The sequence below is a fragment of the Collimonas sp. NPDC087041 genome, assembly GCF_044745265.1.
Taxonomy (GTDB): domain Bacteria; phylum Pseudomonadota; class Gammaproteobacteria; order Burkholderiales; family Burkholderiaceae_D; genus Collimonas.
Window position 1 is genome coordinate 55,435 of sequence record NZ_JBIUZX010000003.1, and the last position, 57,671, is coordinate 113,105.

49 protein-coding genes and 2 tRNA genes (2 of these 51 only partly in view) are annotated in these 57,671 nt (G+C 57.2%); 22 read left to right on the forward strand and 29 right to left on the reverse strand.

Translation table 11 applies throughout. From position 1 onward, the window contains the following. The 4 genes from ACIPF8_RS06110 to ACIPF8_RS06125 form a co-directional block, all read left to right on the forward strand. A protein-coding gene (locus ACIPF8_RS06110) for a TolC family protein (RefSeq protein ID WP_400418352.1) crosses the window boundary here: on the forward strand, positions 1-618 show its end. It extends 795 nt beyond the left edge of the window; the window shows 618 of its 1,413 coding nt (coding positions 796-1,413); the start codon falls outside the window, past its left edge; the stop codon is at positions 616-618. Further along, the gene (locus ACIPF8_RS06115; RefSeq protein ID WP_400418355.1) at positions 615-1,973 is read left to right on the forward strand and encodes a multicopper oxidase family protein; all 1,359 of its coding nucleotides are present in this window, start codon (positions 615-617) and stop codon (positions 1,971-1,973) included. The genes ACIPF8_RS06110 and ACIPF8_RS06115 overlap by 4 nt, the downstream gene beginning before the upstream one ends. 129 nt (positions 1,974-2,102) lie before the next feature. Next, positions 2,103-2,387, forward strand: a complete 285-nt coding sequence (locus ACIPF8_RS06120; RefSeq protein ID WP_400419454.1) for a copper-binding protein — start codon at positions 2,103-2,105, stop codon at positions 2,385-2,387. Positions 2,388-2,546: 159 nt separating this feature from the next. Further along, complete coding sequence (locus ACIPF8_RS06125) at positions 2,547-3,638, forward strand: tartrate dehydrogenase (protein WP_400418358.1); 1,092 nt, start codon at positions 2,547-2,549, stop codon at positions 3,636-3,638. 121 nt (positions 3,639-3,759) lie between these two features. On the opposite strand, the gene ACIPF8_RS06130 is transcribed toward ACIPF8_RS06125, so the two are convergent. Then, complete coding sequence (locus tag ACIPF8_RS06130; protein ID WP_400418361.1) at positions 3,760-5,133, reverse strand: carbohydrate-binding protein; 1,374 nt, start codon at positions 5,131-5,133, stop codon at positions 3,760-3,762. 871 nt (positions 5,134-6,004) lie between these two features. After that, the gene (locus tag ACIPF8_RS06135; protein WP_400418364.1) at positions 6,005-7,042 is read right to left on the reverse strand and encodes a cupin-like domain-containing protein; all 1,038 of its coding nucleotides are present in this window, start codon (positions 7,040-7,042) and stop codon (positions 6,005-6,007) included. Positions 7,043-7,567: 525 nt separating this feature from the next. Here ACIPF8_RS06135 and ACIPF8_RS06140 point away from each other — a divergent pair. Beyond that, on the forward strand, positions 7,568-7,921 hold the full coding sequence (locus ACIPF8_RS06140) for a copper-binding protein (protein ID WP_400418367.1): 354 nt from the start codon (positions 7,568-7,570) through the stop codon (positions 7,919-7,921). 22 nt (positions 7,922-7,943) lie between these two features. Here the strand turns inward: ACIPF8_RS06140 and ACIPF8_RS06145 are convergent, their stop codons facing one another. Continuing rightward, positions 7,944-8,447 carry a hypothetical protein gene (locus tag ACIPF8_RS06145; RefSeq protein WP_400418370.1) on the reverse strand — a complete coding sequence of 168 codons (504 nt, stop codon included), beginning with the start codon at positions 8,445-8,447 and terminating at the stop codon, positions 7,944-7,946. A 219-nt stretch (positions 8,448-8,666) separates the two neighbouring features. Here ACIPF8_RS06145 and argA point away from each other — a divergent pair, with 219 nt between their 5' ends. From argA to ACIPF8_RS06160, 3 genes are all read left to right on the forward strand, one after another. Continuing rightward, positions 8,667-9,977: an amino-acid N-acetyltransferase gene (gene argA / locus ACIPF8_RS06150; RefSeq protein WP_400418373.1), complete on the forward strand. Its 1,311-nt coding sequence runs from the start codon at positions 8,667-8,669 to the stop codon at positions 9,975-9,977. Between the two features lie 109 nt (positions 9,978-10,086). Beyond that, positions 10,087-10,359: an oxidative damage protection protein gene (locus tag ACIPF8_RS06155; protein ID WP_061938913.1), complete on the forward strand. Its 273-nt coding sequence runs from the start codon at positions 10,087-10,089 to the stop codon at positions 10,357-10,359. Positions 10,360-10,546: 187 nt separating this feature from the next. Then, positions 10,547-13,306, forward strand: coding sequence for a M16 family metallopeptidase (locus ACIPF8_RS06160; RefSeq protein ID WP_400418377.1), 2,760 nt, complete (start codon positions 10,547-10,549; stop codon positions 13,304-13,306). 181 nt (positions 13,307-13,487) lie between these two features. On the opposite strand, the gene ACIPF8_RS06165 is transcribed toward ACIPF8_RS06160, so the two are convergent. Further along, positions 13,488-13,877: a hypothetical protein gene (locus ACIPF8_RS06165; RefSeq protein WP_400418380.1), complete on the reverse strand. Its 390-nt coding sequence runs from the start codon at positions 13,875-13,877 to the stop codon at positions 13,488-13,490. 622 nt (positions 13,878-14,499) lie between these two features. After that, on the reverse strand, positions 14,500-15,897 hold the full coding sequence (locus ACIPF8_RS06170; RefSeq protein WP_400418383.1) for an amino acid permease: 1,398 nt from the start codon (positions 15,895-15,897) through the stop codon (positions 14,500-14,502). Positions 15,898-16,501: 604 nt separating this feature from the next. Here ACIPF8_RS06170 and ACIPF8_RS06175 point away from each other — a divergent pair. Next, positions 16,502-17,824 (forward strand): carbohydrate-binding protein, encoded by a 1,323-nt coding sequence (locus ACIPF8_RS06175; protein WP_400418385.1) that lies wholly within the window; start codon positions 16,502-16,504, stop codon positions 17,822-17,824. 212 nt (positions 17,825-18,036) lie between these two features. Here ACIPF8_RS06175 and ACIPF8_RS06180 read toward each other — a convergent pair whose 3' ends face one another. The 15 genes from ACIPF8_RS06180 to ACIPF8_RS06250 form a co-directional block, all read right to left on the reverse strand. Continuing rightward, a complete protein-coding gene (locus ACIPF8_RS06180; protein ID WP_400418388.1) occupies positions 18,037-19,251 on the reverse strand; it encodes a glycoside hydrolase family 18 protein in 1,215 nt (404 codons plus the stop codon). Positions 19,252-19,267: 16 nt separating this feature from the next. Then, positions 19,268-20,176: a glycoside hydrolase family 16 protein gene (locus ACIPF8_RS06185; RefSeq protein WP_400418390.1), complete on the reverse strand. Its 909-nt coding sequence runs from the start codon at positions 20,174-20,176 to the stop codon at positions 19,268-19,270. Between the two features lie 2 nt (positions 20,177-20,178). After that, positions 20,179-21,486, reverse strand: a complete 1,308-nt coding sequence (locus tag ACIPF8_RS06190) for an MFS transporter (protein WP_400418393.1) — start codon at positions 21,484-21,486, stop codon at positions 20,179-20,181. Positions 21,487-21,538: 52 nt separating this feature from the next. Continuing rightward, positions 21,539-23,089 (reverse strand): beta-N-acetylhexosaminidase, encoded by a 1,551-nt coding sequence (gene nagZ / locus ACIPF8_RS06195; protein WP_400418396.1) that lies wholly within the window; start codon positions 23,087-23,089, stop codon positions 21,539-21,541. Positions 23,090-23,117: 28 nt separating this feature from the next. Further along, positions 23,118-24,128, reverse strand: coding sequence for an SIS domain-containing protein (locus ACIPF8_RS06200; protein WP_400419457.1), 1,011 nt, complete (start codon positions 24,126-24,128; stop codon positions 23,118-23,120). A 7-nt stretch (positions 24,129-24,135) separates the two neighbouring features. After that, entirely contained in the window at positions 24,136-25,290 is a 1,155-nt protein-coding gene (gene nagA / locus ACIPF8_RS06205; protein WP_400418398.1) for an N-acetylglucosamine-6-phosphate deacetylase, read from the reverse strand. Beyond that, positions 25,287-26,021 carry a GntR family transcriptional regulator gene (locus ACIPF8_RS06210; protein ID WP_061532785.1) on the reverse strand — a complete coding sequence of 245 codons (735 nt, stop codon included), beginning with the start codon at positions 26,019-26,021 and terminating at the stop codon, positions 25,287-25,289. The genes nagA and ACIPF8_RS06210 overlap by 4 nt, the downstream gene beginning before the upstream one ends. Continuing rightward, positions 26,015-26,926 carry a BadF/BadG/BcrA/BcrD ATPase family protein gene (locus ACIPF8_RS06215; RefSeq protein WP_400418401.1) on the reverse strand — a complete coding sequence of 304 codons (912 nt, stop codon included), beginning with the start codon at positions 26,924-26,926 and terminating at the stop codon, positions 26,015-26,017. The genes ACIPF8_RS06210 and ACIPF8_RS06215 overlap by 7 nt, the downstream gene beginning before the upstream one ends. A gap of 220 nt (positions 26,927-27,146) precedes the next feature. Further along, complete coding sequence (locus ACIPF8_RS06220; protein WP_128083000.1) at positions 27,147-27,584, reverse strand: biopolymer transporter ExbD; 438 nt, start codon at positions 27,582-27,584, stop codon at positions 27,147-27,149. Positions 27,585-27,703: 119 nt separating this feature from the next. Beyond that, the gene (locus tag ACIPF8_RS06225; RefSeq protein ID WP_400418404.1) at positions 27,704-28,132 is read right to left on the reverse strand and encodes an ExbD/TolR family protein; all 429 of its coding nucleotides are present in this window, start codon (positions 28,130-28,132) and stop codon (positions 27,704-27,706) included. A gap of 2 nt (positions 28,133-28,134) precedes the next feature. Beyond that, positions 28,135-29,064: a MotA/TolQ/ExbB proton channel family protein gene (locus tag ACIPF8_RS06230; protein WP_400418407.1), complete on the reverse strand. Its 930-nt coding sequence runs from the start codon at positions 29,062-29,064 to the stop codon at positions 28,135-28,137. Positions 29,065-29,135: 71 nt separating this feature from the next. Next, entirely contained in the window at positions 29,136-29,789 is a 654-nt protein-coding gene (locus ACIPF8_RS06235) for an energy transducer TonB (RefSeq protein ID WP_400418410.1), read from the reverse strand. Positions 29,790-30,062: 273 nt separating this feature from the next. Continuing rightward, entirely contained in the window at positions 30,063-32,783 is a 2,721-nt protein-coding gene (locus ACIPF8_RS06240; protein ID WP_400418413.1) for a TonB-dependent receptor, read from the reverse strand. Positions 32,784-34,126: 1,343 nt separating this feature from the next. Further along, positions 34,127-34,203 (reverse strand) — tRNA-Met (locus tag ACIPF8_RS06245). A 100-nt stretch (positions 34,204-34,303) separates the two neighbouring features. Beyond that, positions 34,304-34,380 (reverse strand) — tRNA-Met (locus ACIPF8_RS06250). A gap of 175 nt (positions 34,381-34,555) precedes the next feature. Here ACIPF8_RS06250 and ACIPF8_RS06255 point away from each other — a divergent pair. The 4 genes from ACIPF8_RS06255 (at position 34,556) to ACIPF8_RS06270 (ending at position 37,989) form a co-directional block, all read left to right on the forward strand. Further along, entirely contained in the window at positions 34,556-35,128 is a 573-nt protein-coding gene (locus tag ACIPF8_RS06255; RefSeq protein ID WP_400418415.1) for an NUDIX hydrolase, read from the forward strand. Between the two features lie 36 nt (positions 35,129-35,164). Next, a complete protein-coding gene (gene aat, locus ACIPF8_RS06260; protein WP_400418418.1) occupies positions 35,165-35,893 on the forward strand; it encodes a leucyl/phenylalanyl-tRNA--protein transferase in 729 nt (242 codons plus the stop codon). 215 nt (positions 35,894-36,108) lie between these two features. Continuing rightward, positions 36,109-36,834, forward strand: a complete 726-nt coding sequence (locus ACIPF8_RS06265) for an arginyltransferase (RefSeq protein WP_400418421.1) — start codon at positions 36,109-36,111, stop codon at positions 36,832-36,834. A gap of 99 nt (positions 36,835-36,933) precedes the next feature. Beyond that, positions 36,934-37,989, forward strand: coding sequence for a quinone-dependent dihydroorotate dehydrogenase (locus ACIPF8_RS06270; protein WP_400418423.1), 1,056 nt, complete (start codon positions 36,934-36,936; stop codon positions 37,987-37,989). 242 nt (positions 37,990-38,231) lie between these two features. On the opposite strand, the gene ACIPF8_RS06275 is transcribed toward ACIPF8_RS06270, so the two are convergent. The 5 genes from ACIPF8_RS06275 to ACIPF8_RS06295 all read right to left on the reverse strand — a co-directional run bounded on the left by ACIPF8_RS06275 (position 38,232) and on the right by ACIPF8_RS06295 (position 42,642). After that, positions 38,232-39,224: a CysB family HTH-type transcriptional regulator gene (locus tag ACIPF8_RS06275; RefSeq protein ID WP_400418425.1), complete on the reverse strand. Its 993-nt coding sequence runs from the start codon at positions 39,222-39,224 to the stop codon at positions 38,232-38,234. An 11-nt stretch (positions 39,225-39,235) separates the two neighbouring features. Continuing rightward, positions 39,236-40,312, reverse strand: a complete 1,077-nt coding sequence (locus tag ACIPF8_RS06280) for a sulfate/molybdate ABC transporter ATP-binding protein (RefSeq protein WP_400418428.1) — start codon at positions 40,310-40,312, stop codon at positions 39,236-39,238. Then, positions 40,309-41,124 (reverse strand): sulfate ABC transporter permease subunit CysW, encoded by an 816-nt coding sequence (cysW, locus tag ACIPF8_RS06285; RefSeq protein ID WP_400419459.1) that lies wholly within the window; start codon positions 41,122-41,124, stop codon positions 40,309-40,311. The genes ACIPF8_RS06280 and cysW overlap by 4 nt, the downstream gene beginning before the upstream one ends. 159 nt (positions 41,125-41,283) lie before the next feature. Continuing rightward, positions 41,284-42,159, reverse strand: a complete 876-nt coding sequence (gene cysT / locus ACIPF8_RS06290; protein ID WP_400418431.1) for a sulfate ABC transporter permease subunit CysT — start codon at positions 42,157-42,159, stop codon at positions 41,284-41,286. A 297-nt stretch (positions 42,160-42,456) separates the two neighbouring features. Continuing rightward, complete coding sequence (locus tag ACIPF8_RS06295) at positions 42,457-42,642, reverse strand: 4-oxalocrotonate tautomerase (RefSeq protein ID WP_400418433.1); 186 nt, start codon at positions 42,640-42,642, stop codon at positions 42,457-42,459. Positions 42,643-42,761: 119 nt separating this feature from the next. Between ACIPF8_RS06295 and ACIPF8_RS06300 the strand changes: the two genes are divergently transcribed. The 3 genes from ACIPF8_RS06300 to ACIPF8_RS06310 all read left to right on the forward strand — a co-directional run bounded on the left by ACIPF8_RS06300 (position 42,762) and on the right by ACIPF8_RS06310 (position 46,694). Further along, a complete protein-coding gene (locus tag ACIPF8_RS06300) occupies positions 42,762-43,655 on the forward strand; it encodes a LysR family transcriptional regulator (protein ID WP_400418435.1) in 894 nt (297 codons plus the stop codon). 234 nt (positions 43,656-43,889) lie between these two features. After that, complete coding sequence (locus tag ACIPF8_RS06305; RefSeq protein ID WP_400418438.1) at positions 43,890-46,103, forward strand: protein kinase; 2,214 nt, start codon at positions 43,890-43,892, stop codon at positions 46,101-46,103. Between the two features lie 117 nt (positions 46,104-46,220). Further along, on the forward strand, positions 46,221-46,694 hold the full coding sequence (locus ACIPF8_RS06310) for a hypothetical protein (RefSeq protein WP_400418441.1): 474 nt from the start codon (positions 46,221-46,223) through the stop codon (positions 46,692-46,694). Between the two features lie 61 nt (positions 46,695-46,755). On the opposite strand, the gene ACIPF8_RS06315 is transcribed toward ACIPF8_RS06310, so the two are convergent. Then, positions 46,756-47,979, reverse strand: a complete 1,224-nt coding sequence (locus ACIPF8_RS06315; protein WP_400418443.1) for a sigma 54-interacting transcriptional regulator — start codon at positions 47,977-47,979, stop codon at positions 46,756-46,758. A 431-nt stretch (positions 47,980-48,410) separates the two neighbouring features. Further along, positions 48,411-49,808, reverse strand: coding sequence for a hypothetical protein (locus ACIPF8_RS06320; protein WP_400418446.1), 1,398 nt, complete (start codon positions 49,806-49,808; stop codon positions 48,411-48,413). 996 nt (positions 49,809-50,804) lie between these two features. Between ACIPF8_RS06320 and ACIPF8_RS06325 the strand changes: the two genes are divergently transcribed. From ACIPF8_RS06325 to ACIPF8_RS06345, 5 genes are all read left to right on the forward strand, one after another. Further along, complete coding sequence (locus ACIPF8_RS06325; protein ID WP_400418449.1) at positions 50,805-51,140, forward strand: hypothetical protein; 336 nt, start codon at positions 50,805-50,807, stop codon at positions 51,138-51,140. Between the two features lie 55 nt (positions 51,141-51,195). Next, positions 51,196-51,465 (forward strand): hypothetical protein, encoded by a 270-nt coding sequence (locus tag ACIPF8_RS06330; protein ID WP_400418452.1) that lies wholly within the window; start codon positions 51,196-51,198, stop codon positions 51,463-51,465. A gap of 129 nt (positions 51,466-51,594) precedes the next feature. Then, positions 51,595-53,019, forward strand: a complete 1,425-nt coding sequence (locus tag ACIPF8_RS06335; RefSeq protein WP_400418454.1) for a sensor histidine kinase — start codon at positions 51,595-51,597, stop codon at positions 53,017-53,019. A gap of 45 nt (positions 53,020-53,064) precedes the next feature. Next, complete coding sequence (locus ACIPF8_RS06340; protein ID WP_400418457.1) at positions 53,065-53,781, forward strand: head GIN domain-containing protein; 717 nt, start codon at positions 53,065-53,067, stop codon at positions 53,779-53,781. A gap of 24 nt (positions 53,782-53,805) precedes the next feature. Continuing rightward, positions 53,806-54,564: a LytR/AlgR family response regulator transcription factor gene (locus ACIPF8_RS06345; RefSeq protein WP_400418459.1), complete on the forward strand. Its 759-nt coding sequence runs from the start codon at positions 53,806-53,808 to the stop codon at positions 54,562-54,564. Positions 54,565-54,604: 40 nt separating this feature from the next. Here the strand turns inward: ACIPF8_RS06345 and ACIPF8_RS06350 are convergent, their stop codons facing one another. Then, positions 54,605-55,300 (reverse strand): GntR family transcriptional regulator, encoded by a 696-nt coding sequence (locus ACIPF8_RS06350; protein WP_400418462.1) that lies wholly within the window; start codon positions 55,298-55,300, stop codon positions 54,605-54,607. A 123-nt stretch (positions 55,301-55,423) separates the two neighbouring features. Then, positions 55,424-56,749 carry a C4-dicarboxylate transporter DctA gene (locus ACIPF8_RS06355; protein WP_400418465.1) on the reverse strand — a complete coding sequence of 442 codons (1,326 nt, stop codon included), beginning with the start codon at positions 56,747-56,749 and terminating at the stop codon, positions 55,424-55,426. A 209-nt stretch (positions 56,750-56,958) separates the two neighbouring features. Here ACIPF8_RS06355 and ACIPF8_RS06360 point away from each other — a divergent pair, with 209 nt between their 5' ends. Then, positions 56,959-57,671, forward strand: partial view of an allantoate amidohydrolase gene (locus ACIPF8_RS06360; RefSeq protein WP_400418468.1) — the 5' portion only. Its footprint extends 526 nt past the window's final position; the window shows 713 of its 1,239 coding nt (coding positions 1-713); it begins with the start codon at positions 56,959-56,961; the stop codon falls past the right edge of the window.

Consider the following 57,671-nt stretch of genomic DNA (forward strand, 5'->3'; position numbering starts at 1 on the left):
CCATCGTTGCAGGATGCGGAGACGCAGGCCATGACGCAGCGCCTCGATATCGCCGCAGCGAAACTGGAAGTCTACGGCCTGCAAGCCACACTCGGATTGAACCGCGCTACCCGCTTCATCAACGTGATGGAGCTGGCTTATCTGCACAACTCTGAGCCAGGCGCCTCGCGCGAAACCGGCTATCAGGTCAGTCTGGAAATTCCCTTGTTCGATTGGGGCAGCGCGCGCGTCGCCAAATCCGAAGCGATCTATATGCAGGCAGCGCATCGCCTGGCGGCAACCGCAACGGATGCGCAATCGCAGGTGCGCGCTTCCTATCAGAACTACCTGACCGCCTACGACCTGGCGCGACATTACCGCGACCAGGTGCTGCCGCTCCGCAAACGCATCTCGGATGAGTATCTGCTGCGTTACAACGGCATGCTGTCGAGCGTGTTCGAACTGCTGGCCGACGCCCGCGAACAAGCCAATGCGGTCAACGCCACGATCGATGCCAGCCGCGATTTCTGGATCGCCGACAGCGAAATGCAACTGGCGTTGGGTGGGCCTCTGGCGCCGCTTTCAGCGCCATTGGACAACGTGCCCGGCACACCGCAAACACAAGGAAAACAACCATGAGCAACCTGTCACGACGCGCCTTCCTGCAAGGCTCGGCACTCGCGGTCAGCGCCACCGCCGTCAGCCGTATCGGCGCCGCCAGCCTGCCGGAAGCGGTGCTACAAACCCAGGCCGCCACCCAAGCGCCGTTGAATCCTGCCAATGGCCGCCCCTATCAGCCGGTGGTCACATTGAATGGCTGGACGCTGCCCTGGCGCATGAACAATGGCATCAAGGAATTCCATCTGGTGGCGGAACCGGTGGTACGCGAGATTGCCCCTGGCATGAAAGCCAATCTATGGGGCTACAACGGCCAAAGCCCGGGGCCGACCATCGAGGTCGTCGAGGGCGACCGGGTGCGGATCTTCGTCACCAACAAACTGCCGGAACACACCTCGGTGCACTGGCACGGCCAGCGCCTGCCGAACGGCATGGACGGCGTCACCGGCCTGACCCAGCCCGGCATCCCGCCCGGCAAGACCTTCGTCTATGAATTCACGGCGAGACGCGCCGGCACTTTCATGTATCACCCGCACGCAGATGAAATGGTGCAGATGGCGATGGGCATGATGGGATTCTGGATCACCCATCCGAAAGATCCGTCGCTGATGCGGGTTGACCGCGATTTCGTGTTCCTGCTGAATGCCTATGCCATCGAACCGGGCGCCGCTACACCGCGCGTCAATGAGATGACCGACTTCAACCTGTGGACCTGGAACAGCCGCGCCTTTCCCGGCATTGATCCATTGGTGGTGCGGCAGCACGACCGGGTGCGAATCCGGGTCGGCAACCTGACCATGACCAATCACCCGATCCACCTGCACGGCCATGAATTCGTGGTGACCGGCACCGACGGCGGCTGGACCCCGCCGGCCAGCCGCTGGCCGGAAGTCACCACTGACATCGCGGTGGGTCAGATGCGGGCGATCGAATTCAATGCCGACGAGCCCGGCGACTGGGCGCTGCATTGTCACAAGTCGCACCACACGATGAATGCGATGGGACACGATGTGCCGACCATGATCGGCGTCGACCAGAAATCCGTCCTCAAGAAAATCAACCAGCTGATCCCCGACTACATGGTCATGGGCGACAAGGGCGGATCAATGGGCGACATGGAAATGCCGCTGCCGGACAACACCTTGCCGATGATGACCGGCAGCGGCCCGTTTGGCGGTATTGAAATGGGCGGCATGTTCACCACGGTGAAGGTGCGCAAAGGTCTCGCCAGCAACGATTACAAAGATCCTGGCTGGTACAAGCATCCGGCCGGCAGCGTCGCCTATGAATGGAAAGGCGGTGATGCCGCCATGCCTGCGGCCGCCCAGGCCCCGGACATCAAACGCGCAGCAGGTACGCCGCGCCAAAAGTCCTGAACGCGATCATCCTCAAACAATATTTTTTACACAACATACAACAAAGAAATTTTTATGAAAATCCGTTCCATTTTGTTTGCGACACTCGCCTTTATGTCGGTCGCTTGGCTGAATATTCCGTCTGCAGCGATGGCGGCCAATGTAATCGAAAAATCCACTTCCACCGCCGAAATGAAATCGCTGGATGCGGCATCCGTATCTGTCGGCGAAGTAAAAAAAATCGATAAGGAAGCCGGTAAGATCACGATCAAGCACGGACCGCTGACGAACCTGGACATGCCGCCGATGACGATGGTTTTTCGGGTAAAGGATCCGGCAATGCTGGATCAGGTAAAAGTCGGCGACAAAATCAACTTTATCGCCGGGAAAGCCAATGGCGCATTGACTGTCATGCAAATGCAGGCGAGCGAATAGTGCTCGCCCGCATAGGGGAGATGCACTCGCACTTGCCATCATTTGGCCAGCCTTAGGAATACGGGTTATAGTCCAAAACAGGGTGAAAATAGCGCCCTGTCTCGGCATGTGAACAAGGGCGGCCTCCCCTGCGCCGCCAACGCCAATGAAAGCAAGAAAATGCACACCACATACAAGATCGCGGTACTTCCCGGCGACGGCATCGGTAAGGAAGTCATGCCGGAAGGCTTGCGCGTGCTTGGCGCCGCCGCCAAACGCTTCGGCATCACGCTGGAGCTGACGGAGTTCGACTGGGCCAGCTGCGATTACTACGCTCAAACCGGCAGCATGATGCCGGCAGACTGGAAAGCGCAACTGTCGGCGATGGATGCGATTTATTTTGGCGCAGTCGGCTGGCCTGCCATCGTTCCCGACCACATTTCCCTGTGGGGTTCGCTGCTGAAATTCCGGCGCGAATTCGACCAGTACATCAACCTGCGCCCGGCGCAGACGTTCGAAGGCGTACATAGTCCGCTGGCGGGACGCAAGGCCGGGGATATCGACATGATGATCGTGCGTGAAAACACCGAAGGAGAATATTCCTCGGTCGGCGGCATCATGTATGAAGGCACGCCAAATGAAATCGTCATGCAGCAGGCAGTGTTCTCGCGGCGCGGCACCGAGCGGGTGCTTAAATATGCATTCGAACTGGCCAGGACGCGCGCCCGCAAGCACGTCACCGTCGCCACCAAAAGCAACGGCATTTCCATTTCCATGCCTTGGTGGGATGCCCGGGCGGCGGAAGTCGCCGCTGCTTATCCAGATATCTCCTGGGACAAGCAGCATATCGACATTTTGTGCGCGCGCTTCGTTTTGCAACCGCAGCGCTTTGACGTGGTGGTCGCCTCCAATCTGTTCGGCGATATCCTCTCCGATCTGGGGCCGGCATGCACTGGCACCATCGGCCTGGCGCCATCGGCCAACCTGAATCCGGAACGCGATTTCCCATCCTTGTTTGAACCGGTGCACGGCTCTGCGCCCGACATCTACGGCAAAAACATCGCCAACCCGGTCGCCATGATCTGGTCGGGAGCCATGATGCTCGATTTCCTCACGGGCAGCAGCGGCGCCGGCCGGCAAGCACATGACGCTATCGTAGCGGCAATCAAGTCCGTGTTGGCGAGTGGGCCGCACACTGCCGATCTGGGTGGCAGTGCATCCACTACCGAGATGGGCGAAGCCATCGCTCGCCGCATCAGCGAAGACACTTGAGGCCTGTGTATTCTCAGTGATGAATCTCAACGAGAATCACTAAAGAAGTACACCAATACTGTAGCGACAAAAAAAGCCGGCTCGCGAGAGCCGGCTCTGTATCAAAACAACTGTCGAACACTCACAGTCCAAGATCCTTGATGAACTGGTTGGTGAAACTCATGCTGGTATCGCGGTCGAACGACCAATGGTGCAAGCCCGCGAGTCCGTTCGCTTTAGCCCATGCCGACAAGGTGTCGGTATCGGCGAGGGTGAAGGTCTCTCCGGCAGTATCGTTGGCGCCGATCATTGGCGTCAGTTCGATCTGGCTGTAAGGGATCTTGTAATAGTTATGGAAATCCATCGCCGCCTGAATCGCCGACTGCCCCATTTGACAAGCGCCGCCGCTGATCACGCAGTTGCCGGTGGTGGCCGCGCCGTAATCCATCGTCATCAGGTTGACGTAGTAGTTTTTGAGGCCTGCTGCCTGAATCGCCTGCATTACCGAGATCCCCATCGCACCCAATGGATTAGGTGAACTCGAACCCATGTCTACCGCAGTGGCAGAGCCGCTCTGGCTGGTCGCCAGCGTGGCAATGGTGAAACTGAAACGCAGGTTCGGATAGGTCGCCTGGGCAGCCTGGACACGTGCGACCAGATTGTTGATGTCGGATTGGCTCTGGCCGTCTTCGATATCGAAATCGATGCCGATCAGGTTGGCGGAGTTATACGTGTTGATGAAGGTGGCGAAACCGGCATCGGACGTACAGGTGAATGCACCTGCCGCGCCGCCGGTGGAGACGATATATTTCTTGCCCGCCGCAACGAAGGATTGCACGTTGGTGGCAATCTGCGCCGGCGTAATGCCGCCCCAATTTTCGGAACCGCATCCACCGGTTGCAAACGCCCAGGTCAGCACAGTATTGTGCGCTGGCATGGCGCTGGTCACTGGCAGCGACGTGCCGGTTGCAGTGCTTTGCATGCCGCCGGTGTTCCAGTTGGCGTCGGCTGTGACATCCTTGTATGGGCTGAACACAAAACCAGGCGTTGGTGTCGGAGTTGGTGTCGGAGTTGGTGTCGGAGTTGGTGTCGGAGTTGGCGTTGGCGTTGGCGTTGGCGTTGGCGTTGGCGTTGGCGTTGGCGTTGGCGTTGGCGTTGGCGTTGGCGTTGGCGTTGGCGTTGGCGTTGGTGTTGGCGTCGGGGTTGTAGCGCTGCAAGCGCCATCAGAAGTCCACGGCTGTCCGCTACCGCTGCCGCCGTTGTTGGTAGACGGATTATTCCCCTGCGTCCACCAGTTTGCGGTGTAATTCACACTGTTGTAACTGGCGATAAGGCCGCCAGTGTATGCAATGGTGGCGTCCCAAGCGGCGGCGCACGTCGGTACGCTGGATTTCGCGCTAGGGACAAACTGCTTCTGGCTGGCGCTCCCGGTATCTTGCGAACCGCCGTCGCCGCAACCTGCCAGCAAGCTGCTCATCAGTCCCAGCAACAAGGCGCTACATACTTTTGTTCTCATGCGTCCATTCTCCTCAAACAAAAAATGATGTACGCGAAACAAGTCGGGATATGAGGATGAAAACAGGCATGCCGGGCAGGTATGGAACTGCCGCCCACAAGGACGCGCAAGACTAGCGAACGTTTGCCTCTTGTGATCCCTGTCGCACCCGCGCCAATTTTCTGCAAATCCGGCCAGCGTCTGCGTACTCCTAGCTGAATCTCTTATGCGTTCATTGAACCTTCAGCAGGGCTGAGAATGCGGTGAGCAAATATGGTCGTCAAGTGGTTTAAAAAATTATCCGGAGGTGTAATACCACTTGCGCAAACGTCAGAAATTTCGGCTTAAAAATGCCAGTAATTTTAAAGTTAGAAGAAATTTTTCATATCGAAATTAATTCCGTGCAGCAATAAAAATCAACTTCAAATTTCCTTTTTTTCACAGGCGACTGAAATGAAATCCAGCGCTGCCGGCAAAGTAAAAAAGCGCCGCACCAGGCCGGTGCAATACCATTTATATTATTTTCATCAAGTGGTCTTAGGGCCTGTTAGCACTTAATTTGGGAGATGCGTTCAAGCCAAAACGTGTGGTGGCAAGGCGTGTTGGGCAGTTGGGGCTGGTGCCCCAACAAGCCATGCAACGCGGCCAGCGCACGGTTTGGCTTGAACCCTCCGGGAACGGCTGCAGGCGTCGCATGCCGTTGTTGCAGCTCCTTGCCGTAGCACGGCTACGTCGCGTCGCTGCGCCTAGGCACGCAACGCCTGCCGCGCGTTCGCACTCCCAAATTAAATGCTAACAGGCCCTAGATATGAAAAACGCCACTCGGGCGTTTTCACTTTGGAAGTCCGGAGAAACCGGCAGCAGCGCATGCTGCCTGGCGCCGGCTTACGATCTACAACTCAGCATAGGTTGAGTAAAACTTGCTGTAGTCATTCTCGGGCAGGAAGTTAATCAGCGACACCGTCACACTGGCGTCCAACCCTTCCACGTAGTGCCAGCACCCAACCGGAAGAAACAGCAGTTCGCCGGGCGCCAGTTCGCAGTCAAGGACCTGCACATTGCGCATCAGCGGAAAGCGCTCGTAATCGATGGCATGGCCGTCGAGCGGCGTGTAGCAATGTTGATGGTTGTAGACATACGCAACTTCGCAAGCCGGGATCAACTTGATGCGCTTGCGGCCAATCACCTGAGCCATGAAGTTATTGGTCAGGTCATGATGAAACGGCGTTCGCGTGCCCTTCGGCCCCAGCCACAGGAAACCGTCGTCCGGCGAATCCGGCCTCAGGTATTCCGGGAGGCGCCCGATGTCTTGCCATAACTCTGCCAAGGCTTGTCGATTGGCTGAGGAATTGTTGGCCGTCATGTAGAAATCATTGCTCTCCTGCGCGCCTTCGATCATTTCCAGATAAGCGCTCAAGCACATCTTGTGTTTATGCTGGGTGCAATTGATCTCGTAGTTGGCATCCCGCGAGCGCCCCATTTGCACTTCAACTTCGCGCTCGCCGAAATGCGTGCGAAAGAAATCGAAATTCCATTTCGTCATGGCCGGCCAGTCGTCCAGCATGCCGGTGATGATCACCGGTTTATTCAATAAATAATATTGGCGATAGAACTCGTCGCGCGATAATTGATGGCGGCGTTCAATCAGATTACTGTCGGGCGTCTGGCGATTCAATGTGCGGTAGATATCTAGAACCCAGTCATGCTTTTTCAAGCGGTTCTGGAGACGCTTTTCCGCAAGGCTTGCGCCTTGCAGATAGGGACTGCTGAATGCCATCCGCACTTCCCGTTCCGCCTCTTCCCGCCTCACGCCATTGGCGATCAATATATCGGACAGACTTTGCGGACTGGCGCCCAGCACCAGATTCTCGCCAATCCAACGACGCCAGTCGTCATTGATGATGCTGCGGCTACGCTCAACCTGCTTCATGAAGTTGTCTCCGTAATTGCATGGACGCGCGCAGAAACCGTACGCGACCGCGTCTCGCTGAATTTATTGCCAAATGGAAATGAGCAGTCAAGCGCACTGTAAGAGCGCCGAAAGTGGATGTCAATCAGTATCAAAGTGGTCTTGCCGAGTACGTTCCCCGATCTGCAAAGGGTCTGTCCAGTTCCATCCAACACGTTGTTTACATGGATTTATTTGCGCGCGTCTGAAACCGGTTTGCGACAAGTGGACTGGTCGTGATTTGCCGGCGGCTGACGTCGGGGCGAACCGGACATCAGGCGAACATTTCAAAAAAATGTCATTTTTGCATTTCGTAACGAGCTGTAAAAAGCCGGTACTTTTTTTCCACGGTGATCGACTATCGGTTTCTGGCGGCAGGCTAGGCTTTAGCAAGGAGCAGCGCTTGATTAGCGCCGGTTCGCCCACACCTTCAACTTTATATCCTGGAAAAATCCCATGCCGTCTCAATAGCGCGAATGCAATCGCGCAGCTCGAAAGGACCTGACCATGCAACAGTATCTGCAAATAATCGTCATTATCACCACATTGATCATCGGTCTGCCACTCAGCAACCTGGCGCGCGCCAGCGACGCCACCGACATGCAGACCACACCGGCCGATCAGAACGCCCTGCCGATGGTCTCTGGTGAAATCCGCAAAGTCGACGCGAGCAGCGGCAAGATCACCATCAAGCACGAAGAAATCCCCAACTTCGAGATCCCCGCCATGACCATGCTGTTCAAGGCCGGCGATCCCGGCATGCTGGAACAGTTCAAGGCCGGCGACAAGGTACGGTTTGCCATTGACAAGGTCGATGGCCAACTGACGATTGTCAGCCTGGAACTGGCTGAGGCGCAATAAGCAAGCGTTTGAAGAATTGGCGTTAGGGTCGCCGATTGACGATCCGGATGTCTGGCGTCTCGCGCAGGTCATCCACCAGTTCGAGCGAGACCACCGGTCCCTTGCGCGGATCGTGCAGGAAGGTAATACGGACTTTGCGTGCGCTCTCGATGCCGTCAAAATCGCGGGCCAGTATCCGGGTTACGGTCGGCAGCTCCTCGGAGCCCAGTGCAAACGCATCGCTTTCATTCTGCTGTTCGGAAGGAACGTGGCCGTTCTTGTAAATGCAGGCGACGGCTTCCTGCGGATTGATGCCGTTGCTCATCAAGAATGAATCGTTGACCAGGAACAGCGCCGGCGGAATCCGGGTGAGATCGATCTGGCTGACATCGGGCCAGTCATTTTTGGTGATGATCTTGCCGCCTTCGTAATATTTGGCGACGAATTGATCGCCCATGCACGGCAGGTGCTCGGTGGCCGCATTTGCATGTTGCAGCAGCTGCCGCACGTCGGCTGGCTCGAATTCAATGGTAATCGTATTTATCATGGCCGGATTATCGCATTGCGGTCGACGCTACGGCTCCCATTTCACGACGTTTTTCGCACTTGAAGTGCCGTCCGCACAGCGGTCCGAGCCGGTCAGCGGTCTGCATGAAGTGCCACAATCGTTTCCAACTTGTCGTTCACTCGCGACGCCGGCGATAAAACTGCCCGTAAATCGCTGAATCCGTGCAGCCGGTATGGTGTCCTGTATATAATGAGCGGCATGGAAAATCCCAATGAATTCGTAGAATGGCTGCGCTCGGTCGCACCGTATATCCATGCCTTCCGGGGCAAGACCTTTGTGGTCGCCTTTCCGGGCGAACTGGTCACCGCCGGCGCGCTGCCGGTGCTGGCGCAGGACTTGTCGCTGTTGCATGCCCTCGGCATCAAAGTCGTGATTGTGCACGGCTCACGACCACAGGTTGAAGAACAGCTGGCGTTGCGTAACGTCGAAGCGCGCTTCCACAATGGCTTGCGCATTACCGATACCGCGGCGCTGGAGTGCGCCAAGGAAGCGGCCGGCGAATTGCGCCTGGATATCGAAGCTGCATTCAGCCAGGGCTTGCCGAACACGCCGATGGCGCATGCGGCGATTCGTATCATTTCTGGCAACTTTGTCACCGCCCGTCCACTGGGCGTGATCGATGGCGCCGATCTGCAACTGACCGGCGTGGTGCGCAAGATCGACTACGACACCATCCACCCGATTCTGAACGCTGGTGGCCTGGTGCTGCTGTCGCCGCTGGGCTTCTCGCCAACCGGCGAAGCCTTCAACCTGACCATGGAAGACGTGGCGGTGGCGGCGGCGATTTCGCTGCGCGCCGAGAAACTGATCTTCATCAGCGAAACACCGCTGATGAAAGATGCCGGCGATACCGAAATCCGCGAACTGTCGTCGCACCAGGCGCAAGCCGTGCTGGACAGCGGCTGCCTGCCGGCCGATTCGGCCTTCTACCTGCAACACGCGATCAAGGCCTGTAACGCCGGCGTGCCGCGCGCCCACGTGGTGCCGTTCGCCACCGATGGCTCGGTGCTGTTGGAATTGTTCACCCACGATGGCGTGGGCACCATGATTTCATACGAAAACCTGGAAAGCCTGCGCGAAGCGACGATTGAAGACGTCGGCGGCATCCTCAAACTGATCGAGCCGCTGGAAAACGACGGCACCCTGGTCAAGCGCGGCCGCGAATTGATCGAGCGTGAAATCCATTACTTCTCGGTGATCGAGCATGATGGCGTGATCTTCGGCTGCGCGGCGCTGTATCCGTTCCCGGCAGAAAAAATGGCCGAAATGGCCTGCCTGACTGTCAATCCGGAAGTGCAGGCGCAAGGCGACGGCGAGCGTATCCTGAAGCACATGGAAAGCCGCGCGCGCGCAGCCGGTTTCACCAAACTGTTCGTGCTGACCACCCGCACCTCGCACTGGTTCCTGCGACGCGGCTTCGTCCATGCCACGGTCGATGACCTGCCGAAGGATCGCCAGCACATGTACAACTGGCAACGGAAATCGCTGGTATTGATCAAGACGCTGTAATCCATACCAGGCCGTATAACGAATTTGCGGTGCCGCTGTTGGCGGCAACCGCAATCTTAAAACTGAGTCCAAGCAATACATCGGACTCGCACATCTACAAGGAAAAACCATGGCACGCACCATTCACTGCATCAAACTCGACAAAGAAGCGGAAGGCCTCGACTTCCCGCCGTATCCGGGCGAGTTGGGCAAACGCATCTATGAGAGCGTCTCCAAGGAAGCCTGGGCTGGCTGGCTCAAGCATCAGACCATGCTGGTCAATGAAAACCGCCTGAACCTGGCCGACGTGCGCGCCCGCAAATACCTGGCGGTGCAAATGGAAAAGCATTTCTTCGGCGACGGTGCCGATGCCGCCACCGGCTACGTTCCACCGACCGAATAAGTCGTTCCGCTTCATCATCTCCCTTCCCGGCTACCGCTGTGGCAAAATAAGCAATACTTGTCTTGTCCGGCGGCAGCATCTGGCTTCAGCCCTGCACGCCCCTCTCGACACAAGTGGTAACTGGTAATCGTTCGGCAAATTGTTCGATAGATTGCGTTCATCCAAACATCAACAGATCGGAAATTACATGCATCTATTCCGTCGTCAATGGTCTAATCGGCTGCTGTCCTGCTTGCTGGCAGCCACCTGCAGCATCGGCTTCACCGGCTTTACGGAAGCCGCCACTACACTCCCGGCCGGCGTCACCCAAGGCCCATCCGCTGAAGGCATCACTGAATATCAGTTCGCCAACGGCTTCAAGGTATTGTTGTTTCCGGATTCGTCGAAACCCACAGTGACGGTCAACATGACCTACCTGGTCGGTTCGCGCTTCGAGAACTACGGCGAAACCGGCATGGCGCATCTGCTTGAACACTTGATGTTCAAGGGCACGCCTAAGCATCCGTCGATTCCAAAGGACTTCAGCCAGCGTGGCATGTCGTTCAACGGCACCACCAATATGGATCGCACCAACTACTTCGAGATCTTCCAGGCCGGCGACGACAACCTGAAATGGGCGATCGACATGGAAGCCGACCGCATGCTGCATTCGTTCATCGCCAGGAAAGACCTGGATAGCGAAATGACGGTGGTCCGCAACGAATATGAACAAGGCGAGAACTCGCCGTTCGGCGTGCTGATCAAGCGCTTGCAAGGCGTCGCCTACGATTGGCACAACTACGGCAAGCCAACTATCGGCAACCGCAGCGATATCGAAAACGTCAAGATCGAGAACCTGCAAGCCTTCTATAAAACCTACTACCAGCCGGACAATGCCGTGCTGCTGATCGCCGGCAAGTTTGATCCGGCCAAGACCCTGGCGTGGGTCAACCAGGCGTTCGGCAAGATGCCAAAGCCGACCCGCAAGATGCGCGATTTCTGGACTGTCGAACCGACCCAGGACGGCGAACGCAGCGTCACCGTGCGCCGCCAGGGAGATGTGCAGATTGTCGCGGTGGCCTACAAGATCCCGAGCGAGTTGCATCCAGACAGCGATGCGCTGTCCTACGCTGGCACCATCCTGGCTGATACGCCCAACGGCCGCCTGCATAAGTCACTGGTTGAAACCGGCAAGGCCACAGCGGTGTTCAATTATGAAATGACGGGTTATGCGCCTGGTTTGGAAATCATCGCCGCCGTGGTCAAGAAAGGCGAACCGATTGAACCGGTACGCCAGGCGCTGATCGACGGCGTCGAGCAATTCGCCAAGACCCCGCCTACTCCGGAAGAAATGGAAAGGGTGCGCCTGGCCAACGCCAACGGTTTCGAAAAGCTGCTGAACGATCACCAGAAAGTCGGCGTTGCCATGTCCAGCACCATCGCGCTGGGTGACTGGCGCCTGTTGTTCCTGGGCCGCGATCGCTCGAACAAGGTCACTTCGGAACAAGTCGCCGCAGCTGCTGCGCACTACTTCACGCGGGATAACCGCACGGTTGGCATGTTCTTGCCGGAAGACCAGCCGCAACGCGCCGATGTACCAGCGGCGCCAAACGTGGCTGAAGTACTGAAGGAATACAAACCGCAGCAAGCCATCGCCGACGGTGAAGCTTTTGATCCGTCGCAAGCGAATATCGATGCCCGCACCCAGCGCACCAAGATAGGCGGATTGAAACTGGCATTGCTGCCGAAGAAAACCCGCGGCGAAACCGTTTCGGTCAAGCTGGATCTGCTGTGGGGCGATGAAAAGAGCCTGTTCGGCAAGAAGACCGCATCCGAACTGGCCGACGCCATGCTGATGCGCGGCAGCAGCACGCTGACCCGCGAACAACTGGCCGACGAGTTTTCCAAACTCAAGATCAGCGGTAGCCTGACGCAGTTCCAGACCACCCGCAGCAATCTGCCGGCAGCGCTGCAACTGGTCGCCAGCGTACTCAAGCACCCGCGCTTCGATCCCGCTGAATTCGAACGGATGCGCAAGGAAGTCCTGGTCGGACTGGAAGCGTCACGCAATGAGCCGAGCACGCTCGCCTCGGAAGCCATCGCTGCCCACTTCAACCAATACCCGCAAGGTCATTGGCTGGCGGCGCAGAGCGTGGACCAGCAGATCGCCAGCATCAATGCGACCTCGCTGGCCGATGTCAGCGCCTTCCATCATGACTTCTACGGCGCCTCGCAAGGCGAATTGGCGATCGTTGGCGATTTCGACGTTGCCGCCGTCACCAAGGTGGTCCAGGATGAATTCGGCACATGGCAAAGCGCTGCGCCATACGCGCGCGTGATCCGCCATAACTTCGATGTCGCGCCGATGCAGAAGGTGCTCAATTCGCCGGATAAGGAAAACGGCTTTTACGTAGCCCGCCAGAACCTCGACATGCGCGACGACGATGCCGATTATCCGGCCATGATGGTTGCCAACTACCTGTTCGGCGGAGCCGGCCTGAAATCGCGCCTGGTTGATCGTGTGCGTCAGAAGGAAGGCCTGTCGTACGGCATCGGTTCGTCGCTCGACATCAGCGCCATCAGCCGCGCCGCCCGCTTCTCGATACAAGCCATCTCGGCGCCGCAAAACCTGGACAAGGTCGACCAGGCGGTCAAGGAAGAACTGGCCCGGGTGATCAAGGACGGTTTCAGCGCCGACGAACTGGCCCGCGCCAAATCCGGCATCCTGCAGGAAAACCAGCGTTCCCGCTCGCAAGACAGCGCCCTCAGCGCCGGCTGGGCCAGACTGCTGGACCTGGATCGCACGTTCGCCTGGAGCAAGCAAATCGAAGACAAGATCAGCGCCCTCACGCTGGACCAAGTCAACGAAGCCTTCCGCAAACGCATCGACCCAAGCCAACTGAGCGTAGTCATCGTGCGTGACGAAGCCAAGGCAAAAGCAAATGCAGTAGCAACGACCAAGCCGTAAAACAGGGCAAACCAAAAAAGCCGCTGTCATGTTCGCAATGTAATTCGCGAACACGACAGCGGCTTTTTCTTTTGGAATCCGCAAACAGCAGGAAGCCATCGGACTGACAGCGGCATTAAGTAACGAGGACTGTTTATTGCAGATGCACCACCGCACGTACTCCGTAGTCCGTTAAAAGGGGTCAGAGTAATTTTCGCAAAAGACCGCGAAAAAAAACTCTGACCCCATTTAACTTCTCGGTGTTGGTTTTGATGTTGCTTTTTACGTTGCCGTTGCTTTTGACGTTGCCGTTGCTTTTGACTTTTCGCATGCTGACGTTGCCAAATGAGACGGGTGACAGTCGGGAATTATGGGACACATGTTTGAGCGCAGCGAGTTTGTGTCCCATCCGACTGGCGCGCGGCTCATTTGGGGACCCGCCGAAGGCGGGCAACGGCTGTGCGATCGCCTTTTTGCTTACTTTTTGGCGAAGCAAAAAGTGAGCGGCTGCCGGGCCGCTCCCGGCAAGCCTCCACGGAGTAGTAACCGTTTTAAGTAACGTCGGACGAACAAGACTGATGCGCCACAGCACCTACTCCGTGGTCCGTTAAATGGGGTCAGAGTAATTTTCGCAAAAGGCCGCGAAAAAAAACTCCGACCCCATTTAACTTCTCGGTGTTGGTTTTGGTTTTGATGTTGGTTTTGATGTTGGTTTTGATGTTGGTTTTGATGTTGGTTTTGACGTTGCCGTTGCTTTTGACTTTTCGCATGCTGACGTTGCCAAATGAGTCGGGTGACAGTCGGGAATTATGGGACACATGTTTGAGCGCAGCGAGTTTGTGTCCCATCCGACTGGCGCGCGGCTCATTTGGGGACCCGCCAACGGCGGGCAACGGCTGTGCGATCGCCTTTCTTTGCTTACTTTCGGGCGCCCGGCTAGGGGCGAAGCAAAGAAAGTGAGTAGCTGCCGGGCGACCCCCGGCTAGCTTCCACGGAGTTGTGACCGCATTAAGTAACGACGATCGTACATCGTAGATTTGCCACCACACTTCCTCCGTGGCCCGTTAAAAGGGGCCAGAGTAATTTTCGCAAAAAGCCGTGAAAAAAACTCTGCCCCCCATTTAACTGCGTATTCGGTGTGCGGCGAACGCATCCTTTGAGATTTGAACGCTCAAACACCTCAACGGCACGTGCGCGAAATTACCCACCCCACGCTATTTATTTGGATGCAACAACGAACGCCGCCGCGCATAACCAAAATACACCGCAAATCCGATCGCCAGCCAGCACAAGAACGCAATCCACGTCACCGCCTGCAAATGGCACATCAGGAAGACACAAAACCCAATCGCCGCCACCGGCACAAACGGCACCCCCGGGCAACGAAACGCCCGCGGCAAATCAGGCCGTGTCTTGCGCAACACCAGCACCGCCACCGCAATCAACGAAAACGCCATCAGCGTACCGATGTTGATCAGCTCCGCCAGGATGTTCAACGGAATCAGCGCCGCAATAAAGGCAAACACGATACCCACCAGCCAGGTAGTAAAGAACGGCGTAGCAAAACGCGGATGAATGCTCGACAGCTTCTTCGGCAACAAACCATCGCGCGACATGGCAAACAAGATGCGAGTCTGGCCGTAGGTCATCACCAGGATCACCGTCGTCATGCCGATGATCGCTCCCAGATCGACAAAACCCGCCACCCAGTTTTCACCTGCATATTGCAAGGCCAGCGAGACAGGATGATCGACCCCGGCAAATTTCTCGAACGGCACGATGCCGGTCATGATCGCCGCCACCGCCACATACAACAACGCGCAAACTGCCAGCGACGCGATAATCCCGATCGGCAGCGCGCGCGCCGGATTCTTGACTTCCTCGGCGGCGGAAGTCACCGCATCGAAGCCGATGAAGGCAAAGAACACGATCGCCGCAGCATTGAAGACACCGTTAAAGCCGAACGGCAGGTATGGCTGCCAGTTGGCCGGCTGCACATGGCCGACGCCGACGGCGATGAACAGCAGCACCACCGCTACCTTGATGAAGACCATGATGTTGTTGGCGCGCGCCGATTCGCGGATGCCGATCGACAGCAGCGCAGTGATCACCAGCAAGATGCAGAAGGCAGGCAGATTGAACCAGGTAGTGACCCCAGGCACCGCGCCCGGCGCCGCGGTCAAGGCTGTCGGCAAGGCGATGCCAAAGCCGGACAGCAGCGACTGCATGTAGCCCGACCAGCCGACCGACACGGCCGATGTCGCCAAGCCATATTCCAGCATCAAATCCCAACCGATGATCCAGGCGACGATTTCCCCCATCGTCGCGTAACTGTAGGTGTAGATCGAGCCGGACACCGGCACTGTCGACGAAAACTCGGCGTAGCACAGCGCGGCGAAGCCGCAAGCGATCGCTGCCAGCACAAACGACAGCGCCAAGCCTGGCCCCGCCAACAGTGCGCCGGTGCCGGTGAGAACGAAGATGCCGGTGCCGACAATTGCGCCGACACCCAGCAAGGTCAGGTCCATGGCGCCAAGCGTGCGCTGCAGACCGGTATTGGTGCGGCTGGACAGAATCATTTTATCCAGGTCCTTGGTACGAAATAAACTCATGAAACAACTTCCTTTGAAAACAATGACACCGCGATTCCACAAATGAATCATGGGCGGCGTTTCCCCTGCCAAACCGGGAAAATGATGAAAAAGGCAAGGATTATACTTGCCGCCGCCTGCCAGCCCGAAAAACGGCCGTCGGCAGGCCAAGCCGGCCCGCCCCGATCCGCTCCAATCACTGCCCTCGCAGCAGTCCGGGATTCAACTTTTTCTTCCAGATCAGCTGAAACTTCCGTTCCCGATCGCAAAAAATGCGACCAGTCCACTTGTCAAAAAACAGTCTGTTCAATTTATATAAAAATCAATATAAACAATAAGTTATGAAACCTTTTAGCACACCAAAGTGAGACCACAAATTTAATATAGCAATACCAGTTAGATACAGATTGACAGCCACTTTTTGCGCTCTTAAAGTTCCCCTAATTCAATATTTCCATATGGAAATAACGAAGATGAGTAAGAAGAAGGCGTGCGGCCGCCGATCAGCAACACGCCCCGGATTTCAGCAGTTGGTTCACATCGCAGAACAGCAGCATCCAACAGCAAGTGCACATCGACAGCGCTCCATCCCGTGTCGCTCGACCAATCTACTCAGGAGAAAAAATTGAATTCAAAATTTGCCAAGGGACTTGCCATCACCCTTTCATGCGGCGCGATTACGGCGTGCGGCGGCGGCGATGCATCGGGTTCCGGTGCTGCCGCTGACGCCAGCGCCAAGCAGGCGGTATCGAAAGCAGCAGCGATTGCCTGCTACGCCGCCTGGGATGCCTCGGTCGCCTATACAGGCGGCGCTACCGTCAGCTACAACGGCGTCAACTACGTGGCCAACTGGTGGACCCAAGGGAATAACCCATCTACCAACAACGGCGGCAGTGGTAGCGGCCAACCGTGGACCATTGTGGCCAACTGCGGTACACCGACTCCAACGCCCACTCCGACGCCTACGCCAACTCCCACCCCGACACCAACGCCTACCCCAACACCAACACCAACTCCAACCCCAGCAGGATTTGTCTTCAGTCCATACAAAGACGGCAATATCAATCTGAACTGGAATACCTATGTCATGAGCACGGCCGTGACCGGTAGCGCGCAGCCAGTGTTGAGTGCCTTGCCAGCCAAACTCACGACATTGACCTGGGCCTTTGCCACCGGCGCCTGCGGCAGTGAAACCTGGGGCGGCGTATCGGGCTCGCAATTTGCCGCCGCCAACGTGCAGCCGTTCGTCACCGCCGGCAAGAAATACATCGTCTCCACCGGCGGCGCCGCAGGTTCGTTCACCTGCACCACCGATGCCGCCTTCCAGAACTTCATCAAGACCTACTATTCGGCGAACATGATCGGCGTCGATTTCGATATCGAAGCAGGCCAGACCCAGGACGACATCAACAACCTAGTGCAACGCGTGGTCGCAGCACAAAAGGTCTACCCGAACCTGCGCTTCAGTTTCACACTGGCGACGCTGGGCGGCAATGTATCGCCTAGCCTGGGTTACTACGGTGTCGAAGTCATGCAGGCGATCAAGACCTATGGCCTGACCAAGTACTACATCAACCTGATGGCGATGGATTACGGTAGCCCAGCCGGCGGCAATTGCCTGACCAACAGCAGCGGCGCCTGCGACATGGGCGCATCGGCGGTGCAATCGGCGGTTGACCTGCACAACCAATATGGTGTGCCGTACAACCAGATTGAGGTCACCCCAATGATCGGCGGTAACGATTCGGCCAATGAAACTTTCACGATCGCCGACGTCGCCACGCTGACCAGCTTCGCCCAGCAGAACGGCCTGGCGGGTATCCACTTCTGGTCCTTCGATCGCGACAACGACTGCGCACCGGGATCGGCATCGCCGACCTGCAATACCTACGGTACGGCAGGTACATTGGGCTTTACCAATGCCTTCATTTCCAAGTTGGGTTTGTAAAGTAAGGCCCTGCCAAGTAAAACAATAGCCGGCCGTAAGAGAAAATGCCGTTCAGTGAAGACTGAACGGCATTTTTACTTGCTAGAACTGGTAGGGTGGGCACTTGTGCCCACGCGGAACGATCAGTCAATCGACAAGTGAATTCAGCGTGAGCAGAAATTCTGCCCCCTACGGCCCTGCAAAGCAAGGCACGCGCAATCAATCGAAGACAGCTAGCGTGGCAACAATTCCTGCGCTACCTTATCCAGCAACACCCCATTGCGATCTGCCGACAACTGCCAGAACATCGCGCCCGCCAATCCCATTTTCTTCAGGTAGGCGATCTTGTAATCGAGTGACTGCACATCGTCGTAACTGACAAACTCACCGGACTGCGGATTGAACAGATAAGGCACCTTGGCGCTGTCGTTCCAGTAGCGGGTGAAACCGTTCTGATTGACCAGCTTGCCGTCGATATCGGCAAAATCGAGTTCGCCCTCTTCCACGCTGCCGCGTCCTTTGCCATCACAGTCCTGATGCTGACCATGCTGGGCGGCGCCGCACTGCTTCCAGCTGTAGCCGTAGAACGGCATGCCCAGCACCATTTTCTTGGCAGGAATGCCGGCCTGTAAAGCCATCTCGACGGTGCTGCTGACATTGAATTTTTCATTGGCGTCCGGACGGGCGATTGCCGGGTCGTTATACAACGGCGCGACATGGCCGGCAAACTTGCTCCATGGCCCGCTGAAATCGTAGGTCATGATGTTGGCCCAGTCGAGGATCGCGGCGACCTTGGCCATTTCGGTATTCTGGAAAAATCCCTGGTTGTTGCCGATGGCGGCCGTCAACAAATAACGATGTCCATCGCGCTTAGCGCCGCTATCGAGTTTGTCGCGCAGTGCCTGCAGCAATAGCGTGTAGTTCTGTTTATCTTCAGGGCGCATGATGTTGCCGGCATCACCGCCGGCGACTGGGAATTCCCAATCGATATCGACGCCGTCAAAGCCGTGTTCGCGGATGAAGCGCAACGCGCTGGCGGCAAATTTCTCGCGCGATTGCGGCGTCAGGGCGACATCCGAAAATTCCTTCGAACCAGCCCAGCCGCCGACCGAGATCAAGGTCTTCAGTTGCGGATTGCGGCTCTTCAATCCGCGCAGCACGACAAAGTCCGTCACGCCTTGCCGCGGACCAGGAGCCAGATCAATGACCACCTCGCCATTTTTGATCACGGCAAACGCGTAGTTGAGGTGTGTCAGCCTGGCTGGATCGATGTCGGCCGCCGAGTAGCGGCGTTCCGATGGCAAGTAGTACGCAACCACCTTGTAAGCCGCTTTGGTGGCGGCATCTGTCACGTTTTCCTGCGCCACTGTGCCCTGCTGCGGCGAAGCTGCCATGCCATATAAAGGCAGCATGGCCGCTACCAATATCGATAGTCTGAAAATTTTCATCGTTGCTATCCCGCTGCTAGAAATCACAATTGGAGGGTAATGGCGGCGTCATTGGCGCTACGGTATCAACCTGGTGCACGCCATTCCTGCGGTAGTCGCTAACGGCGGCATCAACTTGCGCCGGCGACAGCACCCGGTCCTTGACATGCAATACCCAGTCGACATCCTGTTCATATTGCCGTTCCGCCGTCGTGTCCGGCAACACGCCGCTTGGCGAAAACCACAAACTGAAATTGATCGACATCGGCAGCGCCGGATAATTGCGGCCGCCATGCCGGTCGACTTGCACGCCATCCAAAAAATAACGGATGCTGCCGTCCTTCACCTGCATCAGCAGGATGTGCCAACCACCCAGCGCACGCTGTTCCTCGTGAGTCTGGTTGAAGGCGTGCCAGGGCTCCATCTGCACCGTCTGCCACGAGACGCTGTACAAACGGCTGTTCGGATTGCCCCAGCCGCCATTAGGCAGATATTCCCAGTCGAGCTCGCTGTATTGCGGATCGAAATCGTGCTGCAGTGGACTTGAGGTGTAGAAGGCTTCGACCACCAGGTCGCCATTGGGGCCCTGTACCGGCGCATCAGAAAAGCGTATCCGTGCCGCGTAGGTTCCCTCGAAATATTTACGTTGGTGGCAGAGTTGGGCCTGCAGCGTTCCTTCTGGCGTGCCATCGGTGCGTGCGCTCAGGCGCAGCAGGCGCTTGCCGGTTTGCGGCGCATCGACCAGGCTGATCGCCTGCGCTCCCCAATGTCCGTTCTCTATGCCAGGATGTCCTTGCTTGTCGCGAATGATCCAGCCGCCGCGCGTCAACGCAGCGGTATCGGCATAATCGAAATCGTCGAAGAATATACCGTCGGTGGCTGCCTTCGCCACATGCAAATCCAGCAGCAAGGCCAGCGCCAGCAGGCCGCATTGAAAATGTCGCATGGCTATAACTGGATCGCGGCGGAATGTGGCGTGCTATCGGCTTTTTTTTCATGCCGGCCTATCGGCACGATGCGCGACAACACCAACACCGGGATCGCCGACACCAGCACCCACAGGAAGAAATGCTGGTAGCCGAGCGCGGCCTGGATCTCGCCGCTGACGATCTTGAACAGTACATAGCCAAGCTGCATGATGCCGGTGCCGAGCGCATAGTGCGCCATCTGATATTTGCCGACTGCTACTTCCTGCATGATGAACAGGATCAGTCCGACGAAACCGAAACCGTAACCGAACATTTCCACGCTCAGCGCCGCAGCCACCACGCCCAGGTTGGTTGGCATCGCTGTACTAAGGAAGAAGTAAGCCAGGTTCGGCAGGTTCATCGCCAGGATCAGGAAGAACATGCTGCGTCGCAGGCCGCGCCAGGCGGTGAAGTAACCACCCAGCAAACTGCCGCCGATGAACGCCACCGTGGCCAGCGTGCCGTAGACCGCCCCAACTTCCGCCGTGGCCAGGCCGAGGCCGCCTTCGGAACGCGCGGCGCGCAGGAACAACGGACCGATGGTAGTGATTTGTCCTTCGCCGGCGCGGAACAGGATGATGAAAGCAATCGCCAGCCAGATGCCCGGCTTCTTGAAAAAATCGATGATCACGTCGCGCAATGTATTCCACACGCCGCGCATGCCGCCTTCGGCGCGGGCCTGGTTGCGACCGATCGGCAGCGCCCAGAAATGGTAGGCCGCCAGCAGCACCATGCTGACGCCAAGCAGGCCGAAGATCAGGCTCCACGCCTGCGCTACCGCCATGTGCTTCTCGAAATAGCCGGCCAGGACTACCAGTCCACCCAGCGAGAAAAACCGCGCGACATTATAGAAACCACCCTGCCAGCCAGCGAAAGTGGCTTGCTGTGTCGCGCTCAGGCTGGCGATGTAGAGGCCATCGGCTGCGATGTCGTGAGTCGCGGAAGCAATCGCCACTAACCCAAGCAGGGCGATACTGACGGCGAAATAATTCGGCAAGTGCAGAGCCAGCGCCACCAGCCCGAGGCTGGCGCCGCCCAGGAATTGAAACAGCAACACGATAGATTTCTTGCTGCGCGCCGCTTCCAGGAACGGACTCCAGAGCGGCTTGAAGACCCACACAAAACCGAGCATGCCGGTCCATAGTGCGATCTGGTCGTTGGCCATGCCCATGCTCTTGTACATCAGTCCGGCGATGGTCGCCACCACAAAGTACGGCAACCCCTCGGCGAAATAAAGGGTTGGCACCCAGAGCGCGGGATGGTGTTCAGGTTTGTCGTCAATACGCATGTCAGCGGTCACCGTTGGTAGAATTTTTGTTATACGACAAGCCAGGACTGTCTCAGGTCAATGCCGGTTCAAGGATTGTCACCGGCAACTTGCCGCTGGCCGTGATGCGCCCTGCCAGCCAATCGGCAACCGCCTCCAGCGCTTCCGGCGCAAAGCCATACGAAATCAAGGCCGGCGCATCGATATCGAGCGTCTGGAACGGATTCCATAACGCCAGATGCAGATCCGGACGCAGGTTGCGGCTTGTCTTCGGTCCATAGCGCAGGCGCGTGGTTGAAGCCAGGATCACGATGCGGCCGTCATCAGGCAGCGCATCCCAGTCGACATTCTCGGCATCGTCGAAGGTCACCAGGTCGACATCGTAACGACGCGCCAGCAATGCAGCGATCGCAGCAGCCGGCAAACCGGCTTCGGCAACGCCATCGCCGGCAGCATCCGCACAAGCCAGCAAGCGCACCTTGGCGCCATCTGCCAATGGCTGCGGATTGCCGGCGGTTGTCAGGCCGCAGCGCCAGCCGTCCAGCATCAGGCTGCGATCAGCGGCGTGCGTCAGATAAGGGCCGGGTGCGCATGGATATGTTGCGGCCAGGCCATCAAGACGATCCAGCCTGGTTTCAATGCCGGCCGCAGCCAGTTCGTCATCGTCAAAGGCCGAAGCCAGTGCGGTGGACAAGGCCGTCAGCGTCTCTTCCTGGGTAGCGCGATTCCCCAGCGCCATCACCATGTCGGCGCCGGCCGCCAACGCCTGTACTGCGGCATTGCCGACGCCGTAACGGCCGGCAATTGCGTGCATGTCCATGCCATCGGTAATAATCACGCCGCGATAGCCCCATTCAGTGCGCAGCAGGTCGGTCAGTATCTTGCGCGACAAGGTAGCCGGATGTTCCGCATCCAGCGCCGGATAGACGATATGCGCACTCATCATCGCCGGCGCCCGCAACGCCGCCTTGAACGGCGCCAGTTCCAACGCATCGAGCGCGCTGCGCGGCTTGTCGACGGTGGGCAGGTCGCGATGCGAATCGACATGAGTGTCGCCATGGCCGGGGAAATGCTTGACGCAGCAAGCCACGCCTTCAGCCAGGCTGCCTTCCATCCAGGCCAGTGCCAGTTCGGTGGCGCGTTTCGGATCGGAACCGAAGGAACGCTCACCGATCACCGGATTGGCGGGGTTATTGTTCAGGTCCAGCACCGGCGCAAAATTCCAGTTGAAGCCGAGCGACTTGATGCCGCGCGCCACGGCCGCACCGACTGCCTGCGCCAGCGCCAGGTCATCGGCGGCGCCAAGCGCCATCGCTGCCGGCGGCGATGGCAGCCAGGTGGCGCGCACCACCGCGCCGCCCTCTTGGTCGATGCCGATCAAGGCCTTTGGCCCCATCACGGCGCGCAGATCGGCAGTCAGTTTGCTCAACTGTTCTGCGTTCACCATGTTCTGGCGGAACAGGCAAACTGCGCGGATGTGATTACCGCGCAGGAACTTGGCGGTGTCGTCATCCAGCACCGTGCCAGGCATGCGGATCATGATCAACTGCCCGGCGATCTGGCGCGCCATGCTGAGGTTACGGTATGTTTTGCTGTCGGTCTTGCCCATGCTGCTCTGCTCCATCGGTCCGGCTGCTTGTCGATTAATTGGATTAATTGGTCTTGGTGACTTTGCTCAGATGTCGCGGTCGGTCCGGATCAAGACCGCGCGCGATCGACAGGTTGGCAGCCATCACATAGAACGCCTGGATCGCGGTGATCGGATCGAGGTCGGGTGTCGGGCCAAGCGGCAAAGTCAGATCGCGTTCGCTGACATCGGCCGGCGCCGCCAGCAACACGCGCGCACCGCGGCCACGCATTTCTTCGGCGAGCTTGACCAGGCCATCCTGCGTTGGTCCGCGGGTGGCAAAAATCAGCAGCGGATAGCCTTCGCTGATCAACGCCATCGGGCCATGTTTGATTTCAGCGCCGCTGAATGCCTCGGCTTGCAGCACCGAGGTTTCCTTGAACTTGAGTGCCGCTTCCAGCGCTACCGGGAAACTGGTGCCGCGCCCCACAACCATGATGCGTTCGGCCGGCGCCAGCACGTCGATAGCCGCTGACCAATCGGCCTGTGCCGCCTGCTCCAGCGCCTTCGGCAATTCCGCGATCTGCGCCAGGAAGGCGGCATCGCCCTGCCAGTGCGCAACCAGACGTGCTGCTGCCACCAGGCTGGTGATGAAACTCTTGGTGGCGGCCACGCTCAGTTCGGGGCCGGCGTGCAGCGGCAGCGCAAACTCGGCGCTGGCGGCCAGCGGCGAAGCGGCATCGTTGACCAACGCAACAGTAGTGCCGCCGCCTTCGCGGAAATAACGGATTGGTTCGATCACGTCCGGACTTTGGCCGGATTGCGAAATCGCGATAGCCAACGCGTCACGGGCCAGCAATGGCGATTTGTACAAGGTCACCAGCGACATCGGCAGCGACGCCACGATGCGGCCGAGGCGCGCCATGATCAGGTAGGCGCAATAGGCGGCGGCATGGTCGGAACTGCCGCGCGCGACAGTCAGCACGGTTGTCGGCTGGGCAGAGCGCAGGCGTGCCGCCAGCGCTGCGTAATGTTCTTCATCGCGTCCCAGCTGCAGCGCCACCTGGGCGCCGGCGGAACAAGCTTCCTGCAACATCTTCGAACTAAACTGCTGTGAGATCAATCTGTTCTCCCTCTACATAAACCGCGATTAAATTCAATTGCCGATCGAGCACAACCAGATCGGCGCAACATCCTGTCGCCAGGCGGCCGCGATCCTCCAGTCCGAGGTGATCGGCGGCGTAAGTTGAAACCCGCTGCGACGCATCGGCCAGGCCCAGGCCCAGTCCAACCAGGTTGCGCAGCGCCTGGTCCATGGTCAGCGTGCTGCCGGCCAGGGTGCCATCGGCCAGGCGCACGCCCCCCATGCATTTATGTACCCGCTGGCGGCCCAGCATGTACTCGCCGTCCGGCATGCCGGTGGCGGCGGTCGAATCGGTCACGCAGTACAAGCGAGGGATCGCGCGCAGGGCTGCCTTGATGGCGCCGGGATGCACATGCAGCAAGTCCGGAATCAGTTCCGAATAGCGCGCATGAGCCAGCGCCGCACCGACCATGCCGGGCGCGCGCGATTGCAGCCCGGTCATGGCGTTGAACAAATGGGTAAATCCGCTTGCCCCATGTTCCAGCGCCTGCACGCCGTCTTCATAAGTACCCAACGTATGGCCGATCTGGACCCGCATGCCGGATTCGCTGAGGGTGCGCACCACTTCCAGGTGGCCGGCGATTTCCGGCGCCACGGTGATCAGTTTCAACGGCGCCATCGCGCTCAGCCTGGCCACTTCGACCAGTGTCGCTTCCTGTGCAAAATCCGGCTGCGCGCCGAGTTTTCCGGGGTTGATGTACGGCCCCTCCAGATGCACGCCCAACACCCGCGCCGCACCCGGCCGACGGTTGCGGCACGCATCGCCACAGGCTTCCAGCGCCTGTTCCAGGTCGCTCAGCGGCGAAGTCATGGTGGTCGCCAGCATGCTGGTGGTGCCATGCCGGGCGTGGATTGCGGCAATCACGTGAACGGCATCGCCGGCATCCATGATGTCTTTGCCGCCGCCGCCGTGCACATGCAGGTCGATGAAACCCGGCAGTATGTAGACGTCCTGGTTATCGGCGGGATCGACCGTTACGCCATCAATCGCAGTGATGTGTTGCCCGAACATCAGCGCACCGCTGACCCAGCCTTGCGGCGTCAACACGTTGCCTTGCAGTTTGCCTCTGGTTTGTTGCGCTGGATGGTCGCTCGCTTGGCCACCGCCGGTCATCGACGCAGCTCCGCGACGAAGTCGTAATAATCGCTGCGGCAATAGGAATGCGAGAGTTCGATTGCCGTGCCGTTCTCGATATAGCCGACACGCGTGATGTGCAGCATGGCGGCGCCGGTCTTGATGTCGGCCAGCTTGGCCTGATCGGCCGTGGCGTTGATGGCGCGGATGTGCTGCAGCGCACGCACCGGCGCCACGCCTAGCGTTTCCAGATGGACGTACAAGGAATCGGTGACCGCTTTGGGGTCAGGCAGGTAGTGCGCCGGAATGGTGGTGGTTTCGATGGCCATCACCACATCGTCGGCGGTGCGCAGGCGTTTCAAACGCGACACCACAGTGTTCGGTGACAGCCCCAGTGCCAGGATTTCTTCGGCGACCGCGATCCCGGTTTCACGCAATAGCCATTGCGATCCTGGACGGAAGCCGCGCTGCCGCAGTTCTTCGCTGAAGTTGGTCAGGCGCGATAGCGGCTGCTCCAGCTTGGGTGTGATGTAGGTGCCGGAGCCGCGCTTGCGGATCAGCATGCCGCGTTCACACAACACGTCGATTGCCTTGCGCGCAGTCACTCGCGATATCTCCAGCGTATCGGCCAGGATACGTTCTGACGGCAGCGCTTCGTCTGGCTGCCAGACCCCGCTGTTTATCTGCTCTGAGAGTTTATTGACCAGTTGCAGGTATAGCGGCGTATCGCTGGCGCCATCCGGTTTCAGGCTTTCTATCTGGACTAGCATGTTTGCTTCCCTTTTATTTTTTGGTCGATCAGCCGCAGGGCGCCAGCTGCCGCATCTGCATGCGGCTTGATGACAAGCGTCGACAACGGTTCAGGCAGGTACGCGTACAAATGTGCGGCAATCCCGCCGCACAGGGCAATTGGAAGCTGTCCGGATGGGTCCAGCGCGGCGGCGATCCTGGCCACTTCCTGGCCGGCCTCGCCCATCAGGCGGCGCGCCGTCGGATCGCTTTCGGCATGCGCGATCACCAGCGGCGCCAGTTGCGCATAACTGGTTTGGCTGGCAGTCGCCAGCCAGGCGAACATGCTGTCACGATGACTGTCGAAAAGTCCGCCGCAATTGGCCCCGCAAAAATGGATGATGGCGCGCGCAAAATCGCTGCCCGGCGCACGCCCGTCCAACACCTGCTGAGCGTGTGTGATCGCCCGCATGCCGAGCCAGGCGCCGCCCGCCTCATCGCTGGCCGGAAAACCCCAGCCGCCGACTTCACGCCGCCGGCCATCCGCGGTCAGCACTTCGCCGACACTGCCGGTGCCAATAGCGATGATGACGCCGGGGCGGCCCTGATGCGCGCCAACCAATGTGGTAAACGCGTCGGTCTCGACCACGGTGTCACCAAAACCCGGATTCTTTGCAGAAAAATCGGCAGCCCACTGCCTGTTGTTGACGCCTGCCAGACCGAGTCCGATGGCCATTCTTTCCAGCGCCGGCCGCATCACGCCGGCTGCACCAAAGGCGCTATTGAGCGCCTGCATGATCGCTGACCAGGCTTGCTCGGCGCCGTGCATCAATCCGGAAGGGCCGCTGCTACCCAGCGCAAGCACTGTCCCGAGATTATCGTTGCGCGCTACGCGCACCCGCGTGCCTGTTCCACCGCCATCGACACCGATCAGATATTCAATCATGCTATTGAGCTCATGTTCCGTTGATTTAGGCTGCCGCCGGCGCCGTCTTGTTTATGGCAAACGCGGTGGATTTACTTTATGAGGCCGGGAAGCGGCTGTCAATCGGTCTTTAAGTGGTATTACAATTATTTATGTAACAGAGTTCAGCGCCTGTCACAACGCAGGGCATTACGCTGCCCAGGCGCGCGTTACAAAGAAAGCAAGCTATCGGATCAGTCGATCAGTTTTCCATGAACTGCTCGTTACCGACGATACCGATCTTGGTGACGCCCAAGCGCTGCGCCGATGCCATCACGGCAGCGACCGACTTGTACTCCACCAGTTTGTTCGGACGCAGATGCACTTCATCGATATTACCGCCCGCAACCACGGCCTTCAAACGGCTTTCCAGCTCGGCACGATTCGCCATCGGCGTACCGTTCCACATCACTGTACCGGCCGGATCGATGTCCACCGTGTCGACCACCGGCAACGCCAACGGCGGTGGCGGATTACCAGTCGGCATGTTCAGCTTGATCGCGTGATTCTGGATCGGAATCGTGATGATCAGCATGATGATCAGCACCAGCATGACGTCGATCAACGGCGTCATGTTCATTTCCATCATCGGTTCCGGATCGTTGGCGTTGCCGCCGGATGAACCTACATTCATACCCATAAACTACTCCTCATGTTGTAGGGTGGGCACTTGTGACCACGCATTGCTGCACACATCCATCCTTGTGCAATGACGCGTGGGCAATACAGCCTGCCCACCCTACAGCCCCGATAAAGGGATTAGTTGCGTGCCGGCGGTTCGGTAATGAAGCCGATCTTGGCAATCCCTGCCCGCTGCGCAGTCAGGATCACCTTGCCGATATATTCATACTTGGTCTGTTGGTCGCCGCGGATATGCAACTCCGGTTGTGGCACGATGACCGCCACTTCCTTCAGCTTCGCCAACAAAGTCGTCGTATTCGGCACCAGTTGCTCGTTCCAGAACATGTCCCCTTGCTTATTCACCGCCAAATTGATGTTCTCTGGCTTGGTCTTGTAAGGTTCGTCGAACTCGTTCGGCAACTTCACTGGAATCGTATGCGTCACCACCGGAATCGTGATCAGGAAGATGATCAGCAACACCAACATGACGTCCACCAGCGGCGTCGTGTTGATCGTGCCGATCACTTCGTCTTCATCCCCATCGGATGAACCGAGTGACATCCCCATGATTAGCCAACCTTCTTCTTGATGTTAGCCACTTGACCAGCCTGGCTCGACGACATCACGCCGCTCAGCAGGACCGAGTGCAGGTCGGCGCTGAACGAACGGATTTCTTCCATGGCGCTCTTGTTGCGGCGAACCAGCCAGTTGTAACCCAGAACCGCAGGAACAGCCACTGCCAGACCGATTGCAGTCATGATCAGCGCTTCACCCACTGGACCGGCAACTTTATCGATCGACGCTTGGCCGGCGATACCGATTGCTGTCAGCGCGTGGTAAATACCCCAGACCGTACCGAACAGACCGACAAACGGTGCTGTCGAACCAACAGTTGCCAGGAATGCCAGGCCGTCTTGCAGGCGGCTTTGCACTTTCTCTACCGAACGCTGGATCGACATGGTCACCCAAGTGTTCAGGTCGATTTGTTCCAGCAACGCACCATCGTGGTGCTCAGTCGAGGTCGCACCGTTTTGCGCGATGAAGCGGTAAGCGCTGTTTGGTTTCAGGCCGGCGATACCAGCTTCAACTGTTGCAGCTTTCCAGAATGTTTGCTTGGCGTTTTTAGCTTGGCCCATCAGTTTCACTTGCTCGATGAGCTTGGTGATGATGATGTACCAGCTACCCATCGACATCAGGACCAGGATGATCAGGGTGCCGCGGGCAACGAAGTCGCCGCCTTTCCACAGGGCGTCCAGGCCGTATGGATTGCTGACTGTTTCGTGATCAGCTGGTGGCGGTGGTGGGATTGGCGTGTCGGCCAGCGACGCTGCAGCTGCATCAGCAGCTTTTGGCGCGTCGGCGGTGGCCGGTGCGGACGCAGTAGCGGCAGCAGATGCTGCCGCAGGTGTTTGGGCGATTGCAGCCAGCGGCGAGATCGTCACGGCGGAGATCATCAGGGCGGCAGCCAGGGCGGATAAGCGATTACGAGTGATAGACATACTAATACTCCAAATTTATAAATGAGATTGCCACATCGGCAGCGTGGTGAACGACTCGTACTGCATCTGACTCAATCGAGTTTCCAGACGTACTGCATTCTTGTCGAAGATTGCACAGCTTGTCCATCGGCCATCGCAGGGGTGAAATGGCACAGGCTCCAGGCTTTTAAGGTAGCCCGGTCCAGATCCTTGAACCCACTGCCCTTCTCAACGACCGCATCAACCACGTTGCCGTCGACACCGATGGTCAGCTTGACGTTCACAGTACCTTCTTCTTCATTGCGCAAGGAGCTTCTCGGATACTCTGGCTTCTCACAATTGCCGGCAATTTTTGCACTGGTATGCGCCGGTCCAGCCTGGCCGTTCGTCGACGGCTGCGCGACCGAGGTCGGCAACTCATTGGTCGGCGGCTTGACATTGGTGACCGCTGCAATCGTATTCTCTTGCGGCGGTGGAGTAACTTTGACCTCTGGTGGAGGTACGAACGGCGGTGGTGGCGCGACCGTTTTTGGCGGTGGCGGTACCGGTTTATCCGGCGGCGGCGGTGGTGGCGGCGGTTTGATCTCTTCGATGATCTTGGTTTCAACCGGTTGCTGGATCACTTCCACAACCTTGCGGGCCAACCCTGTAAGAAGCGCATATATGATGAGGACATGCAGCAATATCACGGCACCGATGCCTACTGCATTATTGGAGGGATTCTTCCCATCCTGCGTGAAATCCATTCAACGACTCCTGTTTTTTGCCTGATGATTACCCGCGAGTGGCAACCCCGGCGAGGACTTCGACATACAGTCCGTCGGCGTCCTGGTATGTTGCAGACAGGCTAACGCTTGCATGCTGCCGGTTTACCCTGGCAGTAAAAAAACCGGAGAGTCCAGGCGGAACAGCATGACCCGGTCAGCTGCACCCTCACGGCAAGTCAACGTCAACTCTCACTTCACCTCACACTGCAGCCGTCATGCCGCGTTTGACCGCGGCATGACGGACTCCAGCAACTAGAACTTCAGATGCGCATTCAGATAGAACTGCCGGCCGTTCTTGTAGAACGCACGTGGCTGATCTTCGTTCAGTGCGTAATACTTCAAGGTCGGATTGTTCAGGTTCTGCGCATCCAGCGTGAAGGCCAGCTGTTCGCTGTACTTGTAGCCCAGCGACATTGCCAGGGTACCGACACCGGCTTGATAGAACGCAGTGCTACGATCCAGGCCGCTGTAGAAGCTGCTGCGATAGTTGTAGGAGATGCGCGCATTGAAACGCTCATTTTCGAAGTAAGCCGTCAAGTTGGCAGTGCGCTTCGAGGCGCCGACCAGAGGACCGTTGCTTGCGTCATAAGCGTTGATGAAGGTCGCGTTGGTGGCGAAACCGAAGTTTTTACCCAGCGGCATTTCATAAGCCAGCTCGATACCATTCACCGTACCGCTGGTGTTGGTCGGAACTGTCAACACATAATCAGCCATGTAATTCGCTGGATGATCAGGCGTGCTGGTGACATAGCTTCTGGTGACGCTGCCGAGGCCGACATAGCTGGTCAGATCCATATTGAAGATACTCGCCGACACCAGCGAGCGCGGAGCGAAATACCACTCCAGCGACGCATCGAAATTGTTCGACGTAATAGGCTTCAGGTTAGGATTGCCGCCGCTGCCTGAACCGATGGAGCCAAACTGCGCTGGCGGCGTCAAGGTTACCTGACCGGCCAGTGCGGAATAGTCAGGGCGGGTCATGGTCTGCGATGCCGCAAAACGGGCAACCACATCCTTGCTCAGGTCAACTTTCAAGTTCACGCTTGGCAGCACATCAACGTAAGTGTTGTTGTCATACTGCTTGACGTATGGACCGAAAGCCGAAGTGGTGATTGCGCCCGGTGCAGTTGCCGGCGCGGCGACGTTGGAGATCACATTCTCCTGAGTCTGAACCACGCGCACGCCAACATTACCGCTCCAGTGATCACCCTCGAAATTGCCTTGCAGGTAACCGGCAGTATTTTTTTCCTTGACCGAGAACTCTGAATTCCAGTCTTCACGCGTCACCGGATTGCGGTTGGTAAAGGCATTGAAAGCTGCTAGCTGAGCTGGCGAGTAGTACCAGACATTCGTCGGAAAACCGCTGCCCAGGCCGCTGCCAAAATTGGATGGGAAGTTTTGATAGCCTTGTGGGAAATTGGCCGGATCGCTGGCGCCAGCCGTCGGTCCCTGACCAATCACACCTTCGGAACTGCGCTTGTGGTCGTTGTAACGCAGACCGAACTGCACGGTCGACAATGCACCCAAACCAGCGGAATATTCGCCATCGATCTGTGCCCAGTTTTCCTTATCCTTGACGTCGATGTTCTGGTCGCCAAAGATCCAGCCAAATGCCGTGGTGCCGGTGGTAGGACTGCCGTTGTTAGTCGCACCCAGGTTCCAGTTGGCGGCAGTACCGGTACCGTTCAATTGATAACCGGCGCCGGCGCCAACGCCGACATTCCATTCCGCGACGTTCTGCGTCGGCGTTTTACCTTCGCCGGACGAAGTTCCCAGTTTCGTAGTGAAAGTCAGGGAATCGGAGGCGCGCCATTTGGTGCCGAGCTCGACGAAGTTCGAGCTGGCGCTTTCGTCAGGACGTGAAATCTGGTCGTAGACGCCGTAGTTGGTGCCAGCTACAGGAGCAAAGGTAGCCGAAGTCAGCGTGTTGTTTTTCACCGTGTAACCAGGATTCGGCGATTGACCGGCGCCAGCGTTGATGACTTGCGCGCCCCAGAATTCATAACTGCGGTTGTAGTTGGCGGCCTTCATTTCTGAAGTGAAGCCATTGATGTCGAACGAGAAATCGTTGCTGACCTTGAACTGCGCATCGATCAAGCCGCCAGTACGCTTACGCTGCTGTTCGAACAAGGCGGAGTTGATCAGGTTAGGCGCATACACGCCGGCCAGGTCTGGATGCGCATTGGCGATCTTGCTGCCTGGCGCGATCTGGGTGTAGCCGAGGATTTCCTGCCCCTGCCGTTCCAGGTGGCGGTCTTCCGAAAATGCCTGCACCAAGATACCAAAGGTATTGGCATCGTTTTTCCAGTTGACCAATGCGCTAAGCTGGCCGTCGGCCTTGCCCGGCAGATCGGCATAGACGCCGCCGATGGTGGCTTCTGCAGTGAACTGCTTCTTGAACTCCAACGGCTTGCGGGTAATGATGTCGACCGAACCGGCGACGCCACCTTCTACCAGGCTGGCCTCCGAGCTCTTGTGTACGATCACCGAGCCAACCAGTTCGGATGGCAGCATCGTATAGCTGACACTACGGCCGACTGTGCCGGACTGGTCCAGCACGAACCAGTCGCCGGAAGCAACGCCGTGGCCGTTGATCAATGTCTGCGTCAGGCTTGGGCTGGTGCCGCGCATGCTCACGCGGTCAGCTTCGTCGAAGCCACCTTCGGTCGCACCGGCATTACCGATGGTGACGCCAGGCACGCGTGACAGTGAATCGGCAACGTTCTTGTCCGGCATCTTGCCGATATCTTCGGCAGTGATGACTTCCACGTGCGAGTCGGCATTACGTTTTTGGGTCAGGGATTTTTGCAACGCACCGCGAATGCCGCTAACGGTGATCTGTTCAAGCGGAGCGGCTTTGCCGTCGCTTGCCTTGGTTGGTGCAACTGGCGCGTCTGGTGCAGTCGATGCAGCTGCCTGCGCCAATTGAACCGGCTTGGTTGCGTCATCTGCTTGCTGCGCATGTGCACTCATGGCGGTCGCCATGATCAGCAGTGCCACAGCGGACGCTATTGGTGTCAAATTTCTATTCACTTACCGTTCTCCCCATCGATTGCGGCCTCAACATCCAAAGCGGGCCATTTTTTTCATTTACTTCTCCACGCTGCGGTTTCAAGCCCCGCAAAGGGAGAACCTTTTTTCGATACAGTCGCCAATACAACAAGACCAACCCAACAAAACGCCACCCGGCACGTCGCAGCAGATAAAAGCGCCACCAGTCGACCTCTCTCCAAAGGCCATCCGGAAAAAAGATGTGCGTTCCTGCCTCGCACACCACTACAAGCTCCCGCAACTACCAAGCGCCCAAGCCCCCAATATTCCATTTGGAAACGTTGCGCTGGGGACACTCTAGGGACCGCAAAAGTGGCTGTCAATAGGCATTCAAGTGGTATTACTAAATAAATTATTGGTATCAAAATTCGGGATTCATATATCTATATATACTATTGTTTTCATTGATTATTTTCGAAACTACACGACTGTTGTTTAGTGGACTGGACTGGTCGCTTTTTTTTGATTCGAACCCAATTCGAGTATCGAATTGCATCAAATTTGACATTCACGTGAATTTTCAACGGAACTTCCTGAGATCTAGCAAGTCCCCGAGATATCTCCATCGCCAATAGCCTGTTTTCACTGTAATTCCTCTATGAAAACGGCACTTTTCAAGGCACTCATAAAATTGTTTAAAAAATCATGAAAATACAAATCTCTCAATCAAAATTGATTGCTGAGCTTTTTTTTGAGATTTTTTTTCGATATTTTTGCACTGCCGATTTACATTCACGTACATCACCACATCGAACGATTTAAGTTGCGTCGCAGCATTATTAAATGCCAACAAAGATCGATAGAGTCCAGTTCAAATTGGTAGTTTTTTGGTAATACCACTTTGGTGCAAGCGTGGCACCAAAACAGTGATTGAGGGCGCGCGAAAAGTCGCAGGCAACATTGCTAAATGGAGGCAGAAAGAGGCGGGATTTGATATCCACCGAAGGGAAAAACGGTTCGGCGCGCACAACAAGCCAAATCGAAAAGACAACCAGAGATATCAGGAATCGGAAATCGATAACGGACCGGATTGGTGCATCGCGGCAATCCGGCACAAGGAGTGAATTGGAGTTTTTGGAGGGGGAGACGAAAGAACACGCTGCTGATAAGCATGCTCAGCAAACATGCATACGCTACAGAATTCCGCGTGTCGCACATCACAGCTGACAGAAGCAGGACGCAACTCAAAATCGCGCCGGAAAAGCAAAAGCCCCAAGCGCGAAACGCTTGGGGCTTTTGCTGGCAAGAACATTCTCTTGCGCTATTGGTTGCGGGGGCAGGATTTGAACCTACGACCTTCGGGTTATGAGCCCGACGAGCTGCCAGACTGCTCCACCCCGCGTCTGTCTGAAAACAAAAGCCTTAAGTGATTTGCACACTTAAGGCCTTTTTCGCAAGAAACATTCTTGAAAATCACTCTTCAAAACATTTCTTACTGTATCTGGTTGCGGGGGCAGGATTTGAACCTACGACCTTCGGGTTATGAGCCCGACGAGCTGCCAGACTGCTCCACCCCGCGTCTGAAGAATGAAAGTATATCCGGTATTGCAACGCAATGCAACAATTCCCTGCGATGGCATTAAGATTACGCAGTGATACACTCTCAAAAGATTGCTATCAGGATTGCTGCAACACTCCCATTCAACGCGACGAGGAACACGGTTCCTGGTTGATCCAACTACTTATCGGTGTCTATGAAATTTTGTTCCGAATGCGCGCATCCCGTCTCACTGCAAATACCGCCGGACGACAATCGCATGCGCTATGTCTGCAACAACTGCGGCGCCATTCATTACCAGAATCCGAAGATGGTGATCGGCTCGATCCCGGTATGGGAACGCGATGGCGAATTGCGCATACTGCTGTGCAAGCGCGCAATTGAACCGCAATACGGTTACTGGACGCTGCCGGCCGGCTTCATGGAAAACGATGAAACCACCGGCGATGCCGCGCGCCGCGAAACGCTGGAAGAAGCCGGCGCGCGGGTCGAGCTGCACGAGTTGTTCTCCTTGTTGAATGTGCCGCACGTGCATCAGGTGCATCTGTTTTATCGCGCCACCTTGCAGGATATCGATTATGCCGCCGGCGTTGAAAGCCTGGAAGTGGGCCTGTTCAGTGAAGCGGAAATCCCGTGGGATGAAATCGCCTTCCCTACCGTCGATATCACCTTGCGTGCGTTCTTTGCCGACATCAAAAGAGTCAAGCAAGAAGGCAGTCAATTCCGCCTGCATACGCACGATGTGTTCAAGCCCATGCGCTCCAGATAAGCGCCGTCTCCAACCAGCCATCCAACGAGACGTGCAATGATTCCATGGCTTGAACTGAACAGCCCGTTTCCCGATGTCAGCGAGGCGCTCACCGAAGAGGACGGCGCCGCCGGATTGTTGGCGGCAGGCGCCGATCTGTCGCCACGCCGCCTGCTCGATGCCTACCGGCACGGCATCTTCCCCTGGTTCTCGGAGAACCAGCCGATCCTCTGGTGGAGCACCGACCCGCGCATGGTGCTACGAACCGATCAATTCGCGATATCGGCCAGCCTGCACAAGACTCTGCGCAAAGTGCACCGCAGCATATCGAGCGACCGCCGCTGGCAAGTGCGTTTCGATTTTGCCTTCGAACAGGTGATGCGTGAATGCGCCGCGCCGCGCGGTGATGAAGGCGGCACCTGGATTTCAGAAGATATCGTGGTCGGCTACCGCGCGCTGCACCGGCTCGGTTACGCTCATTCGTCGGAAGTCTGGCTGGACGGCAAACTGGTTGGCGGCGCTTATGGCGTCAGCATTGGCCAAATGTTCTATGGCGAATCGATGTTCACCCGGGTCAGCGACGCTTCCAAGATCGCGCTGGCCTACCTGGTGCATTTCCTGCGCCAGCATGGCGTGACCATGATCGACTGCCAGCAGCAAACCCATCACCTCGCCTCACTGGGCGCGGCGCCGATTCCGCGCGGCGAATTCCTGGCCCATTTGCGACAGGCTATCGATCATCCGCAAATCCATAACTGGCGTCCGCTGCCGCTGTTTGCGGATTGAGCCGGGCGTACACATGGCACAGCCAACACACACCCACAAGGCAGTGTACGAAACACTACAAAACATCTGCCTTTGCTCCTTATGCAAATCGGATTTCCGGTGTAAATTATCAATGTCTGGCTCGATGTGAATTGCCCGCATCAATGCCGTGCCGCGCATGGCGGATTGGTGCAGCCAATTGCCATGCCGACAGGACTTAAATATCCGGAATGCACATGACGCACTTAAAAGACCTGCCGTTTTCGACTCTCCAGTTTTATGCCACTGCGCCCTACCCGTGCAGCTACCTGGATCATCGTCAAGCGCGTTCGCAGGTGGCGACGCCGTCACACCTGATCAATGCCGATGTTTACTCCGAACTGGTCAAAAATGGCTTCCGGCGCAGCGGCATCTTCACCTACCGGCCGTATTGCGACGGTTGCCAGGCGTGCACCCCGGTGCGCACGCTGGTCGCCGCGTTCCAGCCGAACCGCAGCCAGCGCCGCGCCTGGGACAAGCACAGCAACCTGACCACGCTGGTCACCAACCTGGCCTACGTGCACGAACATTACGACCTGTACCTGCGCTACCAGACCGCGCGCCACAGCGGCGGCGGCATGGACCAGGACAGCCGCGACCAGTACGCGCAATTTCTGCTGCAGAGCAAGGTCAACACGCGCCTGGTCGAATTCCGCGATGAAGACGGCACCTTGCGCATGGTCAGCATCATCGACGTCCTCAATGACGGTTTGTCATCGGTGTATACGTTCTATGATCCTGACGTAGCCGGCGCCTCCTACGGCACCTACAACATCCTGTGGCAAATCGGCCAGGCCAAACAGCTTGGCATGCCTTACGTGTATCTCGGCTACTGGATCAAGGAGAGCCAGAAAATGGCATATAAAATCAACTTCCGGCCGCTTGAAGCGCTTCGTCAAGGGCAATGGAGTGCGTTAGAATAGCCGACCGCTGCTGGCGCGCATATCGTGTGTTGCCAAACCTTCCAGCAGCAATACCGTTACTCCCTTGATTGCATTACCTTACCCAGCCGCCAAACCATCGTGCCAGCCAAAATCCTGTACGCCTTCGCCCGCCCCGCCCTGTTCTCGCTCGATCCGGAAACCGCCCATAATCTGACCCTGCCGGCATTACGCCGCGCCGCTGCACTGGGACTCACTTCGCTGCTCGGGCAAACCCCGGCCGATCCACGTACCGTGATGGGCATTACCTTTCCCAACCCGGTCGGCCTAGCCGCCGGCCTGGACAAGGACGGTGCCTACATTGACGGTTTGGCAGCGCTCGGTTTCGGCTCGATCGAAATCGGCACCGTGACGCCGCGTGCGCAACCCGGCAATCCGAAGCCACGCATGTTCCGCCTGCCGGCCGCCAACGCCATCATCAATCGCATGGGCTTCAACAACGGCGGCGTCGACGCCTTTGTCGCCAATGTCCAGGCTTCGCGCTTCTTCCAGGAACGGCAAGGCGTGCTCGGCCTCAATATCGGCAAGAACGCCGACACCCCGATCGAGCGCGCCGCCGAAGACTATCTGCACTGCCTGGAAAAGGTCTATCCGTACGCCAGCTATGTGACCGTCAATATCTCGTCGCCGAACACCAAGAATCTGCGGCAACTGCAAGGTGCCTCCGAACTCGACGCCCTGCTGTCGCAACTCAAGCAAGCCCAGCAAAAGCTGGCCGACCTGCACAAACGCTACGTGCCGATCACCTTGAAGATCGCGCCGGATATCGATGCCGAACAGGTCAAGACGATCGCCGACGCGCTGCTGCGCCATCGCATCGACGGCGTCATCGCCACCAACACCACCATCAGCCGCGACGCCGTGCGCGGCCTGCAGCATGAGAATGAAACCGGTGGCCTGTCCGGTGCGCCGGTCCTGGCGCTGTCCACCAGCGTGGTGCGCCAGTTGCATGGCGAACTGGGGGACGAGATTCCGATCATCGGTGTCGGCGGCATTTTCAGCGGCGCTGACGCTCAATCCAAGATCACCGCCGGAGCGTCGCTGGTGCAGTTGTATAGCGGCTTGATTTATCGCGGCCCTGCGCTAGTCCGCGAATGCGCGGCGGCTTTGCGCCAACATAGCCAAAACAAGCAATGAACTAGGCGCCGCTTTGATTTGGCGCTCATCCTGGATTCAATCAGCCTCACGCGCACAATATTGCAATTTTACTCACCCCGATGCAGACTCGTGAGAACTGCACCCACCAAAGAAAAAGCCCGCTGGCTTTGCACCAGCGGGCTAAATCCGAACCGTCTAGGGGATCGGAGGAGACAAGTAAATCGTAATACCAATATATGACAGCAGCGTGACCAGAGGACGGGTTAGAGTCCGTCCTCGACTCAGGCGATCTTCAGGATGCGTTGTTCATACTCTGGTTTGTGCAAACCGCCGCTACCGCTACTGTGCGGCTCTGCCTGCAATGCCTCGATGATGTCTTCACGCTTCAGCTGCGGCGCAAACTGCAGGATGAAATCAAAAGTGTAAGAACGCAGATAGGCGCCGCGCCGTATCGCCAACCGTGTCACGTTGGATGCCAGCAGATGCGATACCTCGATCGAACGCAAGCCGTTCTGACGCGTGTGCTCGGTAGCCATCGACGCCACCAGGCCAACACCCAGGCCGAGCGAGACGTATTGTTGGATCACATCTGAGTCCATCGCAGTCAGTACGATGTCGGGTGTAATGCCTGCCGTCCTGAACGCATCGTCGATATGACCGCGGCCGGTAAAGCCGACGTCATAGGTAATCAACGGATAGGCCGCCAGGTCAGCCAACGTCAGCGGTGCGGCGATCTCCAGCAATGGATGGCCTTCCGGCACTACCAGTACGTGGCTCCATTCGTAGCAAGGGAAGGAGATCAATTCCTTGAATTGCGTCAGACCTTCGGTGGCGATACCAACATCAGCCTTGCCGGAGATAACCCAATCGGCGATGTGTTCCGGCGAGCTTTGCTGCAGAGCGATGCGGACATCCGGAAAGCTGGCGCGGAAGCCCTGCACCACGCGCGGCAACGCATAGCGCGCCTGCGTGTGGGTAGCCGCTACGGTCAGCGTGCCACTGGTTTCGCCGGAATATTCCTGGCTGGCCTGACGCAGATTTTCCGCTTCCTGCAGCAGTCTTTCGACGATCTGCAAAATTCCCTTGCCGGGATCGGTCAGGCCGATCAGGCGCTTGCCGTTACGAATGAATATATCGACCCCGAGCTCCTCTTCCAACTCGCGAATCTGACGGCTGACTCCGGGCTGCGACGTAAACAACACGTTCGCCACTTCGGTCAGGTTGAAGCCGCAACGAGCCGCTTCGCGGATAGAGCGTAATTGCTGGAAATTCATGCCTTCTCTCCTTACTGTGCGTGTTGATCGACGAACACGTGCAAGCGGCGCGGACGCACCACCAGGGTTTCGCCGTCTTTCAAATCAAGTTGCTTGAAGCGTTCGCTGGAAATCACTGCTTCAATCAAAGCTGCTTCGCTGTCATCGCTGCGCTCCAGTTCGAGCTGCGCCAGCGGACCGATCGCATGGGAGCGCCGCAGTTGCACCACGATCCCTTCGGCGCCGGCGGTGTAGCGATCAATCTCCAGATCGTGCGGCCGTACATAGCCGACACCCTTGGCATCCTGGGCTTCAGCGTAATTGGGCGCATCGAAACGCATGCCGCTGCTGTCGAGCACGCCTTCGTGGACACGTCCGTGGAACAGATTGACGTTGCCGAGGAAGCCGTAGACAAACGGCGAAGCCGGATTCTCATAGACTTGCTGCGGCGCGCCGATCTGTTCGACATTACCTTTGTTCATCAGCACGATCTGGTCCGCCACTTCGAGCGCTTCTTCCTGATCGTGCGTGACAAAAATACTGGTGACGTGCAGCTCGTCGTGCAAGCGCCGCAGCCAGCGTCGCAATTCCTTGCGCACCTTGGCGTCGAGCGCGCCGAACGGTTCATCCAGCAACAGCACGCGCGGCTCCACCGCCAGCGCACGCGCCAGGGCGATCCGTTGGCGCTGGCCGCCGGACAATTGCGGCGGATAGCGGTCGGCCAGCCAGTCGAGCTGGACCAGTTGCAGCAGATTGGTGACTTTTTCGCGGATCGCGCTTTCGCTAGGACGCTGTGCGCGCGGCTTGACGCGCAGGCCGAAAGCGATGTTCTCGAATACCGTCATGTGCTTGAACAGCGCATAGTGCTGGAACACGAAACCGACCTGGCGCTCACGTACATGGCGCGACGACGCATCCTCGCCTTCCAGCAGCACCTGGCCGCTGTCCTGCGCTTCGAGCCCGGCGATGATCCGCAGCAAAGTCGTTTTACCGCAGCCGGATGGACCCAGCAACGCGGTCAATTCACCGGTCGGGAAATTCAGCGACACATTGTTCAAGGCGACGAATTCGCCGAAACGCTTGTTGATGTTATTTACCTGGATGCTCATGATTGTCCTGCCTTAATTTCTATATAGCCGTATGGCTGCACCACTTCGCGCAAGCGCCATTCGATGAACGATTTCAGCGCCAGGGTCAGCAGCGCCAGGAATGCCAGTAGCGAAGCCACCGCAAACGCTGCCTGGAAGTTGTATTCGTTGTACAGAATCTCCACCTGCAACGGGATGGTGTTGGTCTCGCCGCGGATATGACCGGACACCACCGACACCGCACCGAACTCACCCATGGCGCGCGCATTACACAGGATCACGCCGTACAGCAAACCCCATTTGATGTTCGGCAGGGTCACGTGACGGAATGTCTTCCAGCCGGAAGCGCCGAGCACCAGCGCGGCCTCTTCTTCTTCACTGCCCTGCGCCTGCATCAGCGGAATCAACTCACGGGCAACAAACGGAAAGGTCACAAAAATCGTCGCCAGCACGATACCCGGCACCGCAAACAGGATCTTGATGTCATGATCGCGCAGCCACGGACCGAGCCAGCCCTGGGCGCCGAACAGCAGCACATAGATCAAACCGGAAATCACCGGTGAAACAGAAAACGGCAAATCGATCAGTGTCAGCAGCACGTTTTTGCCGCGGAATTCGAATTTGGCGATGGTCCACGACGCCGCGATCCCGAACACCAGGTTGAGCGGCACGGCAATCGCAGCCGTCAGCAAGGTCAGCTTGATGGCGCTGATCGCGTCCGGTTCGATGATCGCCGCCAGATACGCTTCCCAACCTTTCTTGAAGGCTTCTGCAAACACCGCCAGCAGCGGCACCACCAGGAACAGTGCCAGGAACGCCAAGGCGATCGTCATTAATAATGCACGCACCCAGAACGGTTCCAGCGTCGCGTTGGGCACATGGATCGGCTCACCCCGCAATTGCGGCTGGGCCGATGGCGCCGCCGCGTGTGCTACATGCCCCGCGACGGGTTGCTGGTTGAAATTGCTGGCTGTTGCGCTCAAGTCCGACTCCTACACTTTTTCCGACTGGCCGCGCTTGCGGGTCCAGGCTTGCAATACGTTGATGCTCAACAGCAGCAGGAACGAGACCACCAGCATCACTACCGCGATTGCGGTGGCGCCAGCGTAGTCGTACTGCTCCAGCTTGGTAATGATGAACAAGGGCGTGATTTCCGACACCATCGGCATGTTGCCGGCGATGAAGATCACCGAGCCGTATTCACCGGTAGCGCGAGCGAAAGACAGCGCAAAACCGGTCAGCAAGGCTGGGAACACTGTCGGAAAAATCACTCGGGTAAAGGTCTGCCAATGGTTGGCGCCAAGGCTGGCGGCCGCTTCTTCCAATTCTTTCTCGGCATCTTCCAGCACCGGTTGTACGGTGCGCACCACGAACGGCAAGCCGATGAAGGTCAGCGCCACCAATATGCCAAGCGGGGTAAATGCAACCTTGATGCCGAGCGGTTCCAAATACTGGCCGATCCAGCCGTTGCTGGAATACAGCGCGGTCAGCGCAATGCCGGCCACTGCAGTCGGCAGCGCAAAAGGCAGGTCAACCAGCGCGTCGATCAGCTTCTTGCCCGGAAATTTATAACGCACCAGAACCCAGGCCACGATGCCACCGAACACGGCATTCAGCAAAGCCGCTAATAAAGAAGTGCCGAAAGTCAGCCGATACGAGGCCATCACCCGTGGCGATGTCACAGCAGCAACAAAATCGCTCCAAGTCATCGTGAAGGTTTTCAGGAACACCGCCGACAGCGGAATCAAGACGATCAGCGCCAGATAGAACAGGGTAAATCCGAGCGACAGCCGGAAACCCGGCATCACCCTGAACGGGCTGGCGGGCTTGATCTTGGCGGCGTTAACTGGAAGCACTGCTGCTGTCATGCTTGATCCTCTTATTACAAATACGGCTAAAGAGAGATGATAATCTCACCGGTTTGTTATAAAGAGAACGAACTTTTTAGCATGTGTATAGAATGATTTTGCATAAGAGAAAGTCGCGTCAACACGTGAAATGGCGCCGCAGACGAGCCTCTTACTAAACAAAGTGGAATATTTGCCACGGCAAATAAAACCCTAGGCGTTGTTGCGAATTGACCGGCGTACCGGCATTGAAGATAGATTGATGTGGCCCCAGCGCGACACGTGCGGACGGTTCTTACTGGGGCCGGGCCTACTGTTTTACTTATCCGCGACCAGCTTGCCGGCCTTCGCCCAGTCTTCGCGCGACACCTCAGTGATCACAATATCCACGCTTTCCGGCGGACAAACCAGGGTTTCAACCACAACCCGGGTCACTTCGCGAACGAAAGCGCGCTTTTGCTCCGGCGTGCGGCCGGGGTGCATTTCCAAACGTAAGATAGGCATGACAATTCCTCGGTAAGCGACACCCCGGATGGGATGTCAGTAACTTCAGTGTCACTCAGTTCTGGCTGCAGATAAATATGCAATAATTTCAGTTATTCCAAACCTATTGGTTCTCAATCATGGATAAGCTGGCTGGCATGGCAATGTTTGTGCGCGTGGTGGAAATCGGCAGCTTCACTGCCGCGGCCTCAGCCAGCGGGGTTTCTCCCACCATGGTTGCCAAACACGTTCGGACTATCGAACAACGGATCGGCGCGCGTTTGCTCCACCGCACCACGCGCCGACAACAGTTAACCGAAGTGGGCAGGCTGTATTACGAGCGTTGCAAGCGCGTACTTTCTGAAGTGGATCTGGCTGAGGCCAGCGCTTCGGAACTGCAGGCCAGCCCGCGCGGACTGATCAGGTTAGTTGCTCCGGTGAGCTTTGGCAGCCAGAGCCTAACTCCCGTATTGGCCGACTACTTGGCCGCCCATCCTGAAGTTAACGTAGAACTGACACTGGACAACCGCGTAGCCGACCTGATTAACGACGGCTACGAATTAGGCCTCCATATCGGCCACATTGATGCAGTTGGGCTGGTGGCGCGACCGTTGCGCCCCTATCGCCGGATACTGGCCGCTGCGCCAGGTTATCTGGCCCAGCATGGCCTGCCGGAACACCCGGAACAACTTAAGGCGCACAGTTGCCTGGGCTTATCGTACTGGCGCCACCATGATCGCTGGCATTTGGTCGGACCTGACGGTGAATTATGCGATGTAGCAGTCAAAGGCCGATTCAGCGCCAACCAAGGCGACGCTTTGCGCAATGCCGCCTTGCATGGCGCCGGTATCGTGCTGCAACCTGAAGTGCTACTGGCCGACGACATTGCTGCCGGCCGGTTACTGCCGGTACTGCCGGCCTGGTCATATAAACCCACGCCGATGTATCTGATTTACCCGCAGGATACGCGGCCTACGGCGAAGTTACGCAGTGTTATCGATCTGCTGTTAAAGCGCTTTGGACTCGAACAGTAAGTAGTGATCAATTGGTCCAACATCGGCAGCAAATCTTCCGGTTCCGGGCGAGTGGCGCAATCGCGTTGATTACCCTATACGAGCTTGTTTCGTCTTGATCGATCATTTACCGGCCTCGGAAAGACCGAAGTAGCGAACCTTGCTTTTTTTCGACTTTATTTGAGCTAATATGCGTTGCCGTCAATTTATTTGCAGCAACACTATTAGTTTGCGCCTTGAAGGCGGGAGTTTCGAATGCCCGAAGCACAATCGTCAGATATTCCGATCGCTGTGAAGCACTATCAGATTCATGGTTGCTTGGGTGAAGGTGGTTTTGCGCACGTTTATGAAGCCTGGGATAGCAAGTTGTGTCGCAGTGTCGCCATCAAGCGCCTTAAAAATATCGACGGCGTAAGCAATGCAAAAGACATGCTGCGGGAAGCACGTTTATCTTCGTCACTCAAGCATGCGGCCTTTGTCAAAATTCACGCCTTGGAAGAAGACGACGGCGATGTCCCATCCATCGTCATGGAGTTGGTGCCGGGTCGTAGCTTGAAGCAGTTACTGGCCGAAGCGCCCCTCTCAGAACTGCAAGCGCTGCTGATTGTGCAATCCATTGCAGAGGCCATGTGCGAAGCACATGACTCAGGTCTGACGCACGGCGATTTGAAGCTCTCAAACCTGATGATTGAACCTTCCGGTGCGTTGCGGATACTCGACTTCGGCCTGGCGGTGCACAGCGATTCGCAAGTCACCATCTCGCTACAGCAAGCCGATCCTCAGGGCACAATCGCATACATGGCGCCGGAGCGCCTTCGAGGCGATGCACTTGGTCCGCAATGCGACATATACGCGCTTGGTGTGGTGTTGTACGAATTGACGACGGCGATGCGACCATTTCCGCATTTATCCGGGCTGGCATTGGCCGCTGCGCATCTGCAATCTTCGTCCGAGCAATGGCACTACCCAGTGGCAATGCGTGCGGAATTAATCAGCTTGATACGCAGAATGACGGCCTACTCGAGAGAGCAGCGGATTCGCTCCATGCGCGAGACGCATAGTCAAATCGTTGAGGTTGTAAAGGCAATGCAATCGGATTCACCTGCCGCCGCCGTACCGACCGCGGTGATACCGACTGTTTCGACGCCATTGCCGCCAATAAGTAAGAATAGATTCTCTTCCCGACAGTGGCGGCGACCTGCGCAGATACTCGCACTGACAATTGTGCTGGCCGGCGGCGCATGGTTGGTCTCGCCATATGCATCGTATTTGCTGACGTTAGTCACTCCAGAAAAACCGTTCAGTGAAGCATTGGAAATGAAACTAGGACTAGCAGCGCTTAAATCTTGGGACCGACCGGGCGGACTGGACGAAGCGGAGACGAGATTCACTACCATACTCCATCACGATTCGACCAACGCTGCTGCCGTGGCAGGATTATCTCAGGTCTACAGCCAGCGCTACTGGAACGACAATCGAGACGATACCTGGCGACAGAAAGCTGCAGCGGCAGCCCAGCAGGCGCTCAAGCTGAATGACCAATTGGCACTGAGCCATGTCGCCTACGGCAATGCGCTATTTGATGAAGGCAAAATCGAGGCGGCGGCAGCAGCTTTCGAACGCGCGCTAAATCTGGATCCAGCGAACGTGTTTGCATTGGCTGACAAAGTGCAATCGCTATACAAATTGCATCGCCTCGATGAAGCATTGGCCGCAGCGCAAAAGAATCTGCAAGACTATCCGCAGGAGCGAGTATTTGCCGACCTGATTGGGGCGATATTTTATGAGAAGGGAAACTTCAAGGCGGCAGAGCTGGCCTTCCGCCAGAGTATCAAGATCCAGCCGGACGCCGTATTTTCATACGCGAATCTGAGTGCCGCACTGCTCAGCCAGGGGCGCACGGACGAAGCCATGCAAGTGCTGCAGCAAGGCTTGCAGATCAGGCCGAGCGCCTGGCTGTATAGCAACCTGGGCAATGCCTTGTTCATGCGTGAAGATTATGTAGGCGCCGTCACCGCTTTCGAGGCCGCCGTCTCCACAACCAAGGGCAACCCCAATGACTATCTTGGCTGGGCCAATCTTGGTGATACGCTGTTATGGATACCAGGTCGCGAAGCGGAAGCGCGCACAAGTTATGAACACGCGATCAAGCTGCTGTCGACACACCTCGCTCACATGCCCAACGATGAAAGAATGTTGTCACAAATGGCTTTGTACTTTGCCAGGGTTGGCAATCGCAGTGAGTGTGAAACCTTGTTGCTGAAAGTACTAAAACTGGCTCCCGACAACGCCTCTGTTCAGTTTCGTGCAGGTCTCGCTTACGAATTGACGGGCAATCGTAACGGCGCATTGGAAGCCATCGCACGTGCACGGCAATTAGGCTACCCTGAAAAATTCATCGAGACCACGCCCGAGCTGGTTGCACTACGCAAAGACCCTAGGTATTTGAAAGCAGTAACAAGTCCGTGAAAAAATGCACCAGGCACGGCGTATGTATTAAGTCCTATCAGCGTCACTTTCATGCCAACGAAATGGTTTGCAAACCAATCCAATTTCAGCGGCGAATTTCAAACCCGGAGAATTTATATGACTCAACAGAAAAAACCCGTAGCCTACACTAGCGTTCTGGTCCCATTAGACCAGAAGAACACTTCGGCTCCATACGTACCATGGGTCATTACGCCGACGCCAGTACACACTGGAAAGCCAGGTGCAATCGGTGGAATGCCGTGGCTCAGAGCAGGTGACACGATTACCTTTAACATCCAAGGCATAGCACCAGGCTCCGGCAAGAGCACACTTACTTTCACAAAACTCCCACCGATGGAATCCGGCCTGCCGACGCCGTTCAAGCAGTACAACGAGGAAAAACACCCACACCCGCCGTATCATTACAAACTGGGTGAAGTACTCGTGTTTGACAATATCGCAGGCCAGGAAGCGCAGTGGAGTTTTACCTTGGCACATGATTCTGGAAACGGCAATCAACCCGTGCTGACACTGGACCCGGAACTGCAAGTTGGGGCTGGCGTTCATGGTGGCGGCGAAGATGAAAGTTAAACAGCCTTAACGACCTCCATGCAATGGCGAGCCATCCGAAAATTCCTGATCGGCTCGCCAATTACAATAACCGCAGAAGACGCTTCAATGGTTCCGCTGGTGTCTTCAAGCTCGACGCACAGCGCTCAACATCGCCGTTGCAATCGATCATTGCTTGACGAATTTCTTCCGGCGAAATGCGCTCCAAATTTCGAATCTGGGAATGCGATTCCAACAGTTTGTACATTGACGGTCGCGATATCCCGAGCGCTTGTGCTGCGCCCTGGATAGCCCACTCACTCTTTTCCATTGCCGCCAATATCTCTGCCTCTGTCAGATCGCTCAGCCGCCGTCGAACCGATACAGCACTGGCCCTGGCCGAGCTCGAAGGCGCGTTGCCGGAGGTGTTGAACCAGGCGGCATTAGGTCTCGCGTCCACCAGCGAGTAAAAATCCGGCAGCGGTTCGCCCGGCATTGTTAACAACAAACGATTAACCGCATGTGTCAGCTGACGCACATTTCCCGGCCAGTCGTGGAGTATGAATTGCCCGATCAGCGGCGCTGGCAACTGAAGTTCGGCTCCCGTTGACAACTTCGATGTCGCCAGCAAATGAGCGATCAGCGTGCCGATATCTTCGCGCCGCGCGCGCAGTGGCGGCAAATGGATAGTGAAGCTCGCCAGACGGCGCAATAACGCCTGATTAAATCCGGCGTCATATAAATTCTGGTCGGTAGCGGCGATCAGCCGCGCGCTTGATTGTACGTCACGAGACGCACCCAGCGGACGGTAATCCCCCGTTTCCAGCACACGCAGTAGCATCGGCTGGACTGCCGTCGGCGTATTGCCCACTTCATCAAGGAACAGCGTGGCGTCCTGCGCTTCGGCGAACAGACCGGTGCGGGCGGTTTGTGACCCGGTATAGGCCCCGCGGCTAGCGCCGAACAAGTCCGCCGTCGCCAACGATTCATTGAGCGCCGCCATATTGACGCTCACCAGGCGTGCCGCGGCACGTCGGCTCAATCCATGAATTCCCCGCGCCGCGACCTCTTTTCCGGTGCCGGTTTCTCCCAGTAGCAGGACGGATACGTCGGTCCCGGCTACTTGCCGGATCTGGTCTCGGGTGGCGATTGCAGCGCTACCGATCCCCAGCCAGCCATCGACCGGATTATCTTTGGGAAGGCAATGCATCCAATGCAGGCATAACAGAACTGTCCGGCCAAGGCCCAGCACCACGCCGGCGGTAATCTGTTCGTGCGACAGAAAAGTGGTCTCGCGGATGTCGTTACCATTGATTTCGAGCACCATGCGGGTATTTCCTGATGGCGCTATGGTAATCCCGCCCTGGCCCTGTGTGATCCGCAACGGTGTCCGTGAAATCCCGCCATAAGCCAAGCCAGCGCCCTCACCTCCTGGCCGGCGAAACAACGGCGTAAAACGTGACAATTCCAACGGAGCGGATGGATCGGCCCACAGGAATTGCTCGCCTATGCGCATCGCATCTGGATGCCAAGCGACACTGAAGGCCAGCAAGGGTGCATCTGTTTGCGTGCCAGTGGATAAAGAAGGCGACGGGATCGTAAAGTCCGAATTGATCATTGCCATCCAGAAAGAGCCTGAAGGGCGAATGTAAATGAGTGCGGGGCGAGTGTCAACTCGCCCCGCTACCGGCAAAGACTCTGATAGATACTTCTCGACAGGACGGCGAGGTGCCACCTGTCAAAAAGTATCCATAGCAATTACACGTTCGACGGTGGATAAGACGCTACGCCGCCCAGCACATAAGCCAATTGCTGCTGGATCGGCGTCGAGCCACTGATCACTGGTGGTCCGAACGTGACTGTGACCGATCCTGACGACGAACTCGCATCGATTTTTTGTACCGAATAAGAGCCTGAGACACCGCCGAGATCGAACATGCCCAGCAACTTCAAGCGCACCGAAGCGTTAACCTGCAAATCGCTGGTGAGCACGCTGACGTTGGCACCGGTAAACGTCATGCTGATGGTTGGTTGCTGGCTGATGACGAAAGTTTTGAGACGCGAGAAAGTTTTACCTTGCCCAAATAATTGGGTCACGTCGAACTCGCTACCTTGCAACTGGTAGCCTGTCGCATCTTGTCCAGTCTTGGTTGCCACTTCCTGCAGCACGTCGTCCGCATACCAGCCCGTGCTGTTGTCGGTCGACAGCACGCTCGGAATCGACGCAAACAACGTCACGCCCGGATAGGTAATATTCATGGTGACGCTGGACGACGACGAAGTGTAGCGCGACAGGTCATATGAGGCGTTGCCGCTGACCGCAATATCCAAAATGCCGGCAATAGGAATATTGAAGCTGGTGCCACCGGAAATGCTCAACTGCGAGCTATCGGAACTGAAATCACTGATGCTGATTGCCACACTAACCGCATTACCTGCGGTATTCAAACCCGCAATCAATCGATTCGCAGTAGGCAATTTATTCGGCGTGAAACCAACGTAATAGTTAGAACTACCAACCTGCATGCCGCCGTTAGTCGCCGATGGCGTAGTGACGTTGGCCACAACCGCAGCAATACGCGCCGTAGCGGCATAGTAACGATTGTGCAAAGCATAACTGTCGCCGGATATGCGTTGGTAGGCGGCGATTGCATTGCGCAAGGCATTTAGCGTGTTTGGCATGTTGGTGATGCTGCCGTATGCCTTATTCATCTGGTTAAATACATCCTGCAGTTTGCCGCCAAAAGGCAATGGGCTTGTATACACACCGCCGACATTTTCAAACTCGGTCAGGATGGATGCTATCTGCCCACTGGCAGCGGTATCCTGTTTTGCCATCGTAGCCTGGTCTTGCTGGCAGAACGAGAACGTGACGGCCCCCATGATCTGTGCATACAGATTGGAAAACCCAGCACCGGTAAGGTCAGGCTGGCCGTTGCTTGCCACACCCAGCAAGGTGTCAATGTCTTGCAGCGTGGCTTGGTTGTAGTAAGCGTTGCTGCCGTAAGTGATACCGTAGTTGAAACCCGACGGATAGTTAATCATGCTGAATGTCCCGTCGAGCTGTGTCGACAAGAACTTAGTGACCTGCGACTCAATGCCATCGATAAATGCTTGCTGCATCGGCGACACGGACGCTACATCTGCAAGCAGCATGGCATTACTCAACTTAACAGTAACGCGGCATTGCGATAATGGTGGTGGCGCAGGGTTAGGATGGCTGTTCACCCAATTGGCGTAGGCATATCCTTTTGCTACATCAGCGCTGGGTGCAACAACTGTTTGAGGCCAGTCGCACAAAGGTGGTTGGGTGGTTGGGCGAGAAATACTGACGCGATAGCTAGGCATGATGTTATAGACTCCGAATAGAGTGATGGTTCAAAGAGATGTCGGACGTGAGCAGTTTTCTATCGCTGCCACACGCGCCGCATCTGATGCTAGGGGGGAGTGCCGGTCATCATTGCTGCATATCGACGATCGATTTTTTCCTCCACCAACAGCCTTATTCGCAAGCACCATGCCAAGCAAAAAAACAGCTTATTTGGCCTAATTTCCATCACATCCGTGTAAAGTCATCGATAATTTTACACATCACGATTTTCTTTACACGACGTCTTTACACACCTTTCCGCGACAATAAAAAGAGATAACGCGACAACTGGCACAAGCTCGGCGACAGTAAGGCGCTGGTGGAAATCGAATTGCCCGCTCTTCGTCCCTAGGACCTGGCCGCGATGCCAGGCAATGCCACGTCGATCACTCCAATCCCCTTACTCAATGGTGTGGGCAGGATTGTGTCTTCTCCATCAAATCGCGTTGCTTTCTATGGCGAACCAAGTCCAGCCGACTGATTTCATGCTTTTTCAGCGTTGCCTTTCAAGTCACGCCAGGTTTCGCCAGTACTGCCAGGCGGCCGATAAACATATCAAAAACACCATTAAATGTATCCCGGCGCCGCCTTGAAACTGCCGCCTGCCCCGTTAAAACAGCACTTTTCCATCCCGGCCAGCGCAAATCCGCTGCATTTCAGTCCCGTTTTTTTGTATTTTGTCCCGGCATTCCTGCAGGCTGTCGCAAGTAGATGGCGACCTATCGTTTGACTCCCTAAAGTGACGACATGCAACAACGTCACCCACTTAACGGAGAATACAAATGAACACAGCACGCCAAGCACTGATCGCCATCCTGTCCGTCGCCACTTTCGCCGCTGCAGCTCCTGTTATCGCCGCTCCGCAGCAAGCTGAAATCTCGACACTGCCAACCATCACCGTCATCGGCAAACGCCTGCCGCTGCAAACCATCACGATCGTCGCCAAGCGCCTGACAGCGCAAGAAAAGCTGGCGATGGATCAGCAGGACGGCATGCTGCCAACCATCACCATCGTCGGCAAGCGCCTCAGCCGTGAGCAAAAGACCGTGTTGGCACAACAGGACAGCCGCAAGAAGGCCGTTGCCAAACCTGTCCCGACGCTGCACGCCGTCGCATAAGACAGGCTGCTTATACCAACCCAGTTCCAAGGCAGTTCCAGTCAAGGAGATTGCAATGAACACCAATCGTCAACTCATCGTCGCCGTCACGTTATTCGCAGCATTGAGCGCAGGGATTGCCCCCGCCATGGCTGCCGGGCCGGCCAAGAAAGCAGCTGCAGCAAGCGAAGAAATACCGATGCTGCCGCCGATCATCATCATCGGCAAACGCCTCACACCGGAAGAAAAAGCCATGCTGGCGCAGCAGGACCACAATCGCAACGTAAAGAAAGTCGCACGCAAGAAATCCGATGCCAACCGCGTCGCAGCATTCACCGCCCTTTGATGTGCATTGTTTGATACTCATTGATGCCAGCCGGAAAAACGCCGATACTTGCCGCGTCCGTAACGTCTAAAATAAAGGCGCCTTCGCCAAGTCGCCGTACAACCCACAGTACAACTCGATTCTCACTCTATGAATTCTGATTCGATCACATGGAAGCAAGCTGTAGAGACCGCCTCCAGCTATCTGTCCCGAGGCTTCGACAAAACAGCAACCTGGGTCACGCAGCTCTCGTGGTGGAAATTCTTCCTGTTTGCAGTGCTGGTGATGGCCGCAGCCGGGATTTTGCAAGAAACGCTGTTTTCCTCCGATCAGAATGTGGTCGTCATCGAAAAAACCAGCAGGCATGGCAGCACGGCGAGCAAGTCTGACAAAAGCGGCGACGCCGATATCCGCATAGACGACCATGGCCTGCATATCAGCACCGCCGGCAAATCCGGCAAACCTGGCAAAGGGGATGCGGATATCCAGATTGACGGCAGCGGCGTACATGTCAAGACATACTCTTACTCGGACGACGAAAGCGATGCGGCGAGTACGCCGGCAGCTCCGGCAAGCCCAGCAACTCCTGCTGCGCCAGAGGCCCCGGCAGCTCCAGCGGCGTCGGACAAACGGGCTACGCCAGGCGTACCAACCGCGCCCTCAGCACCGGCCAATGCCGCCAACCTGGGCCTGACCTTGCCGCCCGATGCGGCGCAAGACGTCAACCAGGCCATCAACGATGCCGTTGCCGCCATCCATGAAGCGGCGGCAGACAAGGCTGAACAGCAGGTCGCCCGCTATCAGAAGAAATCGTCCGAATGGTTCGTGAATTTTGTATTGCTGCTGCTGATCGGCCTGTTCGGCACCAAGGCTCTGATGGGCGGCAAGAAACGTGCAGAAGCACGCGCCCAGGCTGCCAATGCCGCCGCCGAACACGCCAATCTGCAACGCGAGGTGTCGGAAGCGAAGATGCAGATGATCCAGGCTCAGGTCGAACCGCACTTCCTGTTCAATACCCTGGCTTCGGTCGACTATCTGATCGAAACCGACCCGCCGCGTGCATCGGCCATGCAGAAGCGCCTGATCCAGTACCTGCGAGCGGTATTGCCGCAAATGCGCGAAACCGCCACCGTCACCACACTCGGCCGTGAAGTGGACATTGTGCGGGCCTATCTGGACTTGTTGAAAATGCGCATGGAAGAGCGTTTGATAGTCGACATCCAGGTTTCCGACGGTCTGCGCAGCGCCGCCTTCCCGCCGATGATGCTGCAGTCGCTGGCGGAAAACGCCATCAAGCATGGCTTGGAAAGCAAGACCGATGGCGGCACCTTGCACATCAAGGCAGAAGTCGCCGACAATAAGCTGCGCGTCAGCGTGACGGACGACGGCCTCGGTTTCGGCGCCGTCGCCAGCAACGGCACCGGGCTGGGATTGCAAAGTATCCGCGATCGCCTCAAACTGTTGCATGGCACCGTTGCGCAACTGGTCATTACACCGAACACCCCGAGCGGCGTCTGCTCCACCATTGAAGTGCCTTATCAGGTGGTGGCGCAGAACAAGGTACAACCCAAGTAAAACCGCCGCAAGGTCAGCCGCAAAATAGCTACAGGAAACACGAATATGAAACCGCTCTCACGCCGCACTTTTTTTCTGGCACTGGCCACAGCCGCAGTGCTGCCACTGGTCAGCATCGGCAGCATGGCTGCAGAGGTAACCAAGTCTGAGCGCCCGCTTGGCGATTTCCAGCAGATCGAACTGATGGATGCGGTCAATGTGTATTTGACCCAGGGTCCGGCTAAGCCGGCCGTGATCGAAGCCGAAGCCAGCATCGTCCCGCGGGTTGAACTGACTGTCAGCGGCTCGGCTCTGCGCGTCAGCCTGAAAGGCAACAGCTTTTTCAGCACCCATCACGACATCAATGTTTATCTGACGGCGCCGGAAGTGAATACCTTGTCGATCTATGGTTCCGGCGACATCAAGGTAAAGGGAAAACTGAGCAGTAAAGACACCATCAAGATATCCATTGCCGGTTCCGGCGATGTCGACGGCGAGTTGAATGCACCCAATATCAATGCCTCCATTGCCGGCGCCGGCAATATCAATGTCAAGGGCAAGACCCGCGACCTGCGCATCTCGATTGCCGGCAGCGGCGATTACGACGGCTTCAGCCTGCTCGCCGAAAACACGCGCGTATCCATTGTCGGCAGCGGCGATGCCAATGTCTATGCCAGCAAGCAGTTGAATGTATCGACCGCCGGCTCGGGCGATGTCACCTATGAAGGCGACCCACAGGTCAAGACCAGTATTGTCGGTTCCGGCTCGGTCACCAAACGATAACCCCTCCACCTCACCTCTCAGCCTATGCCTACTGCCGTTATTGCCGATGATGAACGCCTGATGCGCGACCAGATCCGCCTGCGCCTGAGCCAGGCGTGGCCGGAACTGGAGATACTCGGAGAAGCCAAGAATGGCGACGAAGCGATCGAGCTGGTCGACCAGTTGCAACCCGACTTCACCTTCCTCGACATCCGCATGCCAGGCAAGACCGGCTTGCAGGCGGCACAGGAAATCGGCGGCAAGAGTCACATCGTTTTCATCACCGCCTACGATGAGTATGCGATTGAAGCGTTCGAGCAGGGTGCGGTCGACTATATCTTGAAGCCGGCCGAGGCGGAGCGCCTGGCGCTGACCGTAACGCGCCTCAAAGCGCGCCTGAATGCGAGCACAGCGCCGCCGGATATGGGCTCGATGCTGACCCAGTTGGCCAAGCAGATGGGCATCGCCACCAAGCCGGTCTACCTGCAATGGATACAGGCCAGCATCGGCCAGCAGCTACGACTGATTCCGGTGCAGGAGATCTTGTTTTTCCGCTCCGATGAAAAATACACCAGCGTCCAGACTGCCACCTACGAAGCGCTGATCCGCAAGCCGGTGCGCGACCTGGCGGAAGAACTCGACCCCGACCTATTCTGGCAGATCCACCGCGCCACGCTGGTCAACGTCAATGCCATCGACGGCATCACGCGCGACATGCGCGGCCGCCATCAGGTGCTGGTCAAGGGACATTCGGAAAAGTTGGAAGTGAGCCGTAGTTTCATTCATCTGTTCAAGCAGATGTAAGCAGCCGCGCCAGGTGCGCGGCAAAAAACCAACCACTCGCCTAAGCCAGCAATGCCTTGACAAAATCCTTCTTGGCGCCGGGCGGCGGAATTTCGAACTGCAGCGCCTTCTCGACGTGATGCAGGTGATGCAGCATCAGCTCGACGGCTTTTTCGGTATCGCCGGCCTTGGCGGCCTGCAGGAATTCGACGTGTTCATCGGATGAACAGGCGGCGTCCCGGGTGGATTGGTACAGCATGGTGATCAGGGAGCTGCGGCCGGCCAGCTTGGTGAGGACATCGGTCAGCACTTGGTTGCCGACGGCGCGTGCCAGCAGGATGTGGAAATCGCTCAACAGGCGCGAGCGGATTTGCGGATTTTCCTTGGACAGTGCTTCGCGCTCTTGCTGCAAATGCTGCTCCAGAATTTCATAGTCGGCAGCAGTAGCCTTGGCGACGAATTCGCGCACCAGCGCCGCTTCCAGCACGCGCCGTACGAAAAATATCTGGCGCGCCTCTTCCTCGGTCGGGCGACTGACGAAGGCGCCCTTGTCGGGCACCAGGTCGATCAGCTTGTCTTTGGCCAGCATCACCAGCGCCGCGCGGATCTTGGTGCGGCTGACGGAGTACAGCCGGGCCAGCGCTTCTTCGCGCAACTTGGTGCCGGGCGGCAGGCGCTGCTCAGCAATCGCCGTCGTGATGTCGGCGGCGATATCGTCAGAACTGTCGGCGCCGGCTGGGCTGGAAGACAGGCTCATGTTATCGATTTCCTTGATGCGTGTTCTAAAGACCAAAATTGTACTTGTAAATGCGACACCTTATAGAAAAATAAGCATCCGATACGGCCGGCGGCAAACGCCGCCAGCCACCTTGTTTTCTGCTTATGCGGGCCGCGTGTCGCTAGGCACGTGCAGCACTACCGGCACTTCTTCGTCCTCCACTGGCGGACGTGCGCCATTCAAGACAGCGTGCGCGCGGGCGCGGTCGATATCCTTTTCCCACACCGCCACCACAACCGTGGCCACGCAGTTGCCGAGCAGGTTGCCGAGTGCGCGGGCAATTCCCATGAACCAGTCGATCGACAGCACCAGCACCAGGCCGACTACCGGAATCGCCGGGATGGCGGACAAGGTCGCCGCCAGGATCACGATAGCCGAACCGGGCACCCCATGCGCTCCTTTCGAGGTAATCAGCGCCACCGCCAGGATCGCCAGCAGGTCGGTGATCGCCAGCGGCGTATTGGTTGCCTGCGCGATGAAGACGGCTGCCAGGGTCAGGTAGATCGAGAAAGCATCCAAGTTGAACGAGTAACCGGTTGGAATCACCAGGCCGACGGTGGAGCCTTTGATGCCCATGTATTCCAGCTTGCGCATGATCTGCGGCAGCACGCTATCGGACGATGCCGTAGCCAGCACCACCAGCAATTCCGCGCGCAGGTATTTGATCAGCTTGAAGATGCTGAAACCGGCCAGGCGCAGGATCGTGCCGAGTATGGCGAACACGAAAATCACGACTGCAAAGAAATACAGGATGACCAGGAAGCCCAGCTGCTGCAACGAGCCGATGCCGTACTTGCCGACGGTGAAGGCAATCGCGCCGAACACGCCCAGCGGCGCCAGGCGGATGATGAAGGACATGCACTTGAAGAAGGCTTCCGACATGCTGTGCACGACAGTGACGATCGGCGCGGCCTTCTCACCGATCAGCGACAGTGCGGAACCGAAGATGATGGAAAACAGCAGCACTTGCAGCACATCGCCGGAAGTAAACGCGCTCACCACCGTATTCGGAATGATCTTCATGACGAAGTCGGCGAAGCCGGTGCCCTTCACCTGCTTGGCAGTCTCGACGTAGCTGGACAAGGCATTCGCATCCAGCGTATCGGGATTGATGTTCATGCCGACGCCGGGATGGAAGACGAATGCCAGCAGCAGCCCCAGCACCAGGGCGACCGTCGTCACGACTTCAAAATAGATCAGCGCCTTGAGCCCGACCCGTCCCACCTTCTTCAGCTCACCGGCCCCGTAAATGCCATTCACCACAACGCAAAACACGATCATCGGAATGATCATCTTGACCAGCTTGATAAAGCCATCCCCCAACGGCTTCAAGCTCTCTCCGAATTTGGGGAACAGCACCCCAACCGCAATACCGATCACAAGTGCTATCAGCACCTGGCCAAACAGTGATTTATAAAAGCGCCGCACGTCTGTCTCCTGATTGTTTTGTTTGGTTTATACCAATTTTGGTCTGTCAGGCCCGGATGAAATAGGCCGCATCCCGGATTCAATATAATGCATTCACTTATTGTATGCAATAATTGAATTCAACTTGATTTTGCGTGTATGATCGCAAAAAACCTATAACAACAGCCGAATGGGCAGCGAAAAGTCGATTAATTATCTAGGAGACAACCATGCAAGAACCCTGGGACAGATGCGGCGAGCGGATCATGGCCTGGTCCGACCAGCTGGCGCAGCACAGCGAAGCGCCCGACATGCTCACCCGCACCTACTTGACGTCGGCACACCACGGCGCCGCAGCGCAACTGGCGGACTGGATGTGCGCCGCCGGCATGAACGTACGGCGCGACATGGCAGGCAACGTGATCGGCCGCTATGAAGGACTGACCGCCGATGCGCCGGCGCTGCTGACCGGCTCACATTTCGATACGGTGCGCAACGGCGGCAAATACGATGGCAATCTCGGCATCCTGTTGCCGATCGCCTGCGTGCAGCAATGGCATCAGGCCGGCAAGCGCTTCCCCTTTGCCATTGAAATCATCGGCTTTGCCGAAGAAGAAGGCGTGCGCTTCAAGGCCACCCTGCTCGGCAGCCGCGCCGCTGCCGGCACCTTCGACATGGCAGTGCTGGACAATCTCGACGACAGCGGCCAGAGCATGCGCGACGTGATGGCCGCCTCCGGCTTCCATGCCAGCGGCCTGGGCAAGGCCGCTTATGCGCCGGATGCCGTGCTGGCGTTTGTCGAAGTACATATCGAACAAGGCCCGGTCTTGCTCAATAATGATTTGCCGCTCGGCGTAGTGACCGCCATCTCCGGCGCCTCGCGCTTCATGGTGGAAGTCGAAGGCCTGGCCGGCCATGCCGGCACGGTGCCGATGGAAATGCG

Coding starts and splice junctions, on each gene's coding strand:
- ACIPF8_RS06115 (WP_400418355.1), top strand. CDS start 615: ATGAGCAACCTGTCACGACGCGCCTTCCTGCAAGGCTCGGCACTCGCG.
- ACIPF8_RS06220 (WP_128083000.1), bottom strand. CDS start 27,584: ATGGGTATGAATGTAGGTTCATCCGGCGGCAACGCCAACGATCCGGAA.
- ACIPF8_RS06210 (WP_061532785.1), bottom strand. CDS start 26,021: ATGCTAGTCCAGATAGAAAGCCTGAAACCGGATGGCGCCAGCGATACG.
- ACIPF8_RS06240 (WP_400418413.1), bottom strand. CDS start 32,783: ATGAGTGCACATGCGCAGCAAGCAGATGACGCAACCAAGCCGGTTCAA.
- ACIPF8_RS06315 (WP_400418443.1), bottom strand. CDS start 47,979: ATGGTGCTCGAAATCAATGGTAACGACATCCGCGAGACCACTTTTCTG.
- ACIPF8_RS06280 (WP_400418428.1), bottom strand. CDS start 40,312: ATGAGCATCCAGGTAAATAACATCAACAAGCGTTTCGGCGAATTCGTC.
- ACIPF8_RS06130 (WP_400418361.1), bottom strand. CDS start 5,133: ATGAGAACAAAAGTATGTAGCGCCTTGTTGCTGGGACTGATGAGCAGC.
- ACIPF8_RS06310 (WP_400418441.1), top strand. CDS start 46,221: ATGACTCAACAGAAAAAACCCGTAGCCTACACTAGCGTTCTGGTCCCA.
- ACIPF8_RS06225 (WP_400418404.1), bottom strand. CDS start 28,132: ATGGGGATGTCACTCGGTTCATCCGATGGGGATGAAGACGAAGTGATC.
- ACIPF8_RS06135 (WP_400418364.1), bottom strand. CDS start 7,042: ATGAAGCAGGTTGAGCGTAGCCGCAGCATCATCAATGACGACTGGCGT.
- ACIPF8_RS06155 (WP_061938913.1), top strand. CDS start 10,087: ATGGCACGCACCATTCACTGCATCAAACTCGACAAAGAAGCGGAAGGC.
- ACIPF8_RS06335 (WP_400418454.1), top strand. CDS start 51,595: ATGAATTCTGATTCGATCACATGGAAGCAAGCTGTAGAGACCGCCTCC.
- argA (WP_400418373.1), top strand. CDS start 8,667: ATGGAAAATCCCAATGAATTCGTAGAATGGCTGCGCTCGGTCGCACCG.
- ACIPF8_RS06350 (WP_400418462.1), bottom strand. CDS start 55,300: ATGAGCCTGTCTTCCAGCCCAGCCGGCGCCGACAGTTCTGACGATATC.
- ACIPF8_RS06120 (WP_400419454.1), top strand. CDS start 2,103: ATGGCGGCCAATGTAATCGAAAAATCCACTTCCACCGCCGAAATGAAA.
- ACIPF8_RS06140 (WP_400418367.1), top strand. CDS start 7,568: ATGCAACAGTATCTGCAAATAATCGTCATTATCACCACATTGATCATC.
- ACIPF8_RS06145 (WP_400418370.1), bottom strand. CDS start 8,447: ATGATAAATACGATTACCATTGAATTCGAGCCAGCCGACGTGCGGCAG.
- cysW (WP_400419459.1), bottom strand. CDS start 41,124: ATGACGATCGCCTTGGCGTTCCTGGCACTGTTCCTGGTGGTGCCGCTG.
- ACIPF8_RS06320 (WP_400418446.1), bottom strand. CDS start 49,808: ATGCTGCTTGCAGATGTAGCGTCCGTGTCGCCGATGCAGCAAGCATTT.
- nagA (WP_400418398.1), bottom strand. CDS start 25,290: ATGACCGGCGGTGGCCAAGCGAGCGACCATCCAGCGCAACAAACCAGA.
- ACIPF8_RS06185 (WP_400418390.1), bottom strand. CDS start 20,176: ATGCGACATTTTCAATGCGGCCTGCTGGCGCTGGCCTTGCTGCTGGAT.
- nagZ (WP_400418396.1), bottom strand. CDS start 23,089: ATGGAGCAGAGCAGCATGGGCAAGACCGACAGCAAAACATACCGTAAC.
- ACIPF8_RS06295 (WP_400418433.1), bottom strand. CDS start 42,642: ATGCCTATCTTACGTTTGGAAATGCACCCCGGCCGCACGCCGGAGCAA.
- ACIPF8_RS06340 (WP_400418457.1), top strand. CDS start 53,065: ATGAAACCGCTCTCACGCCGCACTTTTTTTCTGGCACTGGCCACAGCC.
- ACIPF8_RS06125 (WP_400418358.1), top strand. CDS start 2,547: ATGCACACCACATACAAGATCGCGGTACTTCCCGGCGACGGCATCGGT.
- ACIPF8_RS06325 (WP_400418449.1), top strand. CDS start 50,805: ATGAACACAGCACGCCAAGCACTGATCGCCATCCTGTCCGTCGCCACT.
- ACIPF8_RS06170 (WP_400418383.1), bottom strand. CDS start 15,897: ATGAGTTTATTTCGTACCAAGGACCTGGATAAAATGATTCTGTCCAGC.
- cysT (WP_400418431.1), bottom strand. CDS start 42,159: ATGACAGCAGCAGTGCTTCCAGTTAACGCCGCCAAGATCAAGCCCGCC.
- ACIPF8_RS06230 (WP_400418407.1), bottom strand. CDS start 29,064: ATGTCTATCACTCGTAATCGCTTATCCGCCCTGGCTGCCGCCCTGATG.
- ACIPF8_RS06180 (WP_400418388.1), bottom strand. CDS start 19,251: ATGAAAATTTTCAGACTATCGATATTGGTAGCGGCCATGCTGCCTTTA.
- ACIPF8_RS06215 (WP_400418401.1), bottom strand. CDS start 26,926: ATGATTGAATATCTGATCGGTGTCGATGGCGGTGGAACAGGCACGCGG.
- aat (WP_400418418.1), top strand. CDS start 35,165: ATGATTCCATGGCTTGAACTGAACAGCCCGTTTCCCGATGTCAGCGAG.
- ACIPF8_RS06200 (WP_400419457.1), bottom strand. CDS start 24,128: ATGTTGCAGGAAGCTTGTTCCGCCGGCGCCCAGGTGGCGCTGCAGCTG.
- ACIPF8_RS06265 (WP_400418421.1), top strand. CDS start 36,109: ATGACGCACTTAAAAGACCTGCCGTTTTCGACTCTCCAGTTTTATGCC.
- ACIPF8_RS06235 (WP_400418410.1), bottom strand. CDS start 29,789: ATGGATTTCACGCAGGATGGGAAGAATCCCTCCAATAATGCAGTAGGC.
- ACIPF8_RS06330 (WP_400418452.1), top strand. CDS start 51,196: ATGAACACCAATCGTCAACTCATCGTCGCCGTCACGTTATTCGCAGCA.
- ACIPF8_RS06300 (WP_400418435.1), top strand. CDS start 42,762: ATGGATAAGCTGGCTGGCATGGCAATGTTTGTGCGCGTGGTGGAAATC.
- ACIPF8_RS06305 (WP_400418438.1), top strand. CDS start 43,890: ATGCCCGAAGCACAATCGTCAGATATTCCGATCGCTGTGAAGCACTAT.
- ACIPF8_RS06190 (WP_400418393.1), bottom strand. CDS start 21,486: ATGCGTATTGACGACAAACCTGAACACCATCCCGCGCTCTGGGTGCCA.
- ACIPF8_RS06275 (WP_400418425.1), bottom strand. CDS start 39,224: ATGAATTTCCAGCAATTACGCTCTATCCGCGAAGCGGCTCGTTGCGGC.
- ACIPF8_RS06255 (WP_400418415.1), top strand. CDS start 34,556: ATGAAATTTTGTTCCGAATGCGCGCATCCCGTCTCACTGCAAATACCG.
- ACIPF8_RS06160 (WP_400418377.1), top strand. CDS start 10,547: ATGCATCTATTCCGTCGTCAATGGTCTAATCGGCTGCTGTCCTGCTTG.
- ACIPF8_RS06345 (WP_400418459.1), top strand. CDS start 53,806: ATGCCTACTGCCGTTATTGCCGATGATGAACGCCTGATGCGCGACCAG.